53 protein-coding genes (2 of these 53 running past the window's edge) are annotated in these 57671 nt (G+C 64.7%); 19 read left to right on the top strand and 34 right to left on the bottom strand.

Annotated elements, in window-relative coordinates; translation table 11 throughout:
• A protein-coding gene (locus JF52_RS0111620; protein WP_052166997.1) for an aminotransferase class III-fold pyridoxal phosphate-dependent enzyme crosses the window boundary here: on the bottom strand, positions 1-1016 show its 5' portion. Its footprint begins 370 nt before the window's first position; 1016 of the gene's 1386 nt are visible here — the first part of the coding sequence; its start codon is at positions 1014-1016; the stop codon falls past the left edge of the window.
• A gap of 71 nt (positions 1017-1087) precedes the next feature.
• Here JF52_RS0111620 and JF52_RS0111615 point away from each other — a divergent pair, with 71 nt between their 5' ends.
• Positions 1088-2941, top strand: coding sequence for a helix-turn-helix domain-containing protein (locus JF52_RS0111615; protein WP_084595817.1), 1854 nt, complete (start codon positions 1088-1090; stop codon positions 2939-2941).
• Here the strand turns inward: JF52_RS0111615 and JF52_RS0111610 are convergent.
• The 10 genes from JF52_RS0111610 to JF52_RS0111565 all read right to left on the bottom strand — a co-directional run bounded on the left by JF52_RS0111610 (position 2935) and on the right by JF52_RS0111565 (position 14140).
• Positions 2935-4593: a diflavin oxidoreductase gene (locus JF52_RS0111610; protein WP_052166996.1), complete on the bottom strand. Its 1659-nt coding sequence runs from the start codon at positions 4591-4593 to the stop codon at positions 2935-2937. The two genes, JF52_RS0111615 and JF52_RS0111610, sit on opposite strands and share 7 nt — an antisense overlap.
• Positions 4590-5960: an aldehyde dehydrogenase family protein gene (locus JF52_RS0111605; protein ID WP_033106742.1), complete on the bottom strand. Its 1371-nt coding sequence runs from the start codon at positions 5958-5960 to the stop codon at positions 4590-4592. The genes JF52_RS0111610 and JF52_RS0111605 overlap by 4 nt, the downstream gene beginning before the upstream one ends.
• 148 nt (positions 5961-6108) lie before the next feature.
• A complete protein-coding gene (locus JF52_RS0111600; RefSeq protein WP_052166995.1) occupies positions 6109-7257 on the bottom strand; it encodes an NAD(P)/FAD-dependent oxidoreductase in 1149 nt (382 codons plus the stop codon).
• Positions 7254-7460 (bottom strand): ferredoxin, encoded by a 207-nt coding sequence (locus JF52_RS0111595; RefSeq protein ID WP_033106741.1) that lies wholly within the window; start codon positions 7458-7460, stop codon positions 7254-7256. The genes JF52_RS0111600 and JF52_RS0111595 overlap by 4 nt, the downstream gene beginning before the upstream one ends.
• Before the next feature lies 1 nt (position 7461).
• Positions 7462-8637: a cytochrome P450 gene (locus tag JF52_RS0111590; RefSeq protein ID WP_033106740.1), complete on the bottom strand. Its 1176-nt coding sequence runs from the start codon at positions 8635-8637 to the stop codon at positions 7462-7464.
• Positions 8630-9346 carry a gamma-glutamyl-gamma-aminobutyrate hydrolase family protein gene (locus tag JF52_RS0111585; protein ID WP_033106739.1) on the bottom strand — a complete coding sequence of 239 codons (717 nt, stop codon included), beginning with the start codon at positions 9344-9346 and terminating at the stop codon, positions 8630-8632. The genes JF52_RS0111590 and JF52_RS0111585 overlap by 8 nt, the downstream gene beginning before the upstream one ends.
• Complete coding sequence (locus JF52_RS0111580) at positions 9346-10110, bottom strand: SDR family NAD(P)-dependent oxidoreductase (protein ID WP_033106738.1); 765 nt, start codon at positions 10108-10110, stop codon at positions 9346-9348. The genes JF52_RS0111585 and JF52_RS0111580 overlap by 1 nt, the downstream gene beginning before the upstream one ends.
• A gap of 29 nt (positions 10111-10139) precedes the next feature.
• Entirely contained in the window at positions 10140-11528 is a 1389-nt protein-coding gene (locus JF52_RS0111575; protein ID WP_033106737.1) for a glutamine synthetase family protein, read from the bottom strand.
• A gap of 204 nt (positions 11529-11732) precedes the next feature.
• Positions 11733-13250, bottom strand: coding sequence for an APC family permease (locus JF52_RS0111570; protein WP_052166994.1), 1518 nt, complete (start codon positions 13248-13250; stop codon positions 11733-11735).
• Between the two features lie 212 nt (positions 13251-13462).
• Positions 13463-14140, bottom strand: a complete 678-nt coding sequence (locus JF52_RS0111565) for a type 1 glutamine amidotransferase (protein ID WP_160175056.1) — start codon at positions 14138-14140, stop codon at positions 13463-13465.
• A gap of 234 nt (positions 14141-14374) precedes the next feature.
• On the opposite strand from JF52_RS0111565, the gene JF52_RS0111560 reads away from it, so the two are divergent.
• The 4 genes from JF52_RS0111560 to JF52_RS0111545 are packed head-to-tail and all read left to right on the top strand — an operon-like array spanning position 14375 to position 18702.
• Positions 14375-15478 carry an alcohol dehydrogenase catalytic domain-containing protein gene (locus JF52_RS0111560; RefSeq protein ID WP_033106735.1) on the top strand — a complete coding sequence of 368 codons (1104 nt, stop codon included), beginning with the start codon at positions 14375-14377 and terminating at the stop codon, positions 15476-15478.
• An 11-nt stretch (positions 15479-15489) separates the two neighbouring features.
• Positions 15490-16959 carry an aldehyde dehydrogenase family protein gene (locus JF52_RS0111555; RefSeq protein ID WP_235272419.1) on the top strand — a complete coding sequence of 490 codons (1470 nt, stop codon included), beginning with the start codon at positions 15490-15492 and terminating at the stop codon, positions 16957-16959.
• Positions 16960-16999: 40 nt separating this feature from the next.
• On the top strand, positions 17000-18118 hold the full coding sequence (ald, locus tag JF52_RS0111550; protein ID WP_033106733.1) for an alanine dehydrogenase: 1119 nt from the start codon (positions 17000-17002) through the stop codon (positions 18116-18118).
• Between the two features lie 56 nt (positions 18119-18174).
• The gene (locus tag JF52_RS0111545) at positions 18175-18702 is read left to right on the top strand and encodes an HtaA domain-containing protein (protein ID WP_033106732.1); all 528 of its coding nucleotides are present in this window, start codon (positions 18175-18177) and stop codon (positions 18700-18702) included.
• A gap of 250 nt (positions 18703-18952) precedes the next feature.
• On the opposite strand, the gene JF52_RS0111540 is transcribed toward JF52_RS0111545, so the two are convergent.
• The 5 genes from JF52_RS0111540 to JF52_RS0111515 form a co-directional block, all read right to left on the bottom strand.
• A complete protein-coding gene (locus JF52_RS0111540) occupies positions 18953-19288 on the bottom strand; it encodes a DUF2188 domain-containing protein (protein ID WP_200881012.1) in 336 nt (111 codons plus the stop codon).
• A complete protein-coding gene (locus JF52_RS0111535; protein ID WP_152594884.1) occupies positions 19278-19691 on the bottom strand; it encodes a hypothetical protein in 414 nt (137 codons plus the stop codon). Before JF52_RS0111535 ends, JF52_RS0111540 begins: the two co-directional genes overlap by 11 nt.
• A gap of 1562 nt (positions 19692-21253) precedes the next feature.
• Entirely contained in the window at positions 21254-21631 is a 378-nt protein-coding gene (locus JF52_RS0111525; protein WP_152594883.1) for a hypothetical protein, read from the bottom strand.
• 81 nt (positions 21632-21712) lie between these two features.
• A complete protein-coding gene (locus JF52_RS0111520; protein ID WP_033106728.1) occupies positions 21713-21997 on the bottom strand; it encodes a hypothetical protein in 285 nt (94 codons plus the stop codon).
• A complete protein-coding gene (locus JF52_RS0111515) occupies positions 21994-22545 on the bottom strand; it encodes a DUF4365 domain-containing protein (RefSeq protein ID WP_084595815.1) in 552 nt (183 codons plus the stop codon). Before JF52_RS0111515 ends, JF52_RS0111520 begins: the two co-directional genes overlap by 4 nt.
• 178 nt (positions 22546-22723) lie before the next feature.
• Between JF52_RS0111515 and JF52_RS0111510 the strand changes: the two genes are divergently transcribed.
• The 4 genes from JF52_RS0111510 (at position 22724) to JF52_RS0111495 (ending at position 28159) form a co-directional block, all read left to right on the top strand.
• Complete coding sequence (locus tag JF52_RS0111510) at positions 22724-24130, top strand: hypothetical protein (RefSeq protein WP_152594882.1); 1407 nt, start codon at positions 22724-22726, stop codon at positions 24128-24130.
• Positions 24127-26505, top strand: a complete 2379-nt coding sequence (locus tag JF52_RS0111505; RefSeq protein WP_033106726.1) for a hypothetical protein — start codon at positions 24127-24129, stop codon at positions 26503-26505. Before JF52_RS0111510 ends, JF52_RS0111505 begins: the two co-directional genes overlap by 4 nt.
• A gap of 56 nt (positions 26506-26561) precedes the next feature.
• Positions 26562-27344 (top strand): DUF2971 domain-containing protein, encoded by a 783-nt coding sequence (locus tag JF52_RS0111500; RefSeq protein ID WP_033106725.1) that lies wholly within the window; start codon positions 26562-26564, stop codon positions 27342-27344.
• A gap of 251 nt (positions 27345-27595) precedes the next feature.
• The gene (locus JF52_RS0111495) at positions 27596-28159 is read left to right on the top strand and encodes a recombinase family protein (protein WP_033106724.1); all 564 of its coding nucleotides are present in this window, start codon (positions 27596-27598) and stop codon (positions 28157-28159) included.
• A gap of 513 nt (positions 28160-28672) precedes the next feature.
• Here JF52_RS0111495 and nrdF read toward each other — a convergent pair.
• From nrdF to nrdH, 5 genes are read right to left on the bottom strand one after another with little or no spacing between them, the layout of a single operon-like run.
• The gene (gene nrdF, locus JF52_RS0111490) at positions 28673-29653 is read right to left on the bottom strand and encodes a class 1b ribonucleoside-diphosphate reductase subunit beta (RefSeq protein WP_033106723.1); all 981 of its coding nucleotides are present in this window, start codon (positions 29651-29653) and stop codon (positions 28673-28675) included.
• Positions 29650-30468 (bottom strand): NUMOD3 domain-containing DNA-binding protein, encoded by an 819-nt coding sequence (locus tag JF52_RS0111485; protein WP_033106722.1) that lies wholly within the window; start codon positions 30466-30468, stop codon positions 29650-29652. Before JF52_RS0111485 ends, nrdF begins: the two co-directional genes overlap by 4 nt.
• 8 nt (positions 30469-30476) lie before the next feature.
• On the bottom strand, positions 30477-32654 hold the full coding sequence (gene nrdE, locus JF52_RS0111480) for a class 1b ribonucleoside-diphosphate reductase subunit alpha (protein WP_052166992.1): 2178 nt from the start codon (positions 32652-32654) through the stop codon (positions 30477-30479).
• Complete coding sequence (nrdI, locus tag JF52_RS0111475; protein WP_033106721.1) at positions 32618-33070, bottom strand: class Ib ribonucleoside-diphosphate reductase assembly flavoprotein NrdI; 453 nt, start codon at positions 33068-33070, stop codon at positions 32618-32620. The genes nrdE and nrdI overlap by 37 nt, the downstream gene beginning before the upstream one ends.
• 51 nt (positions 33071-33121) lie before the next feature.
• The gene (gene nrdH / locus JF52_RS0111470; RefSeq protein ID WP_033106720.1) at positions 33122-33355 is read right to left on the bottom strand and encodes a glutaredoxin-like protein NrdH; all 234 of its coding nucleotides are present in this window, start codon (positions 33353-33355) and stop codon (positions 33122-33124) included.
• 364 nt (positions 33356-33719) lie between these two features.
• Between nrdH and JF52_RS0111465 the strand changes: the two genes are divergently transcribed.
• Genes JF52_RS0111465 through JF52_RS0111450 form a run of 4 tightly spaced genes read left to right on the top strand, consistent with a single transcriptional unit; the run spans position 33720 to position 37816 of the window.
• The gene (locus JF52_RS0111465; RefSeq protein ID WP_033106719.1) at positions 33720-34931 is read left to right on the top strand and encodes an MFS transporter; all 1212 of its coding nucleotides are present in this window, start codon (positions 33720-33722) and stop codon (positions 34929-34931) included.
• Positions 34928-35854, top strand: coding sequence for a sugar kinase (locus tag JF52_RS0111460; RefSeq protein WP_052166991.1), 927 nt, complete (start codon positions 34928-34930; stop codon positions 35852-35854). Before JF52_RS0111465 ends, JF52_RS0111460 begins: the two co-directional genes overlap by 4 nt.
• Positions 35855-35873: 19 nt before the next feature.
• Positions 35874-36665: an alpha/beta fold hydrolase gene (locus JF52_RS0111455; RefSeq protein ID WP_052166990.1), complete on the top strand. Its 792-nt coding sequence runs from the start codon at positions 35874-35876 to the stop codon at positions 36663-36665.
• Complete coding sequence (locus JF52_RS0111450; protein WP_033106718.1) at positions 36662-37816, top strand: acyl-CoA dehydrogenase family protein; 1155 nt, start codon at positions 36662-36664, stop codon at positions 37814-37816. Before JF52_RS0111455 ends, JF52_RS0111450 begins: the two co-directional genes overlap by 4 nt.
• On the opposite strand, the gene JF52_RS0111445 is transcribed toward JF52_RS0111450, so the two are convergent.
• The 5 genes from JF52_RS0111445 to JF52_RS0111425 are packed head-to-tail and all read right to left on the bottom strand — an operon-like array spanning position 37813 to position 42827.
• Positions 37813-38541, bottom strand: coding sequence for a FadR/GntR family transcriptional regulator (locus JF52_RS0111445; protein ID WP_235272418.1), 729 nt, complete (start codon positions 38539-38541; stop codon positions 37813-37815). The two genes, JF52_RS0111450 and JF52_RS0111445, sit on opposite strands and share 4 nt — an antisense overlap.
• Before the next feature lie 27 nt (positions 38542-38568).
• Entirely contained in the window at positions 38569-39348 is a 780-nt protein-coding gene (locus tag JF52_RS0111440) for a 3-oxoacyl-ACP reductase (protein ID WP_033106717.1), read from the bottom strand.
• Positions 39349-39383: 35 nt separating this feature from the next.
• Positions 39384-40739, bottom strand: coding sequence for an aldehyde dehydrogenase family protein (locus tag JF52_RS0111435; protein WP_033106716.1), 1356 nt, complete (start codon positions 40737-40739; stop codon positions 39384-39386).
• Positions 40736-41491 (bottom strand): gamma-glutamyl-gamma-aminobutyrate hydrolase family protein, encoded by a 756-nt coding sequence (locus tag JF52_RS0111430; protein ID WP_033106715.1) that lies wholly within the window; start codon positions 41489-41491, stop codon positions 40736-40738. The genes JF52_RS0111435 and JF52_RS0111430 overlap by 4 nt, the downstream gene beginning before the upstream one ends.
• Complete coding sequence (locus tag JF52_RS0111425; RefSeq protein WP_033106714.1) at positions 41472-42827, bottom strand: glutamine synthetase family protein; 1356 nt, start codon at positions 42825-42827, stop codon at positions 41472-41474. Before JF52_RS0111425 ends, JF52_RS0111430 begins: the two co-directional genes overlap by 20 nt.
• 152 nt (positions 42828-42979) lie before the next feature.
• Here JF52_RS0111425 and JF52_RS0111420 point away from each other — a divergent pair, with 152 nt between their 5' ends.
• On the top strand, positions 42980-44518 hold the full coding sequence (locus JF52_RS0111420; RefSeq protein WP_033106713.1) for an amino acid permease: 1539 nt from the start codon (positions 42980-42982) through the stop codon (positions 44516-44518).
• A 24-nt stretch (positions 44519-44542) separates the two neighbouring features.
• On the opposite strand, the gene JF52_RS0111415 is transcribed toward JF52_RS0111420, so the two are convergent.
• Entirely contained in the window at positions 44543-44815 is a 273-nt protein-coding gene (locus tag JF52_RS0111415; RefSeq protein WP_033106712.1) for a metal-sensitive transcriptional regulator, read from the bottom strand.
• A gap of 77 nt (positions 44816-44892) precedes the next feature.
• Here JF52_RS0111415 and JF52_RS0111410 point away from each other — a divergent pair, with 77 nt between their 5' ends.
• Positions 44893-46188 (top strand): DUF445 domain-containing protein, encoded by a 1296-nt coding sequence (locus JF52_RS0111410; protein ID WP_033106711.1) that lies wholly within the window; start codon positions 44893-44895, stop codon positions 46186-46188.
• A gap of 14 nt (positions 46189-46202) precedes the next feature.
• Here the strand turns inward: JF52_RS0111410 and JF52_RS0111405 are convergent, their stop codons facing one another.
• Genes JF52_RS0111405 through hutH form a run of 4 tightly spaced genes read right to left on the bottom strand, consistent with a single transcriptional unit; the run spans position 46203 to position 51465 of the window.
• Positions 46203-47108 (bottom strand): arginase family protein, encoded by a 906-nt coding sequence (locus tag JF52_RS0111405; RefSeq protein ID WP_033106710.1) that lies wholly within the window; start codon positions 47106-47108, stop codon positions 46203-46205.
• Entirely contained in the window at positions 47089-48267 is a 1179-nt protein-coding gene (gene hutI / locus JF52_RS0111400) for an imidazolonepropionase (protein ID WP_033106709.1), read from the bottom strand. Before hutI ends, JF52_RS0111405 begins: the two co-directional genes overlap by 20 nt.
• Entirely contained in the window at positions 48264-49904 is a 1641-nt protein-coding gene (gene hutU / locus JF52_RS0111395; RefSeq protein WP_033106708.1) for a urocanate hydratase, read from the bottom strand. Before hutU ends, hutI begins: the two co-directional genes overlap by 4 nt.
• Entirely contained in the window at positions 49897-51465 is a 1569-nt protein-coding gene (gene hutH, locus JF52_RS0111390; RefSeq protein ID WP_033106707.1) for a histidine ammonia-lyase, read from the bottom strand. Before hutH ends, hutU begins: the two co-directional genes overlap by 8 nt.
• A 52-nt stretch (positions 51466-51517) precedes the next feature.
• Here hutH and JF52_RS0111385 point away from each other — a divergent pair, with 52 nt between their 5' ends.
• On the top strand, positions 51518-52288 hold the full coding sequence (locus JF52_RS0111385) for an IclR family transcriptional regulator (protein ID WP_084595814.1): 771 nt from the start codon (positions 51518-51520) through the stop codon (positions 52286-52288).
• 94 nt (positions 52289-52382) lie between these two features.
• Here the strand turns inward: JF52_RS0111385 and JF52_RS17940 are convergent, their stop codons facing one another.
• Positions 52383-52517, bottom strand: a complete 135-nt coding sequence (locus JF52_RS17940) for a hypothetical protein (protein ID WP_268746247.1) — start codon at positions 52515-52517, stop codon at positions 52383-52385.
• Positions 52518-52657: 140 nt separating this feature from the next.
• Between JF52_RS17940 and JF52_RS0111380 the strand changes: the two genes are divergently transcribed.
• From JF52_RS0111380 to JF52_RS17300, 3 genes are all read left to right on the top strand, one after another.
• Entirely contained in the window at positions 52658-53581 is a 924-nt protein-coding gene (locus tag JF52_RS0111380) for an AEC family transporter (protein WP_234000808.1), read from the top strand.
• A gap of 53 nt (positions 53582-53634) precedes the next feature.
• The gene (locus JF52_RS0111375; RefSeq protein WP_033106706.1) at positions 53635-54537 is read left to right on the top strand and encodes a metallophosphoesterase; all 903 of its coding nucleotides are present in this window, start codon (positions 53635-53637) and stop codon (positions 54535-54537) included.
• A 237-nt stretch (positions 54538-54774) separates the two neighbouring features.
• Positions 54775-55020, top strand: a complete 246-nt coding sequence (locus tag JF52_RS17300; RefSeq protein ID WP_152594880.1) for a hypothetical protein — start codon at positions 54775-54777, stop codon at positions 55018-55020.
• A gap of 64 nt (positions 55021-55084) precedes the next feature.
• On the opposite strand, the gene JF52_RS0111370 is transcribed toward JF52_RS17300, so the two are convergent.
• A complete protein-coding gene (locus JF52_RS0111370; RefSeq protein ID WP_052166986.1) occupies positions 55085-56299 on the bottom strand; it encodes a hypothetical protein in 1215 nt (404 codons plus the stop codon).
• A gap of 75 nt (positions 56300-56374) precedes the next feature.
• Positions 56375-57671: the 3' portion of an AAA family ATPase gene (locus tag JF52_RS0111365; RefSeq protein WP_033106705.1), read on the bottom strand. Its footprint extends 1283 nt past the window's final position; only the last 1297 of its 2580 coding nucleotides appear in the window; its start codon lies off the right edge, out of view — the gene reads right to left on this strand; its stop codon occupies positions 56375-56377.

Genomic DNA, 57671 nt, shown 5'->3' with positions numbered 1-57671 from the left:
AGGTCTATCCGCTCCATGATTTCGAGGTTCTTGAGGGCGACGGCCGCCATCACTGGATGACCGCCGAAGGTGTTCCCGTGGAGGAAAGACGAGCCCGGACGCAGGAAGGGAGCGAACACCCGATCTGAGGCGATCACCGCCCCCATGACAGCGTGCGCTGAGGAAAGCCCCTTTGCTGTCACGATGATGTCCGGGGCGAGACCGAATCTCGCGCTGGCGAACCATTCACCGCAGCGACCGAAAGCGGTGATCGTCTCATCCGCCACGAGCAGCAGACCGTAGGCATCGCACAGCCTCCGCAGACCGGCGAAGTAGCTCGGTGGGGCCGTGAGCATGCCGCCGTGGTTCTGCACTGGCTCAACGATCAACGCCGCAATCGTGGACGGATCGTTCGCGATGATCTGCTGTTCGAGCTCGTCGAGCAACTCGCGCACGCCGTCATCGACAGAGTCCACGCCGGTATCGAACAGCCGCCTGGTGTTCGACGTTCGAATGCTCGGAATCAGCATCGGTGCGAACTGTTCCCGCAGATGGTCGAGTCCGTTCAACGCGAGCGCACCCAACGTCGTACCGTGATACGCGGACTGCCGGGAGATGACCTTCCACCGGTCCTCGCCGTTCGCCAGCGCGAACGCGCGGCAAAGTTTCCACGCGGCTTCCACCGATTCTCCGCCGCTGGGCGTGAGAAACACATGGTCCAGACCCGCTGGCGCTAACGTCGACAGCCGCTCAGCAAGTTCCAGCGCTTTCGGGTGAGTGGAGCCCCACGACGAGTGGTAGCCCAACTGGCAATACTGCGAGAACGCCGCTCGCCCCATCTCCGCACCATACGAGTATCCAAGGTTGACGCAGTACAGGTTCGAGAGGGCATCCAGGTACCTGTTGCCGGAATCATCGATGAGGTAGCTTCCTTCGCCTTCAACGAACACCTGCGGTGCAGGACCCGCCATGTCTGCGAAATGTCGCCAGAGGTGAGGAGCGTCTTGGACTTCGGTCGCGCGCAGGTCGGCTGGCATCTTTTCACCTTCCTTGGTGTGCCCTCGTCGGCACCAACAGCAGAACTCTGACATCCCCGCGACCGTCTACTATGTGCATCAGGCACACTGACGCGGACGGCGGCGTGTGTCGGGCACAAGCGATGATGCCCCTCGCGTCCTACAGTCACGAGACAGGGCAAAGGAGTCTGCACCGATCAGGAAAGGTGTCGCAGTTGTCATCGGATCGTAAAGATGTTCTCGCCGAACGCCGTGCGGCGGTTCTGTCGCAGCTGGTGCTGCTGTTCGCTCAAGGACGCGATCCGGTCGAGCTTGCCGAGGACGCGGTGCAGCTGGTCGCGCGCGCGACAGACACGAAAGCCGTGTTCGTGTACCTGTGGGATGAGGAGGACGAACGGCTCGTTCTTCGGGTGGCGACCAAGGTGCCGCAACAGACCGGTATCGACGAGATCCGTCTACGCCTCGGGGAAGGGATTGCAGGCTGGGCAGCGATGCGCCAGGAGTCCCTGATCATCAACCGAGCGCCTGCAGAAGACCCCCGCTTCATCCCCTTCGCAAGCATCGAGGAGGACGAGTTCCACTCGGTACTCGCCGCGCCCATCGCTGATGAGTCAAGCAATCTTCGCGGGGTGTTCGCCCTGTATTCCACCGAGGAGGACGCGTTCGGCCAGGACGAATTGGCCATCGCGGTCGAGGTGGGCCGTCTGCTCGCGACGGGACTTGCTCGCGCGGAAACAGTGAACGACCTCAACCATCAGTCCGCAATCGCTCACTTCCTATTGGACTTCCCCACCGCCGCACGAACGTCTCTGGTCCCGGCGCTTGAATTCGCCGCGCAGCGCGTCCTCGAACTCATCGACGGGCAGGTGTGCGTGCTTGAGTACATGAGCCGGCGCGAGAACGCTGCGACCCCGATCATGTTCGCGTCACGCACGGATGCCGGCGAGCGTGTGTGGTCAACACATTCCCGTCCCGCAGCTCAAAGCAGCATTGAACAGCACTGCGGGGGCCTCGAACACATGTCAGTCGCTCTCGGTGTGGGCGCCTCCCGCGGAATTCTCACCTGCTATCGCACGGCGCGCTTCCGCTCCCGAGATGTGGAGCGGCTGAGCGCGCTGGCCATGCAACTCGGCGTGCTTCTCGAAGCGGTGGACCTGAACTCCGTAGGGTCCTCCTTGGCGACGAGGCTCCGGTTCACACAGGATGATAACGAAGCGGCGAGCATCCTGGGAGAGTTGGGACTGGACGGCCCCGTCTGTCCGATCCTCGTTCGTGTTCACAGTGTGAAGAGTGACTGGGAAACAGCCAGCCGAGCGTTGAAGGATGCGCTCAGCGTGGCCGCCGGGAATCGCGCGGTCGTACTCCTGCATTCCACGTGGGGCGTGGTGCTCGCTGATGCGCCCGGAGGTCGCCTGGCGCCGGAGTTGAGCTCGCAGCTGTTCCAAGCCACCCAGCGGCTTGCGGAAGGAGCGGGCCTTCGAGCCTCCATCGGGGTGGGGTCCGTTACGACCGCGCCAGACGGCATTCGCCAGGCAATCGACAACGCCCGAAGCGCCCTTGAGTGGGCAGGTGTGTACGGTCGGACCTCGCCGGTGTCGCTGGCAACCTACCAGGAGGTTCGCGGCATGCTGCCGCTGAGTGATGTCATCCGCGACCTGGCACCGACCGTGGTGTCGCTTGTGGGGATGCTCGAACCGCTGGTGCAGTACGACCTCAAGCAGGGAACTCAGCTCGTGAAGACTCTCGCTGTTCTAGCCGCATGGGGCGGTTCGGTGCAAGAGACCGCGACAGAACTGCTGATCCACCGCAACACATTGCGTCAGCGGATGCAGCGTATCGAGCACGAGCTAGGTGTCGCGTTAGGGTCGGGGACCGAATGGTCGGCCCTGGCGCTCGCGGCTCGGGTCGCGAGCGTCAGGGCCGGTGGTTCGCCTGCGTCTCAGTAGACGTCCTTGACGTAGCGACCCGCCGCCTTCAGGGCGGCCACACGCTGCTCTCCCGCGTACGAGTCACCTTCGCCGAGGATGTCCACCAGCGCCAGGTCGACGTCTGCGGCCATGCGCGTCTTGTCCCCACACACGAAGATGTACGCTCCACAGTCCACCCACTCCCTCAACTGATCTGCGTGATCGAGCATGACGTGCTGCACGTAGAGCTTCTCCGCCTGGTCACGGGAGAAGGCCACGTCGAGCCGGTCGAGCACGCCTCGTGTTCGCAAGTCCTCGAACTCGTCCTCGTACAGCCAGTCGAAGGCGCGGTGCTGATCCCCGAAGAACAGCCAGTTGCTGCCGGAGGCACCGGTGGCATCGCGATGCCGCAGGAATGCTCGGAACGGCGCGACTCCCACACCCGGCCCGATCATGATCACCGGCTGGTCGTCGGCAGGGAGAGTGAACTCGTGCGCGGGCACGCGGCGGACCGTGAACGCCGCTCCGTCCTCAGCACGTTCGCGCAGGAACTCGGTTGCGGTTCCTTGATGTTCGCCACGACCCTGCTCATACTTCACCCCCGCGACGGTGATGTGCAGACTGCCGTCATCGAGGAGCGGGCTGGAGGAGATCGAATAGTCACGATGCTGGAGAGGCCGAAGCTCCGCCAGGATGTCCGCCACAGGGACGCTCTCGCAGCCGAGGTCCGTGACGACGTCCAGAACATCGCGACCCCACAGCCATGCGTCCAGGCGCTCCCGAGAGCCTGATTGGATGAGGTTGATGATCTCTTTCACGGAACTGTTGTCCGGCTGCAGCCGCGACAGACCGACGATGAGCCCCGGGTGTGCCAGACGCAGCTCGACGTCGTGCGTGAGGATATCCCGGAGTGCCCTCCCGTCAACTACCTGGTCCCCGTAGACGTCAATCCACTGAGACACCAGACGGCCGGAGTTCTTCGGAAAAACCGAGAGGGAATCACCGGGCGCGTAGGTAAACGGCTCATCAAACGCGAGTTCGTAGTGAGCGACGTACTTCGCGGAGCCAGGCTTGGACAGCTGCTGGGTTGCCACCACCCTGGCGGTCCGGTCCCGGTCCGAGGGCGCCTGCTTTTCTGCAACGGATTGACCCGGGTCCTCAGGGTCGACAGAGACCGCACCCTCCCAGGGCTGCGCGTCGAGCAGTTGCTGAACTGCCGGCTTCGCCCATCGCTCGGCACTGAACTCGAAGTCGATGTCGCAGTCGATGCTCTCGACGATTCGAACGGCTCCGAGTTCTTCGAGCCGCTGGTCGATGTCGTGGCCGGCTTTACAGAAGTCCTCGTACATGGAATCGCCGATGGAGAGGACCGCGTAGGGCAGTCCTTCGAAGACTCCGGCGGGGAGCTGTTGCAGCCAGCCCCAGAACTCTGCCGCGTTGTCCGGCATATGGCCGTTGTCGTGCGTAGAGGTCACGACCAGAAGCCGCTGGAGCTGCCGATCTCCTGAGTGCAGCCAGTCCTCAAGGGACGCCAAATGCGCGTTAGTGCCCGCCTTCTCCGCCTTCCCGTGAATCTGGAACGCCAGGTACTCCGCGTTGCCGGTCTGGCTCCCGAAAAGGATGGTGAGTTCCGCAGCGTCTGACGCGGCCATCGTCGTCTCCCCCTCAGCGACGCTCAACTGCATGGTCATGACTCGGTGTTGATGAAGACCGACTTCGGCTCCGTGAAGCCGCGCACGCCCTCCATCCCCAACTCACGTCCGATACCGGACTGCTTGAAACCACCGAACGGAACCTGCACACGGATCGAGGAGTTCGAGTTCACGGACAAGGTCCCGCTCTCCACACCCCTCGCGACGCGAAGCGCGCGACCGACGTTGCTGGTCCAAATCGAGCCGCTAAGACCGTAGATCGTCTCGTTGGCGAGCCGCACAGCCTCCTCCTCCGTGTCGAAGGGAATGACCACGGCGACCGGGCCGAAGATCTCGTCCCGGGCTGCGCGGGTAGATCCGTCCTGATCGACGGCTATGTGAGGGGCCATCCAGTAGCCGGGCCCGTCCGGGGTGGATCCCTTGAAGACCACGTCGAGCTTGTCGTCGAGGAAGGACTCGACGGTCGTGCGGTGCTCTTGTGACACCAGGGGACCGAGGTCGGTGTCCAGCCGCGACGGGTCTCCGATCCGCAGAGCACTCGTGGCGGCGACGAACTTCTCAAGGAACTCGTCAAGAGCTGGTCGCTGCACGAGGATGCGGCTTCGTGCGCAGCAGTCCTGACCGGTGTTGTCGAACACCGCCCATGGCGCGGATGCTGCCGCCTTGGCGATGTCGGCGTCAGCGAAGACGACGTTCGCGGACTTACCGCCGAGTTCGAGGGTGACGCGCTTCATGGTGTCAGCGCTGGAACGGAGGATGGATCGCCCCACCTCGGTCGATCCGGTGAAGCTGATTTTTCCGACCCTCGAGTCCTCGATGAGAGTGGAGCCCACTTCTGCACCGCCGCCCGTGACGACCTGCAGGAGGTGCGGAATCGGGGAGACCTCCGCGGCGAGCTCGCCGAACCGGACGGTGGACAGCGGGGTCATGCTCGCCGGCTTGACGATGACGGCGTTGCCAGCCGCGAGGGCAGGCGCGATGCTCCAGCTGGCGATGGGCAGGGGGAAGTTCCAGGGTGTGATCACCCCGACGACCCCGATGGGCTCACGGAAGGTCATTGCCACGCCTCCGTCTACGGGAATGGTCTCACCGGTGAGCTTGTCGATGGTGCCGGCGTAGTAGCGGAACACCCCAGCGACGCTGTCAGCCTCAGCGAGCGCCGCCGTCATCGGCTTTCCCACATCGCGCGACTCGAGGCTGGCCAGCTCCTCCCGATGGCGAGACACCGCATCAGCGAGGTCAAACAGGAACCGCTGGCGCTGCGCGATAGGAAGGCGTGCCCAGCTTCTCTGCGCAGCGACCGCTCGCTCTACAGCGACGTCAACGTCAGCGCGGGTGAACGCCCGCACCTCGTCGATCTGCTCTTCAGTCGCCGGGTTCCATACGGGAATTGTCAGGTTCGTCATCGGTCCTCTTCCGCCGTATACGGGTCGCTCGCCCGCTTCAGTTGTCCCACCTTGGCTCATACGACGACGGATCGAGCGTGCACGGAGTACGAAAACGGAAGGGGGCATGTGCGCGATGCACATGCCCCCTTCGCTTCACGAGACGCCGTCACGCCGCGGTGAGTAGCCTCGCAATACGCGGCTGCGCGTTGACGCCGATCCACGCGCTTGTGCCGTCCGGCGCGTCGTAGCGGTGAAGCGTCGCTCCGCGCTCCGGGTTCTCGAACTCCAGCACCGGCACGGCATCCGGATGCAGCGCCCCGACCACTTGGACTTTGCGTCCTGCGACTTCCGTCCAGAAGTAGGACGGCGGCGCCGGCTGCCTGTTCACGCCGGTGAGCAGCTCCGCGAGGTGTGCACCCTGCTGTCGAGCTTCGGCCCAGCTCTCCGTGCGCTGGCCCGGACCGCCGTCGCGCATGCGCGTGACCGCGTCACCGATACCGAACAGGTGCGGGACGACGGTCCCTGCCTGAAGGACGCGACCATCGGCGTCTACAAGCAAAGCGCCCTGCGAGAGGAGACCGCTATCCTCCAACCACCCGACAGCAGGACGGGCACCCACGGCGCTGACGAGGACGTCACCTATGAGTACGGGCCCGTCTCGGAGCTCCACCTCCCAGCCGCGGTCAGTGGTGCTAATGCGAGCGATATCGGCCTCCCAATGACATGCCACGCCCGCACCAGCGAGCCAAGCAGACGTTTCTTGGCCCAGGTGGCCGGCCAACAGTCGCTCCAGGGGCCCTGCGGCTCGGTCCAGGAGCGCGACCTTCGATCCGCGGGCGGCGAGCGAGGAGGCGAGCTCCACACCGATGGCTCCCGCGCCGATGACAACCGCAGACTCGCCGTTCGCAGTGCGCTCACGCAGTTGCCGGGCGTCAGCGGCGCTTCGCAGCACCGTGGTGTCCTCCGGTTCGATAGGTAGCCGTGCGGCGCTCGCGCCCGTGGCGATCACGAGTTGGCCGAACGGGACAGCACCCACGCGCCCATCGGGGTACTCGACCCTTACTACCGACGCCGACGTGTCCACGCTCGTGGCTCGTGCACGGACAAGCTCGGCATTCAGGTCGCTCCAGTCAACGGCGATCTCATCCGCCTCACCCTCGACAAGGTAGTGCTTCGACAGCGGGGGCCTGTCGTACGGGGCGTCGGGGTCACAGTCGATGACCGTGACCTGCGCACTGTTGCCGAGTTCCCGCAGCCGCTCGATGAACGCCGTGGTCGCGACGGAAGCGCCGACCACGACTAGCGACTCGCTCACGCGTCCTCCGTCTCGACGAGCTTGATGGCGCGCTCAGGGCAGTTCCGGATGGCTTTTCGTGTGTTCTCCTCCTCGTAGGCGCCCTCACGTCCTTCCACGACATGCCCGTATCCTTCATCGTCGATGTAGAAGGTCTCTGGGGCGATCATGAAGCACCGTGCGTGCCCCTGGCACCGGGCCGGGTCCACCCAGATCTTCGTCATGTCACTCGCCTCCTGTCAGACGCAGCCGCAGCGACCCGACACCATGCCAGGGCTCCTCCTCGGCCAGCTCGAACTCCGGGATGGTGGCCAGGAAGTGCTCGAGGGAGATCACGAGCTCTTTGCGTCCGAGGTTTGAGCCCAGGCACCGGTGGATACCGCCGCCGAACGCGAGGTGCCGGTTGTTCTCGCGAGTGATGTCGATGTCGTTGGGGTTGTCGTAGATCTCCGGGTCGCGGTTGCCCGCGCCGAACACCAGCACCACACGCTCGCCCGCCTTGATCTCCTGCCCGCGGACCGTGGTGTCCTGCTTCGCGGTGCGCGCCATCGCCTGGACAGGCGACAGCGTACGCAGGAACTCCTCAGCCGCATCCACGATCCGTTCGGGCTCGCGGCGCAGAAGCGCCTGCGCTTCCTTGTTGCGGGCGAGGTACCACAGCGAGGAGCGGATCGCCCACGCTGTGGTGTCCAGGCCCGCGAGGAACAGCAGATATCCGTAGGAGACCAACTCGTCATCAGTCAGTGGACGTCCGTCGATTGTTGCATTGAGCAGCTCGCCGGTGATGCCCTCGAGCGCCTTCCCTGCGCGCCCGTCGTCGATGAGGCGCTGCACGTAGGCGATGAGGTCGTCGCCGGCGGCTTTCGCCTTCTCGGGAGACTTGGTCCGCTCGTAGATGATGTCGTCGATCCACTGGTCGAACAGAGGCCAGTCCTGCTCCGGGTACCCCGCGAGTCGGCTGAAGATGATCGTCGGGTAGGGACGCGCGAAGAGAGCCGACACGTCGACAACATCGCTGTCCTCGAACGCACTCTTCACCTGATCCGACAGTTCGATGGCCGTGGAGTGCATGCCCGGTTCGAGCTTGTTGATCGCCATAGGAGTGAACATCGGAAGCAGCAGCTTGCGGAAGCCCGCATGCGTGGGCGGGTCGATGTCGATGGGAATCAGCGGCATCTCCGTGCCGAACGACGGCAGCAGCATCGACGGGCCCACCGACCACGTCTGCGGGTCCTGCTCCGCGTCGAAGATGTCCTCGCTCTTGCAGATGTACCAGAACCCGCCGTACTTCGAGCTGCGACCGACAGGCTTCGACTCGTGCATCTGCGCGTAGTCGTCGAAGATCGTGTCGAGTGCTTTGCCGTGGAAGTCGAACTCGGCGAGGGTTTCGTTGTCAGACATGAGCCGGTTTCCTTTCGGTATACGCGCTCGCCCGGCGAACAAGGTCGTCGAACAGAGCATGGTTGTCTGCTGAGGTGAGGAACAGGTGCTCCGGGTGCCATTGCACTGCGATGAGGTTGGCGGACGCGTCCTCGAAGGCTTCGACCACGTCGCCTGCGCGTGCGGTGACCGTCAACCCCTCGCCCAGACGCGCTACGGCCTGGTGGTGGTAGCTGTTCACAGCCATCCGCTCTCCGACGATGCCCGCAAGGAGCGATGTCGGTTCGACGGCGATCTCGTGGTCCGCTTCGTTCGACGGGCGAGTCTGCCAGTGGCCGTCGAGGTGCTGGATGAGCGTGCCCCCGCGCAGGACGTTGATGAGCTGCAGCCCCCGGCAGATCGCCAGGATCGGCAGTCCTCGCTCCCGGGCGTCACGCACAAGGGCCGTCTCGAAACGGTCACGGAAGGGGCTGACACCGTAAACGGTCTCGTCCGGCGCCTGCCCATACATCTCCGGGGACAAGTCGCCGCCACCGGTGAGCAGCAGAGCGTCGAAACCGTCGAGCAGGTCCTCCGGGATCACCTCCGTCGCCGGGAGGATCGCCGGTCGGCCGCCCGCAGAGACAACGGCTTCGGCGTAGCTGAGCACCTGAAGTGTGGAGTCACGCGGACCGAAAGCGGACTGCTGCACGCTCCGGTCCGCGGTGACTGCGATGAGTGGACGAGGCATCAGTAGATCGTCCAACCGCCGTCGACGAACAGCGTCGTCCCGGTCACCCAGCTCGACTCGTCCGAGGCGAGGAATGCCACGCCGTTGGCGACGTCCTCGGGCTTGCCAATGCGTCCCATCGGGGTACGCTCGAGCAGCCAGTTGCGGACCTCTTCCTTCCCGAGTGCCTCCGCCGTGAACGGCGTTTCGATGAATCCGGGCGCGACCGCGTTGACTCGAATACCGGAGGAAGCGGCCTCGACAGCCAGAGCGCGGGTGAGCTGCAGCAGGGCCCCCTTGGAAGCGTTGTAGTGGATCTGGGGGTGGCCGCTGGAGGAGATCACGATGTGCGCTTCGACCGAGGTGATGTTCACGATGGAGCGCGTGTGATCACCGTCGCCAGCTCGCAGGAGACTGTATGCCTCGCGGGACACAATGAACGGACCGGTGGAGTTCACGGCGAACACCTGATCCCATTCCGCGACGGAAAGGTCCTCGAAAGTGCCGAACTTCACGATGCCGGCGTTGTTGACCAGCACATCGAGGCGTCCGAATTCGTCGGCGACCTTCGCGAAACCGGCACGGACGCTGTCCTCATCGGCGACGTTCGCCTGGATGTTGATGACGTTTTCGCGACCGCCGAACACCGATTCGAGGGCATCCGGGTTCAGGTCGATAGCAGCGAGCGATGCTCCCTCATCGAGCAGCTTCTCAGCGATAGCGCGACCGTTTCCGGACGCGGCTCCGGTGACCGCGGCGAAACGTCCTTCAAGTCGATTTCCCATATTCGTTCTCTTTCTTGGCTTGTTGGGGATTAGATGTGCTCGAGGTAGCGGGACGTCTCCCAGTCGGTGACAGCCTTGTGGAACTGCTGCACCTCCCACTGGCGGGTCTCCGTGTAGTGGCGGACGAACTCCTCACCGAAGTACTCCTTCGCCAGGTCACTGTCAGCGAAGACAGCGGTGGCCGCTTCCAGCGTGTGCGGCAGACGAAGAGCGGCACTGCTGTCCTGCTCGTACGCGTTGCCGGTCACGGCCTCAGGCGGGGTAAGAGATTTCTCCAAGCCGCTAAGGCCCGACGCGATGTTGGCGGCGAGGACCAGGTAGGGGTTGGCGTCGGCTCCCGCGATGCGGTTCTCCACACGTGCAGCAGCCCCCGCCGAGGGGATGCTGCGGATGGCCACAGTGCGATTGTCGACGCCCCATGTGGCGCTGGATCCTGCCCATTGTCCGCCTTCGACCCGCTTGTAGGAATTGACGGTCGGAAGGTACAGAGCGGTGAAGTCTCGGGACCCGGCGACGAGCCCGGCGAGGTAGGCGCTTCCGATGCTGCTGAGTTCGCCCGGGGCGGTGGGGTTCGCGAACAGGGCGTCCTCGTCCTCGGCACTGATCAGGCTCTGGTGCACGTGTCCGGACGAGCCCGCCTGCCCGGGGTTGATCTTGGCCATGAACGACGCAGTGAGCCCGTGGGCTGCGGCGATCTCCTTCACGGTGTGCTTGAGGAGCAGGGCGCTGTCCGCCGCCTGGATGGCCTCTCCGTAGTGGATGTTAACTTCGAACTGTCCAGCGCCGTGTTCGCTGTTGCTGGCCTCAATGAATACGCCCTGCTCTGCGAGCTGATCGCGGATGAGTCCGATCACGTGCTCGGTGCCCGAGTCGCGGTAGACGCTGTAGGTGTGGTTGCCGTTGGTGATCGGCTCCAGGTCGCGCCAGGTGCGTCGCGCGAGTTCCCGAGGCGTTCCTTCGAACAGGTAGAACTCGAACTCGTATGCGCAGATCGGCGTGTACCCAAGGGATGCAGCACGGTCGACGATACGACGCAAGACGCCGCGAGGCGACTGCTCCAGCGGTGTGCCGTCGGGGTTGTAAAGGTCGCAGATGACGGAGGCCACCCCCGGCTCACCCGGCACAAGTCGAAGCGTTGTGAGGTCGGGACGCAGGTTCACATCCGGGTACCCTGTGTGCCAGCCCGTGAACGTGAGGTTCGGGATGCTGGCGTCTTCGATGTCCCAACCGAAGAGGATGTTGCAGATGTTCGTTCCGGCTTTGTACGCGGACTCGACGAAGTACTTCGCCGAAAGACGCTTGCCACGCCAGAGGCCGTCGATGTCGGGTGCACCGATCTTGATGACCTTGATCCCGTGCTCCGCGACGAACTCCTCGACGTAGCGCTTCGGATCTTCGATCAGAACCTCATTGTTCATGTGCCCTGCCTTCCAGCTTGCATTGATGGTGAGTATGAAGAGCGTGCAGCGAGGCTATCGGCGCCGCGAACGCTGCAATATGTGCGCCGCGCACATCGTTCCCAGTTTCGCGGTGCACGACGTACGGGTTGGCCCAGGAGCCACTTAACGACAAACACCCGGGCAAGACTGAAGCCTCGCCCGGGCGTTCGTCAGGTGCGGTGATTAAGGCCGAGCGGGAGACTCTCCCCCGACCGTCGCATCGAGCGCGTCGGGGAACTCCTCCTCGTCGTAGATCTTCCCGATCCGGGCATACTGCTCGGGTCGGCGCTTACGGAGGTACAAGGCGTAGACGACGCCGGCGAGGGCGATGAGCAGAACGTAGAGCGGGATCAGGTTGACGACCACCACATCCGCGCCGGCGAGGAACGGGATGTAGACGACAAGCAGGACCAGCACTATGGCCTGTGCGACAACCCCGATGGCCGGAGCGACCAGCGTCTTCCATGTCGCGCCGGGACCGGAGCGGCCCACGCGGTTGAAGTAGAAGATCACCGCGAGGGAGACCAGCAGCTGCACGAAGACAACGCCTGCGGTGCAGAAGATCGGCAACCAGCCACCCAGCTGCAGAAGCGGGTCCGCGCCACCAAGAGCGAACAGGAGGATCACGATGATCGCGATGGCTGCCTGGACCCCGTTCGCGACGTATGGAGACTTGTGCTTGTCGTGCGTACGTCCGAGCGCTGCAGGCAGGATGCGGTCGCGCCCCATGGAGAAGAAGTACCGGGAGGCGTTGTTGTGGAAAGCGAACGCACACGCGAAGAATCCGGTGATCACGAGGAAGTCCATGAGCACGCGCATGAAATGCCAGGTGTACATGTCAGCGAGGACGAAGTAGTAGTCGCCGACGAGGGTGCCGGCCTGCTCCATGGTCTGGTCGCCGAATCCGACGATGCCGGCGTAGGCCGCGAAGCTGTAGAACACACCGAGTGTGATCACGGCAATGTAGGTGGCTCGGGGGACTGACTGCTTGGGGTCGGTTGTTTCCTCGCCGTAGATCGCCGTCGTCTCGAAACCGATCCACGACCAGAACGCGAAGAAGAACCCGATACCGATAGCTGGCGCTGCCAGCCATCCGGCAGGATTGAATGCCTCCGGCATCTGCCCCTGGGCTCCGCCCTGAACGACTACCGCTGTCGCAACGATGAAGACGACGAGCACCTCGAGGCCGAGCGCAACGCCCAGGATCTTTCCGGTGAGGGTGACCTTGAAGTACGAGATCACGAACATGAGGATGACGCCCGCGACGCTGCATACCCACCATGGGACGGCCCACCCGAAGTAATTTGCCAGCATCGCTGACATGAAGTATCCGAACCCACCGCTGATGGCTGGAACGATCATGCTGTAAGCAAGCATGACGGTCCATCCGGCGCCCAAGCCAATCGGTCGTCCGAGACCCTGCGTCGTGTAGTTGTAGAAAGCGCCGGCAGCAGTGATCCGTTTGGCCATCTGAGCGAAACCGACCGCGAACACGAGCAGGATCAGGGTGGCAGCGACGTAGGTCAACGCCGTCGACATGCCCGCGCCGTTGGCGAACGAGATCGGGATGTAGGTGGATACGACGACCAGCGGGGCCGCGGCCGCGGTGACCATGAGGACGATGGTGAAGAATCGGATCGAGCCTTTGAGCAGGTCGGTTGAGACTTGCGCGGTCGCCCGCCGTGTGGTGTTTGTCGCCATTCGGGTATGCCTCTCAGTGCATGTTGCCTGACAAGTGGGTACTCCCGTTCAAGAGACCTGAACGCTGTGAACGCCTTCGTTCACTCAATCGGGATGTGCGGCAAACTACTGACGCTTGACGCGGCGCGGTGTGTCCCCTGCGACCATGTCAACGGAACGATATGTGCGCCGCGCCTATGGTTCAGACGCCGGAGCCTGCGGACAAAGCGTCGCTACCCTTGCGCTCGGGCGCGAACGATGTTCGCGAAGCGCTCGGCGAGGGCCTTCGACCCTTCCTTCACAGCGGCGTCGGACGACTTGAACTCCTCGGCCTGGACGTCATAAGCGGAGCGGTGCTCGTCCGGGATCAACGAACGCCAGCTTTCGAATCGCGCCGGAGAGATCTCTGGGTGAAACTGCACTCCCCACGCGGAGGACAAACGGAACACCTGGTGACGGTACTTCTCTCCCGTCCCCAGCAGCACCGCATCCTCGGGCAAGCTCACGATGCCGTCGAAGTGCATCGCGCCCGCCAGCAGCGGGCGGGGGAGACCGGCGACAAGAGGATCGTTCTCGGCCTCCTGCTGCCAATCCACGGCGACGACCCCGCTCTCCAGGCCAGCGTCACCGCGGCGAACATGTCCACCTGTCGCGTCGGCGAGCAGTTGCGCACCAAGACAGATGCCCAGCGTCGGCAGCTCCGTGGCCACAGCTTCACGCAGGCGCTCTTTGATGCCTTCAAGCCATGGGAAATCGTCCACGTCCATCGCTCCCATGCCGCCGCCGAGCACAACGAGCCCATCCACCTCACCGAGATCGGGAATCTCATCCCCGTCAAATGGTCGCACCACGGTGACATCGACCCCTTCCTCGGCGATCCACTCACCGAGCCGCTCCAGATCGGCTTTCACGTCAGGCTGGATGACAAGCAATGTGGGGCGGCGGGATGCAGAGGTGTCTGTCATGGGTGCTCCTTTAAGCGCAGGGATAGGGCCAGCACACACTTCACCACAAGGCAACCGGACGGGCATGTGCTCGGCGCACACCACCGACCCGAACAGCGTGCCAGGCGCACCGCCTCGAACTGGATCTGAGGATGACTATTCCTTGGAAGCCCATCGAAGAGCTCCAAGGAGGACGTCGCAATGGCACGACTGCCGATCCGCGCCGCGGTGCTGCACAGCCCGGGGGCACCACTGGACCATCGCACGCTGCTCCTCGATGAGCCGCTTCACGGTGAGGTGCTGGTGCGCTCTGGCGCCATCGGGCTGTGCCACAGCGACCTCCACTACGCCGATGGCACTCTCCCCATGGATGTGCCGGCTGTCCTCGGTCACGAGGTCGCTGGCGTCGTCGAACGTGTCGGGCCAGGCGTAGATCGGGTGAAGGTTGGCGACCGGGTCGTTGCCACCGTCACCCCCAATTGCGGCGCGTGCCCGAAGTGCGTGTCAGGCAATGCGACGCTCTGTGAGCGCACATCGCAGCGGCGCCACCGGGAGCGTCCGAAGTTGGAGACCGAAGACGGTACGCCCGTGTCAATGCTGGGCGGGATGGGCACGTTCGCGGAAGCGTTCGTACTCGATGAAGCCTCGCTCGCGGTGCTGCCTGACACTGTTGGTCTGGACGTCGCCTGCCTCCTCGGCTGTTGCATCAGCACCGGCGTCGGCGCGGTCACGCACGGCGCACGGGTGGGCCCCGATGACACCGTCGCCGTCATCGGATGTGGCGGTGTCGGCATGGCCGCGATTCAAGCCGCTCGCATGTCCGGGGCACGGAGAGTCATCGCCATCGACCTGCACCCGGAGAAGTTGCTCCTTGCCACCGAGATGGGGGCGACTGATGTCGTCGTATCCGGAACGATGTCGGAGGTCATCGACGCCGTGAGAGAGGTCATCCCGAACGGCGTGACGCGTTCGTTCGAAGCGGTTGGGCGACCAGAAACCGCCGAACTCGCATTCGATCTGCTCGCACCGCGCGGCGTTGCCACAATTCTGGGGCTCATGCCGGCAGGTAAGCGCATCAGCATCGATGCCGGTGCTCTCATCGAAGGCGACCGCCGCATCCAGGGCGCCTACATGGGAGCCAATCAGTTCCTCGCCGACGTTCCGATGCTTGTCGATCAGTACGAGCGCGGCGTCCTCGACCTGCGCGCGATGGTGACGTCCATCATCCCGTTCTCCGACATCAACGCAGGGCTGCAAGCGATGTGCTCCCCCGAGACCATCCGCACGGTGGTGTCGTTCGAATGAGAGGAAACGATGTGACGGTCTCAGTACCGGTTGTCGAGACGCGATCCTGGATCGATGGCCGTTGGGCCGTCCCGGACCACGAGATTGGTTCGCTTCACGACCCGAACACGGGGGCACGGCGTGGCCCTCAGCGTGAGAACTCCACCGAATCGGTAGCGGATGCCATCGCCGCGGCGGACCGCTTGTTCACGGCGCAGATCCTCGACGATCTGGGCCCCGCGTCCCGCGCTGCCGCCCTCGGAGAATGGGCGTCCCTTCTCGATGACGCAGCTGACGACATCGCACTGCAGGATTCGCTATCCACAGGCAACCCCCTCTCCACCACTCGCATGCTGGCGGGCTCCCTCGGTGCGCGGGTGCGGTCCCTGGCCGCAGAAGTACTGAACCTCGGGGACGGTAAGGAACTGCCTGCATCGGGCCGCACCGTCCGCCTGCTGAACCGTTCCCTGGGTCCGACTCTGATTCTCGCGCCGTGGAACGCGCCGACCTTCGTCGCTGTCTCCAAGCTCGCCGCGGCCTTCGGCGCGGGCTCGCCTTCAATTCTGAAGCCGTCCGAATGGACTCCGGCAGGAGCGCAGATTGCGTTCGCGTTGTTCGTTCAGGTGTTGGATGCCCGCGCCCTCCCAGCCGCATCGGTGCAGCTCGTTCACGGTGGCGCGAGTGTCGGCAGTGCGCTGACCTCGGATCCTCGGGTTCGTGTCATCACCTTCACGGGAGGTCTCGCCGCTGGCCGAGCGGTCGCCCGCGCAGCCGCTGAGTCCCTTGCCAACGTGCAGCTCGAGCTCGGGTCGAACAATCCCGCCCTCGTCCTCGATGGCGCAGATGTGGGGAGGACTGCGTCTGAGCTCATCGCGGGTATGACACGCCTGAACGGGCAGTGGTGCGAAGCGCCCGGGAAGGTTCTCGTCCCGAGGTCCATGCACGATACGCTCACCGATGCGCTCGTGGCCGAGGCGGAGCGCATTCGGATCATGCACTCGCTCGAACCCGACTGTGACCTCGGGCCTCTCGCCTACGAAGCACATCGCGACCGCCTCGAGGCCGCCGTTGCTGAACATGAAGCTCGAGGGGCACGGGTGCTCCGCATCGGAACGACGCCGGCGGCGGATGGTTGGTTCTTCGCCCCGGCTGTGATCACGGGGCTTCCTGCTGCTGCGGCATCGGAAGAACTGTTCGGCCCGGCAGTGACTGTGCACCCCTACGACGACGTCGCTGATGCCATCTCCGATGCAAACGCCGTTGGTGGCGGGCTGGACGCGTTCGTGTTCGGCGCAGACGAAGACAAAGCAATCCAGGCCGGGGGCCGTCTTCTCGCCGGAGAGGTCAGGGTGAACGGCACCAAAATGGCCGACCTGGCAGGCGAATCACAGCAGACCTTCTGGGGCACGTCCGGGGTAGGTGGTCACGGCCCTGCTCAAGGCGTCGCCTTCTACCAGGGGCGTCGGGTCGTTGGGATCGACGACCCCTCCCTGCCCATCTAGATCGTCCATTCACATCATCCGCAAGAGAAAGCAGAATCACATGATCATCGGTGTTCCCACGGAAGTGAAGAACAATGAGAACCGTGTCGCAGCGACACCTGCCGGCGTCGCCGAACTCGCAGCGCACGGGCATCGCGTGCTCGTCCAGGCCGGGGCTGGTGTCGGCAGCGCCTTCTCGGACGACGAGTATGCGGACGCCGGCGCCGAGCTCCTTCCAGATGCGGAATCGGTGTGGGCAGCAGCCGACATGATCTTGAAGGTCAAGGAGCCTGTCAGCAGCGAGTACTCCCGCATGCGCAAGGACCAGATCCTCTTCACCTACCTGCACCTCGCAGCGGACGCCCCGCTGACGCGGGCCCTGCTCGACACCGGCACGACCGCCATCGCCTATGAGACTGTGCAGCTTCCGGATCGTAGCCTTCCGTTGCTCTCGCCGATGTCGGAGGTCGCGGGCAGGCTTTCCACCCAGGTGGGCGCGAACCAGCTGATGCGGTCGCAGGGCGGGCGCGGGCTTCTCCTCGGCGGCGTCCCGGGCGCGCCGAAAGGCAAGGTCGTCATCATCGGCGGTGGCGTCGCAGGCGAGCACGCGGCCACAATGGCGCTGGGGCTCGGAGCGGAGGTCACTCTGCTCGATGTGAACCTCCCTCGTCTGCGCGCGCTCGAAGCACGCTTTGACGGCCGGGTGACTACCCTGCGCTCGAGCCCGTACACCATCGCTGCTGCGGTGGAGGACGCGGATCTCGTCATCGGCTCCGTTCTCATCCCCGGGGCGAGCGCTCCCAAGCTCGTCACCGACGAGATGGTGGCTCGCATGCGTCCCGGCTCCGTCCTCGTGGACATTGCTATCGACCAGGGCGGATGCTTCGAAGGCTCCCGTCCTACGACCCACGATGATCCCACCTTCCCTGTTCACGACGCTATCTACTATTGCGTGGCCAACATGCCGGGTGCCGTCCCCCGCACCTCGACGATTTCTCTGACCAATGCGACCCTGCCCTACGCACTGGCCATTGCCGACAAGGGATGGCGGGCGGCACTGGCCGCAGATGCGTCCCTGGCTCGAGGCCTCAGCACCCATGAGGGCGTGCTCACGAACGCGGCAGTTGGCGAGGCTCTCGGCATCGAAAGCGCCGCGGTCGAACGGGTCCTCGCCGCCTGATCGCACATAGTTGCGGGGGCATCACGCCCCTGCAACTATGACCGAGGAGACATCATATGAACACACCGCGCTTCGATGACCGAGCCGATCTGGGTTTCGCCTGGAGTGTCAAGGACTCCTTCCTCCGTTACATCCGTAGCATGCCGGACGGCGTCATTCGCTGGGGCGGGGGCGCCTCGGTCACCAACGACGGGCAGTTCTACTTCCCGTTGATATCGGTGGCCCGTACCCCAGAAGGAGTGGACCTTCAATTCGGCGGCGAGGTTCGGTTCGTCGCTCATCGCGGACTGCTCGCTGTGACCCTCAGTTCTCCGTTGATCCGGGTAGTTCGGACCACCGCGACTCTCATCAACGGCGTAGACGGCGCCCATGACGAGCTATGCGAGATCGACCTTCCCGCGCAGACTCACGACGATGACGTCCTCATGTGGCTGGAAGCCCCATCAGCCCTGACCCCCGCTGGCTCCGAGCTATTCGCCGGTTCCTACGCGGTGAACGAGGTCATGGCACCAGTGACCATACGAATCCCGCTCGGGCCGGGCGCGAGCTTTCCCACCACTACGGTCACCCACGCCAAAGTCTGATCTTCTCGAGCCAATGATCCTTGATCTGCTCGAGACCTAGAGGTGCAACCTGCACCGCTGAGTGAAAGGGAGGGGGAGGCTGCAGCTCCCCCTCCTGACTCAGTGCCCTCTTTGAGCGGACTCATCCCTATGGGATCACATTCGCACGCGACCAGAAGCGCGAAGCCACCGGCGCGTGCGCTTGAACATCGTGACTGGATGATCGCTCAAACGCGCCTGCCGGCGTGTATACCGGGCGCTCGCGCCTCCGTCAGTGCTTCGTGTCTTTGCGTGGGCTTTCATTCTTGGAGCCAGAGTCACTGTCTCGAACGCGCCCGTCTTTGCGGTGGACGATGACCTCGCCGTCGCCTCGCCCCGACTTCTCCACGATCTCTTTTGCTCGGCGCTCGGCAGCCTTCTGCGTCGGCTCATGTGCCGAGGCGCGCTTGTGTCCTTCCTTCACGACGTCCCAGCCGCCTCGCTCGTTATTGGGGACCACATGACGGTTTCCGTCGTTGCCGCTTCCCATGTCCGCTCCGTTCTCTTGTCGGATCTTCTGAACCTTCTTTTTCCAGTCCTCGTTGGACTCGCCCTCGTCAGTTCCCATAGAAAACCCCGACGAGAACGTCCACCATGGCGGGATCGGTTTCTGGCCCTGGCAGAAGGACCGCTATGGTCGCGACAGCGATGCTCAGACTGAGCGAGATGAATCCGACACGCGCGAACCACCCCCGACGACTGAGCCACTTCTCGTCGGCTTCGAGTATCTCGAGCTTGGTATCGATGAGTTTCGCTGCGCCGTCTTCAGGCGCCATCGAGACGAGGCCGTCTCGCAGCGCACGAACGTCAAGGGCATCACCAGTACGCGGAAAAATCACCACCACGCCCGAGACCGCTGCGATGAAGGACAGCACGAGGCTGGCGACCGTCGCCCAGTCGAAGGACGTTCCCACCTGAAGAGCACCCACGACGCTGGCCGCTCCAACAAGGATCGTCGCGCGCTGCTGCATGCTGGCATCGCGTGAAACAAAAGAGGCGATCTCCGAGTCGAGCTCGGACGCTAACAAAGCGAACCGGCGACGATCCGCGCGGGCGCCGATGCACCCCAACATCATTTACTCTTCGGCCGCGGTGGTTGCGTGGGCGGTTTTGGGGGCTTGGGAGCGTTCCGGTGAGACTCACTCCGGCGGTCATTGCTCGGGTTCTTCTGAACAGGGCGCTTCCAGTCGTCGTTGTTGCCCTCACCCTTAGCGGTCATCCGATGTCCGTTCTTGCTCAGCCGGCGTCCTCGCGCGACGAATGTGACGATCAGCCTCAGCATACAGACGGAGGAATCCAAGCTCGTAATGATATGGACTCGAGTTCCTCTTTCTGCAACTCGGCTCGTCACGAGCAACTAGTTGTGATGTCCAGGGAGCCGCCGCTGGTCGAAGACCCTCTCCTCCAAAGTGATCGCACTCCAATCGTCGAGTGTTCAGCGGCGCTACTGTCCAGTCTTCGAGCGCCGCCGACAATAGTCGCTCCTCGACTTCCAGCGCTATGCAAGCGGCCGTACGAACATCTAGCTGAGACGCCGCGCATAGACCGACCATAACCAAGCTCCCGCCCCTTCCCCTCTTCCGCACCCAGATGAGTGAGATCTACATCGGTGACGTGCTCTGGACGACGTCCTGACCTTCGCTGACCCCGCATCATGCCCGTGACGGTCCCCGCTCCAGGCTTCGACATCCGGCGAAAGCCACGGGGCTTCAAGCTGACGGAGCGCGAAAACGCCGATGTCGTGAACACACGAACGGTTCGCTCATCTGGGATAAACCGAGCTGCATCTGCTGTCGTGGTCGCCTTCGCTGAGCAGCGCGGCATCCGCGCGCCTGGAATCCCGTTTGCAGCGCCCAGCAGTTCTTCCTGCAGCTGACCGTTCTCGACTCGAGTGGCACCGCGGCGAGCAGGGCCGGCACTCTCCTGAGGCACGATGGCGTGGACCAGCGCTCGTTTCACTGGCTGTCCAACTTCCCTCTGAACGGCGTTTCGTCACCATGCCTCCCGAAGCGCAGGATGCCGAACGTCGTGTTCCATTCTTGGCTGCGCAGAGCGCTTGGCGCTTGCTCAGATCGCTAGGTGTTAGTCCCTCGGCGGCAAGAACGCGCCGATTGACTCCTCATCCCACATCGTTTGCTGGATCCCGACAGGTCCCTCGTCCGGAGGTGTGGGAGCGACGTCACCTGCGTGGTACAGCCACCAGTCGCGCCCATCCTTCTCGAGCGATCCTGACATCGTAAGCCATTGCTTCCCCGCATGCGCAGACACTGCAAGTTCGTACTGCTCGGGCGTCAGTCGAACGCGGACACGCCGCACCTTCGCCCCCTTCATCACGTCGACCCGCACCAAGTGAACCGGCGCGGCGGTGGAATTGTCCAGGAGACTGACCTCGCCGGTTATCTTGACCTTCTGTGGCTCGCGCGCTTGTTCAAAGGAGGCAACTACGCGATCCAGAACAGGAGCCTCGATAGAGTCGAAAGCGATCTCCCGTCGCTGCGTCGTGGCCTCCCCCCGTTGAATGCTGACAGCGGCATCACCGTCGCGTCAGAGTCGCCAGCGCACGCACCAGTTCGAAGGACACCCCCTGTGGCACGAGCTCTGAGAACATCTCGACGCGCGGTGCACGCTTGAATTCAGTGAGCGTCTCACGTACGGCGCCGATGGCGTTCTCGAACACGTCCACGATTGCTCGGCCTGACACCAGGTCGGCTTTGCGCGGGTCTTTCAGCGCGACGTTCTCGGACTTTTGGCTGGTGTGGAAACGTGTAGATGCTGGCACATGAGCCGTAACGATGAAGCTCCCCACCTCGGTCTGCCCCATGAACACTTGCTCCATGAACCGTTTCGCGAGGAAGCCACTCGACTTACCTTGGACGGGCCTTTTCGAACGGACCGCGCGGGCCGCTGCCACGAGGGAGTCGCGGGCTGCGGTAAAGATCGCTTCTCCTTGTGCCCAGGGGATGAGGCCCGCGTCGACCGTCGTCTCTTTCTTCTATTGGGTCGAGTCCAGGTCAGCGGCGGCGCTGATGAGGATGAGCGCTTCGATGCGCTCGGCCTCAGAGCCGTATCGGTGGAGCAGGTAGCGCCGGGCACGTTCGAGAAGCTGCCGGTAATCCCCGCTTTCGGGATTGAGTGGAATGACGACTTCATCGATGTCGGAATCGCTCGGTGACCATACTTCGTATCGACCCGGTGCTTTCGATGCTGGCGCCCACTGCAAACGTCGCAGCAGCGTGGTGATGTGCAGCGTTGAGCCTTCGATGCCCTCGAGCGTCATGGCTTGCCCCCGCTGCCGATGCGAAGCATCATGTCGCATAGCGCCCGGTCATCGAACCGCTGGGTCAGAGGGGCGGTCACTGTCGGCTCCTTCGCGGTGCTGGCTGGCGCGCCGTCGAGGTTCACCCAGTATGCAGAATGACGCACCCGCGCTCGCTTGTCGGTTAGATGTATCCAGTCATCTTGGCTCTGGGGCACCGACATTACGATGAGGATCTTGCTGACCGAAGGATTAGCGCTGCGGAGCATGTCGTATCGCTCTTGGGCGATCTGCACGCTGAACCCTTTGGCTCCGGGTGCTGTCACCGTCGCCTTCAGTTGGACTTCAAGCCGCGCGACCTCATCCACAACGTGCACGCTGCTCCGGTGGGTCAGGATGAGGTCGATGCCTTCGTCGATCTCCGGCTTCGCCACCACCACGCCGCTCGCGGCGGCGATAGCTCGGACGAGACCTTCCTGATACATCTCTTTGAGATTCGAAAGCCGTTTCGGCGATCCGCGAACGATGGGCGGCGGGGGCAGCTCGGCCGCCGGACTCAACGTGGACATGACCACATGCTAGCTAGTACATGACACAAGCCTGCGGCACTGGCTGCTGGCACCGGTGGTCCCGTTCTTCGACGGGCCGGATGTAATGGCAGGATGATGCCAAGCGTCGGAGAGCAGCCACGTCCCCGAGATTCCTGAAACCTCGGCTGCTGGCGCGTGCTCATCTTGGAGGATGTTCATGACCGCAGCAGGGCTCCTGCTTCCCGTTACCGGGGTGCGTTCGGCGTGGCTTGATCTTCACCACGCCATCGAAGCGCACGACCCCACCAAACCCCTGGTGCTGAATCTCCCGGCGACACTTCCCGACGGAGGGCTCTCCGATTACGGCCTGCGTATGCAAGCCATCCTTACCTGGGGCCAACGCGCCACCCGTCCCGTTCTACGCCTCGCTGACTATGAGCATGGCGACGACGGGACCATCTTCCACGACGCCTCCGACTTCCATCTCGTCGCCGCTTCCCTGGCCCACGGCATTTTCGACCGGGACGGGAACGAAGTCACCTCGGACCTCATCCCTCTATTGCGAATGGCTCTCGCCATGAGGAGAGAGCTCCCCGAACTCTCCCCCGCGCATCTGGAGCTGGGACGGCACTCGATCATCCTCGCCTCCCACTTGCCGAGACAGAGCCGCAGTCTGGACCTGCACACGAAGAGAGACGGGACGTGGGGTATTGAGGAAGAATCTCGAACGCTCTACCACGACATCTGGCCCGAGTACGGCGTCGATGATTCTCTTCGCGATCCGTGGATGGAGCAGGACGAGCAGCTGCTCCCCGAACGGGCCCCGACACACATCGCGCGCACCGAATGGCCGGTCGGGCACCCGCTGGTTGAGATCGGCACGCCGTTCACCCCGCTCGCGCTGCGCACGTTGTCCCCGGCCGGCCGGGCATTGGAGCTAGCTACGCAGACGAGGGTTCAGCAACGTCGTATCTCCGATGAGGTGGGCGAAGTCCTCTTTGAGCTGATTCAGAACACCGAATGGCACGGACTTCCTCCGCAATCCGGCAACGGGCGGGGATGCCGCATTGTGAGCTTCGACGTAGTGAGAATGCAGCGCTCGGCCGTATCGGCACTGCCTGAGACGGACTCGTACTTCGCGCGCTACGTCGAAGCCCTCCTCGACGACCTCACAGAAGATCGCTCCGCGAATACATCTGTCCTCCTCGGGGTTGCAACCGTCGTGGACAGCGGGCTCGGCCTCGCCCGATCCGCAGCGGCCGCGCTCAAAGAGGAGCATTTGTTCTCCGAGACGAATGAAGTGAACTACCTCATCAAGGCACTGGACAAGAGCGTGCGAGTGAGCCGGCGCGCCATGGGGAACATCGGGCTCCCCCGGGTTCAGCAGCTGCTGTCGAACCTGCGCGGATTTATGTCCATTCGGACCGGACGGACGGAGATTCACCGCGACTTCGTGCGCAATCGCTTCGAGGATCTGAGCCTCCCTGAGGGGCGGGCCCGCACCTCACAGTTCATCGACTGGGTGCCGGACACATACGAAGATTTCGTCGTTGGTCCTCGCGTAGGGACCGATGTCACGATCATGTTTCCGGTCGCCTACGAGCGAGACGGAGCGCGCCTGTGACCGTCACGCAAGTGGACGAGAACTGTCTGCTGCTCGTCTGCGACGTGGAGAGTTCGGGAAGTAGAACCCCGGTCCTGCTGCACTGGACGGGGAACGAGTTCACCGCCAGTTCCGCTCATGTTCTCGCTCTCGCGAAGTACGAAGCACTCCACCCCGAAGTCGCGGAGGTGTGGTTTGTCTACCCAGAGGACTTGCAGGTCACAATGACCTCGCTGCGGTCTCTCAAGGACTACAAGGCTCGAACAAGCGCGAACAACCCGCTCGCGCACCGCTTCTTCCTCGTCGATGTCAGCGGAGCCTGGGTCGAGCAGTCGGCAAGTGCCCCGGACCACGTCCAGGTTACCCCAGAGGTCATGCAGTCCGTACGCGAGGACGGCATGCGGCAGATCTTCCGCGACTCCGATGCCATCGCCAGCGCCAGCGCCGGCTACCATTTCGAGCACCCCGGCGGCAAACACTCGGAGTACTTCCTCCGTACCGCTCAGGCAGTCGCCAGAACCCAGCATGCGTACTTCATCGCCATGTGTCTCCTCCCCCTCGTCACCGTCGTCGACCGAGCGCGGTTCTGGGCAGACACCGCAGGGATTCTCCCGGCGTTGAGCGCGCTGCGGGATCTGCTAATTCGTCTCTCGTCAACGGCACCGGAGATTTCCGTCGACTCGTTCGGTGGCCACAAAGGCCGAGAGGCGCTGCGACCGGCCCAGCAGGACTTCGTATTCATCTCCAGCAGCACATCAGGCAACCTAGGAGCTGCGCTGGTCGCCGAGAAGAAAGCTCGCGCGGAGCGGCTCGTCACGCTGTATCTCCTGTCGGGCACTCGGCCCGAGGACATCAAAGGGCTCGTGGCGTGCGATCTCACTGACCGAGACCCCAACCCCATCCGGTCTCGGAGGACGTCCCGATTCCCTCCACACATGACAGCAACCATCGAAGACTGCGAACACTGTGCCGCAGGCCACGGCGTCACAGTCCTCGACGGTGACGGATTCTTCCCAAACGCAAGCGACCTGCGCCTCCGCATGCCGAGCATCGCGGACCGGCCGCGAACCGTAGGTGACGAGGTGAAGAAAGGGCGACTCGAGGAGTTCGACGGCGACACTTTCTTCGACGATTTCTACGGTCTGGATGCCATTCGCCCGCGCACGCTCACAAGCAGCGACGACCTAACCACCACGGTTGCGCACCTCTTTCCCGACCACCCCTCCGCTCAACACATCCGAAATCATCTCGCCAGCGTCCTAGACAGCATGATCGACCCAAACAAGCCGATTCTGGCCATCCGAGCCCTCGCGGACGAGGACTCGCGTGCGCTCGCCCAGTTCGCGGCGGATCACGTCCTCGAAGGCGCAGTGAAGGACGAGAAGCGGGACGTGTGGGTGCACCCCGAGCAATCCACGAATCTACAAGACCTTCCGGCGAACTCAACCGTGCTCGTGTGCGCCGGCGTCATCGCCTCGGGCCGATCTCTGCTTTCCATGAATAGAGAGCTGAGATCACTGCCGGACAATGTCGACACCGCCTATCTCCTTGGCATCGCACACTCTGACGTAACAGGATGGGACATCCTCCAGAAGACGCTAGGAGTCCGCAGCACCGATGAGAAGAACCGGGTGGGCTACGGTTGGCTTCTGCCTCGAGAGCTCCGGCAGCCGGGGTTGCCGAACGCGTGGGGCCGTGAGCGTCGTGTGCTCGATGTCTTGGACGAGTGGCTCAGTGACCAGCCGGATAGCGAGGCTCTGCGGAAGGCTGTTCAGGACCGGTACACGATACTGTCGAACCTCACGGCGGACAACCTCTTTCCTGGCGCCGCCAATGACGCAATCTGGGCGCTCAACCGGCGGTTCGCGCTGTGGAAGAAGGACTGGAAGACCCATCCGCGAACGGTTGCCCTGAACGTGCATCCCACGCATGCCGAGGTGATGGTCACCGTGGCCCACCTAATGTTCGAGTCCCGGCGCTCGAACACTAGCCTCGACCATGTCCGCGGGACGACGAAGCGGCACGGCTATGCGCTGAATCCTGCGATGTTCGACCGCTTCAACGACCCAATGTTGCAAGCCGCCATCCTCCGGTGCGCAGAACCCGGCGAGCTCGACTACTCAACGTCGGTTGAACCGAGTCGCGTCTTCGCCGACATTGTCCTCTACGCGCTCCAACACATTACGGAACAGGGAGGCGACTCCAGCTACGAGTTTCTGCTGGCTCTAGCTACGCCGTTCGCCACCCCGGGAAGTCCGGGAGCGATCCTCGAAGCCAGCAGCCTAGCCTCACTGCTCGATGGCGCTGCGGAAGCCGGTGGAGGCGATTTCGGAGGCTTCCCGCCCAGAGTTCGAGCGCTACTACTTTTTCTTCGCGCGAAGCGAGCATCCGCGTAAGCCCCGGGGGCGCGTGGGTGGCGTCAGCCCACTACCCGCCGCGATACGCTCCGACGATGGACATCGATCTCACACTGGCAAGTCCTTCGGTCCCAGTTGGCGACGATGTAACGCTATGGCGCTACCTCGACTTTCCGAAGTTTCTTGACCTGCTGGCGTCCAAAGCGCTCAAGATGCCTCGCGCCTCCAGCATGGAAGATCCCTTCGAAGGGGTGATGGGCGATGGCGCCATGTCCGCCACCCTCGAGGTGCAGAGCGCGAACCGCGCGCCCAGCTATTGGCGGCACGCCTTCATTAACAAGTTGCAGAGAGAGTCGTTGTGGTGGAGGGACCGCACGTACGTCTCCTGTTGGAACGCCTTCCCCTCCGAGAATGCAGGTCTGTGGCGAATCTACGGAGACGAAAAGGGAGTGGCCATCCGGACCACCTGGGGTTCGCTTCGCCGGTCCTTTGCTGGTACGGCCGACTGTGTGACCGACGTGTTCTATGGCCCGGTGTCGTATCGGTCAGCGGAGACCGACTTCGAGATCCCTCCGACCTACACGGATCAGTACTTCGTCAAGCGACAAGAGTTCTCGCACGAGAAGGAGTTCCGGTTGATGGCCCATGACGAGTCCAGAGAACACGACTATCGCGACACCTCACTCGAGGGCCTCCCAGCATTCGCAACATTACCTTGCGACCTAAACGTGCTCATCGAAGAGATCGTCATCAGCCCGCGGCTCGGAGGATGGGTACAAAAAACCGTCGAAGACGTCTCTCGGCGGTACGGCGGCACCTGGCCCGTCACGAGATCGAATCTCTACCGACCACCGCCCCGAGAGATCCACCGCTTCTAGTCTGCGAGGAGCCAGCCCCATCGCAAGGGCCCCTGAAGTGCTCAACGCTGGACAACGCTGAATCAACATCGGACGTCCTCGACGCCCCAATACCCGGACAGAATCGGCTCGTCTCACAAACGACCGTTTATGACACACTCGCGTGTTTCCGACGATTCGACTCGAATCTGCGCTGGGCCCGTGTCACAACCCGTCTCGAATTCAATGGTTCGAAAGCTGACGCGGGCCACGAGTTTCGCTACAGTTCCGTCATGGGCCAAATCTTTGGCTACGCGAGAGTCTCGACGAGCGAGCAAAACTCGCAGATGCAGTTCGACGCGCTCCTCGAAGCGGGCTGCGACCGGATCCTCACGGAGAAGGCGTCCGCGAGTGGAGAGCGCCCAGAGCTCGCCCATCTCTTCGACCTGCTCCGATCCGGCGACACCGTCGTCGTCTGGAGGCTCGACCGCTTAGGTCGCTCGGTCCACGACCTCATCGAGCTCGTTGAAGAGCTGCAATCCAGAGGAGTCGGTCTCAGATCACTCCGAGAGACTATCGACACGAGCTCCGCCGGCGGCCGCCTCGTTGTCCACGTCTTCGCAGCTCTCGCGGAGTTCGAGCGCGATCTCATCCGCGAACGGACGGTCGCCGGTCTCGCATCTGCCCGCGCACGAGGACGGGTGGGCGGGCGCCCTCGCGCCCTCTCCCCCGACCAAGCCCGCCTTGCTCGCTCCGCGTTCAACGCAGGAGAGACGTCCGTCAATGACATCGCCGCAGCACTCGGCGTCACGCGGTCCACCATCTATCGAGAACTCAGACGTCCGCCGAGCAGTTAGCGTCGGACGGCCTAGGCGGAAGTTGCGCTACTCGGGTCACATCGTTCCGCAGCATCAGAACCCGAATGGTTTCGGCTTCGGTAATCGGTGCCGCTTTGACACACGAGTTGGAGCCTTTCGGGGCCACAAAGGAAAGTCAAGTCCATCTTCTAGGTGTGCAACGGTGTGCATGTCAGGCCATACACGGCCCTCTAGGATCCCTCGAACGGTTTCGTGATTGACGCCACACAATGCCGCTACGGATCGGATCGAGTCGTCCCCGATTAATCGACGAAGTTCAAGAGCGAAGGCCTGTGCCGCACGCCCGGCGACGTCGGTCGTTACACCGTTGGGCCACGGGACAACGATCTCGTTCGGCCTCTTGCGCGCTTTGCCAACCACGCGTCATCTCCAGCTCTCAGGAACCGTCGCGCTCGAAGAAATTGCAAGAAGGGTCGCGGAATTGAAGAGTTCCGCGACCCTTGCAAGATCAAACATGGCTTTTGAAAGATGTCCGACGAACCTACAAGCGACTCAGAAGTCCCAGTCGTCGTCCTCGGTGGCCTCGGCCTTGCCGATGACGTACGACGAACCCGAGCCCGAGAAGAAGTCGTGGTTCTCGTCGGCGTTCGGCGAGAGCGCGGACAGGATCGCCGGGTTCACGTTCGTCACGGTGGACGGGAACATCGGCTCGTAGCCGAGGTTCATCAGCGCCTTGTTGGCGTTGTAGTGCAGGAACTTCTTGACGTCTTCGGTCAGACCGACGCCGTCGTAGAGGTCCTGCGTGTACTGCACCTCGTTGTCATAGAGCTCGAAGAGCAGGTTGAAGGTGTAGTCCTTCAGCTCGTCACGGCGCTCCTGGGTCTCCTTCTCGAGCCCCTTCTGGAACTTGTAGCCGATGTAGTACCCGTGCACCGCCTCATCGCGAATGATGAGGCGGATGAGGTCGGCCGTGTTCGTCAGCTTGGCCTTGGACGACCAGTAGATCGGGAGGTAGAAGCCCGAGTAGAACAGGAACGACTCGAGCAGCGTCGAGGCGATCTTGCGCTTGAGCGGGTCATCGCCGGTGTAGTAATCCATGATGATCTGCGCCTTCTTCTGAAGGTTCGCATTCTCCGTGGACCACCGGAACGCCTCATCGATCTCCTTCGTCGACGCGAGCGTCGAGAAGATCGAGGAGTAGCTCTTGGCGTGCACCGACTCCATGAAGGCGATGTTGGTGTACACCGCCTCCTCGTGCGGGGTGATCGCGTCGGGGATCAGCGATACGGCGCCGACAGTGCCCTGGATGGTGTCCAGCAGCGTGAGACCCGTGAACACCCGCATCGTGAGCAGCTGCTCTTCCGGCGACAGGGTGTTCCACGACTGCACGTCGTTCGACAGCGGCACTTTCTCGGGCAGCCAGAAGTTATTCACCAGACGGTTCCAGACCTCAAGGTCCTTGTCATCCTCGATGCGGTTCCAGTTGATCGCCTGCACGTGCTCGACCAGCTTGAGCTTCTCTGGGGGGGTCATCCGTCTTTCCTTGTCTCCGTGGACTCTTGCCTGTCAGCGATGCAATGCCGACAGGTCTCCTTGAATACACCCTTGTTGGTGTGGTGCCGTGTGTGCGCACTTCGGACGCTTGACGGCATGGGTCTTCCTTTGCGAACCGCCGACATCTTCGCGCGAGTCTCTGCGCTGGCGGACTTGCCGAAGTTGGGATTGTTCGGCCCTTGCCTCATCTCGGAGAGAAGTGCCTTCGATTCGTCAGACATCGTGTGCCCGTACGACGGATGATCCGATCCGAACTTTCCGAAGTTCGGATTCGCCTCACCCGTATTCATTCCCTTGCGCTGAGCGGACCAACGTGCCCTCTGCTCGTCCGTGCGACGCTGACCCCAGCTGGGATGATCAGGGCCGGTGGGCACGTGCTTCTTCTTCCGTCCTCGTGCGCGATCGCCTGCGGCCTTCCGCTGCTCGACGGTCCACACATGCCCACGCGGGCCCAGCCCGCCTTCCGACAGATTCAGGAGCCGATGTCCGTTTCCTCGTAGTTCGGCAATCCAACGTTGTTCCGCTGCGCCGAGATCTTCAAGCTCGCCAGCAGTCACGAGCTCCATCGGCTGGAAGTAGACGTCTTCATCGGTCTGCATGGTTCGCAACCAGTCATAGAACGGATTCTTCGTGCCTGCTCGTGCGGCTTTCAGATGCTGCCGGCGACGCACCTCTGTCGTCTTGGTCGTGATTCCGACGTATCGGAACTCTGGAGATTCGAAGCGCCGGGCCGCGTAGACGACGCCGATAATCGGCGAACGTTCTACCCAGCCCGGCACATTCGTCATCTTCATACCTCAGATCAAAGCATGCAAGAAACGCACTCATCCATGGACGTGCCCTCGAGCGCCATCTGGCGGAGGCGGATGTAGTAGATCGTCTTGATGCCCTTGCGCCATGCGTAGATCTGCGCCTTGTTGATGTCGCGCGTGGAAGCGGTGTCCTTGAAGAACAGCGTCAACGAAAGACCCTGATCGACGTGCTGCGTTGCCGCGGCGTACGTGTCGATGACCTTCTCATAGCCGATCTCGTATGCGTCCTGGTAGTACTCGAGGTTGTCGTTCGTCATGAACGGCGCCGGGTAGTAGACGCGACCGAGCTTGCCTTCCTTGCGGATCTCGATCTTCGACGCGATCGGGTGGATCGAGCTCGTCGAGTTGTTGATGTACGAGATCGAGCCGGTCGGCGGCACAGCCTGCAGGTTCTGGTTGTATATGCCGTGCTTCTGGATGGAAGCCTTCAGCTCAGCCCAGTCGTCCTGCGTGGGGATGTGCTTGCCCGCGAAGAGCTCCTTGACCTTCTCGGTCTCGGGCAGCCACGCGCGGTCGATGTACTTGTCGAAGAACTCCCCCGACGCGTACGTCGAGTCCTCGAAGCCGTCGAAGGCGACGCCACGCTCGATCGACAGCGCGTTCGAGGCGCGCAGCGCGTGGAACAGCACCGTGTAGAAGTAGATGTTCGTGAAGTCGATGCCCTCTTCCGAGCCGTAGTGCACGTGCTCGCGAGCGAGATAGCCGTGCAGGTTCATCTGGCCGAGGCCGATGGCGTGCGAGCGGTCGTTGCCGTCTTCGATCGAGCGCACCGAGGCGATGTGGCTCTGGTTGCTGACGGCGGTCAGTCCGCGGATCGCCGTCTCGACCGTGATGCCCAGATCATCGGCATCCATCGCCAGTGCGATGTTCATCGAGCCGAGGTTGCACGAGATGTCCTTGCCGATCTGGTCGTACGACAGGTCGTCGTTGTACGTGGTCGGCGTGTTCACCTGCAGGATCTCGCTGCAGAGGTTCGACATGTTGATGCGGCCCTTGATCGGGTTCGCCTTGTTCACCGTGTCCTCGAACATGATGTATGGGTAGCCCGACTCGAACTGGATCTCGGCGATGGTCTGGAAGAACTCGCGCGCGTTGATCTTGGTCTTCTTGATGCGCGGGTTGTCGACCATCTCGCGGTACTTCTCGGTGACCGAGATGTCGCCGAACGGCACTCCGTAGACCTTCTCGACGTCGTACGGCGAGAACAGGTACATGTCTTCGCCGTTCTTGGCGAGCTCGAACGTGATGTCGGGCACGACGACACCCAGCGACAGGGTCTTGATGCGGATCTTCTCGTCGGCGTTCTCACGCTTCGTGTCGAGGAAGCGCATGATGTCGGGGTGGTGTGCGTTGAGGTAGACCGCGCCCGCACCCTGACGTGCACCGAGCTGGTTCGCGTAGCTGAAGCTGTCTTCGAGGAGCTTCATGACGGGGATGATGCCGCTGGACTGGTTCTCGATCTGCTTGATCGGCGCACCCGCCTCGCGGATGTTCGACAGCAGCAGCGCGACGCCGCCGCCGCGCTTGCTCAGCTGCAGCGACGAGTTGATGCCGCGCGAGATCGACTCCATGTTGTCTTCGATGCGCAGCAGGAAGCAGCTGACGAGCTCACCGCGCTGCGCCTTGCCCGCGTTGAGGAAGGTCGGAGTCGCCGGCTGGAAGCGACCGGAGATGATCTCCTCGACGAGCTTGACGGCCAGCTGCTCGTCGCCGTCGGCGAGTCCGAGAGCGGTCATCACGACGCGGTCCTCGAAGCGCTCGAGGTAGCGCTTGCCGTCGAAGGTCTTCAGCGTGTAGCTGGTGTAGTACTTGAACGCGCCGAGGAACGTCTCGAAGCGGAACTTCTTGTCATAGGCGAGGTCGTTGAGCTTCTGGACGAACTCGTGCGAGTACTTCTCCAGCAGGGCGCCGTCGTAGTACTCCTTCTCGACGAGGTAGTCGAGACGCTCCTTGAGGGAGTGGAAGAACACCGTGTTCTGGTTCACGTGCTGCAGGAAGTACTCCCGTGCGGCACGCTTGTCGGCGTCGAACTGAATCTTGCCGTCCGCGTCGTAGAGGTTCAACATCGCGTTGAGGGCGTGATAATCGAGGCCCTCGTACGCAGCGTTCGCCTTGAAAGCGGCCTGCTCTGTCACTGAGTCGTGCTCTTCGACTGCGATACCCACCATCGTTCCAATCCGTCGCTCACGCGATCAACGTCGTCCTGCGTGCCGAATACTTCGAAGCGGTACAAGTGCGGCACATGACACTTGCGGCTGATGATTTCGCCGGCAGCCCCGAAGGAGTCGCCGAAGTTGGTGTTGCCTGCGGATATCACTCCGCGGATGTTCTGCCGGTTTCGCTCGTCGTTGAGGAACCGGATGACCTGCTTGGGTACGGCACCCTTCTCTTCGCCCCGTCCCTGTCCTCCGCCATAGGTCGGAGTGACGAGGACGAAAGGCTCATCGACCGCGAGGTCGCCGTCACCGCGGTGCAGCGGGATACGCTGCGCCGGCAGGCCGAGCTTCTCGATGAATCTGGCCGTGTTGCCCGAGGTGCTGGAGAAATAGACCAGGAGCGGCGCGGTCGTCGCGACTGCTGTCATGACTCACCCCTTTCGCTCCGGACGCTTCGACAGGCTCAGCGATCGAAGGCCCTACGCCAGACGAGAGGCGAGGGCGTCGATCTTGTCGGGACGGAAGCCCGACCAGTGGTCCTCGTCGGTGACGACGACGGGCGCCTGCATGTAGCCGAGCGCCTTGACCTGCTCGAGCGCCGAAGCGTCTTCGGAGAGGTCGTGGATCTCGTATTCGATGCCCTTGGCATCCAGAGCGCGATACGTCGCGTTGCACTGCACGCACGAAGGCTTGGTGTAGACCGTGATCGACATTTTTTCCCCTCAGATCAGAATTTTCCGGCAGACCCCCCGCCGGGAGTTCAATACTACATATGGGTACGGACATTGCGGGTGACCACAAGGGCTAGTAGTTACATCCGTGTAGTTTTCCACCGCTCTCCACTGATACAACACAGGTTGTCCACCGTTTCATCCACAGATCGCGAACTCGTTTCGGAGGTCGCGAAGCGCATGATCTCGCGGTTCTCAGGTCGTCTTCGGAGATCCATCCACAGGCCGCACGCTACGCGGGGGTTCGGACATCCGATTTCCTGTGGAGAACACTCTCCGGCGTGTCGCGGCGTGTCGTGAGCACGCCCCTGCACAGCACCTCCCGCGACCCGGGTAGCGTTGTGCCGTGGCGGGATATCGGGACCTTCTTCGCACCCCTGGGGTGGGGCGCATGATCGCCGCTCAACTGACGGCGCGCTTCCCCAGCGGCATGGCATCGTTGGCCATCCTCCTGCATGTCGAACAGCAGACCGGGTCATACGGCTCCGCCGGGCTCGTCCTCGCCGCGACGTCCGTCGGCCAAGCCGTCTCCGGCCCCGTCACGAGCCGCTGGATGGGCGCGTGGGGCATGCGCAGGGTCCTCACCCTGACCGCCGCGATCTGCACGCTCGCTGTGCTCGCGCTCGGCCTGCTGCCGCTGAACGTCGCCGGCTACATGGCGTTCGGACTCATAGCCGGCCTGTCCACTCCGCCGATCCAATCAGCCGTGCGCACCATCTACCCGAAGCTCGTCAATTCCTCCCAGCTGACGCCGCTGTTCTCGCTCGACGCCTCGCTGCAGGAGATCATCTGGATCCTCGCGCCGGTGGCCATCACCCTGGTGTCGACGCAGATCGGCACGACAGAGGGCCTCATCCTCGTGGCGATCGTCCTGGTGCTCGGATGCGGGTGGTTCATCCTCAGCCCTGAGGTGGGTCGCGTGCGCATCCCCCGCAGCCGCCGGGCCCTGGGCCGTGTGCTCCTCAAGCCACCGGTGGCGCTCGCCACCGCGATCGGGTTCCTCGTGATCGGTGCGTGTTCGGCCGTGGAGGTCGGCGTCGTCGCCACCTTCGAGCACGGCAGCCTTCAGGCCGGAGTCGTGCTCGGTATCTTCGCCTGCGGCAGCCTGGTCGGAGGACTTTCCTTCGGCCACATCCCGATCGGCCCCTGGGCGATGGCGCGACGCCTCATCATCGTCACCGTTGGCCTCGCACTCACCATGGTCATGCTCAATGCTTACTGGCTGGGCGGCGCGCTGTTCCTCGCCGGGCTCGGCGTCGCCCCTGCCCTCGCCGTGCTCTTCGCCATCACCACCGCGAGCGTGAAGTTCAGCGAGACGGCCGAGGCGTTCGGGTGGGCCGGCACCGGTCAGCTGATCGGCGCCGCCGCAGGCTCCGCCATCGCCGGATTCCTCGTCGACGGCACGGGCGGACCGCAGGGCGCGTATCTGGCCGCCGTGCTGTTCGCTATCGTCGGTGTGACGGTCTCCGTGATCTTCGTTCGGGCTCTGCCCGATCTGCGCGATCGCGATCCCAGTCCCTTCCCTGACACCGAACCAGTGGCGGTCACCCCTTCATGAGCATCCCCTCCCTTCCAGGCGCACGCCCGCCCGACCAGGCTCCAGAGGTGGTGTGCATCGGCGAGACGATGGCGCTGATCACCCCGACGGATGCTGCGCTCGCCGACGCGCACGAAGCCTCCCTCGGTCTCGCCGGCGCCGAGTCGAACGTGACCGCGGGGCTCGCCGCGGCAGGGCACCACGCCGTCTGGGCGTCCCGCCTCGGCGACGATCCGCTCGGCGTTCGCATCTCGTCGGAGCTGACCCGACGCGGTATCGAACTGTGGGTTGAACTCGACCAGGATGCCCCCACCGGCGTGATGTTCAAGGATCCGGCCGCTGAGGGCTCGTCCGTCTACTACTACCGCCGGGGGTCGGCTGCCTCGCGCATGGCGCCGGGGATGCTGTCCGCAGAGCGACTCGCCGGTGTGAGGATCGTGCACACCACCGGCATCACCCCCGCACTCTCGCCGTCCACCCGCGACATGGTCGATCGGCTGTTCGAAGATGCGCGCACCGCCGGTGCGCTGGTCTCGTTCGACGTGAACGACCGCCGCGCGCTGTGGTCGATGGAGGATGCCGCGGCCACTCTCGCCCGCCTGGCGAACGCCGCCGACATCACACTGGTCGGCCGCGACGAGGCCGAAAGGATCTGGGGCACGTCGACGGCGGAGGAGATCCGTGCCTTCCTGCCCGACTGCGACCTGCTCGTCGTGAAGGACGGCGACGTGGGCGCCACGGCCTTCCACGGCGATGCCCACCCGGTGTTCGTGCCTGCCCCAGTTGTCGATGTCGTCGAGCCCGTGGGCGCCGGCGACGCGTTCGCGAGCGGGTTCCTCGCGGCGACGCTCGAGGGCAAGCCGCTCGCCGAGCGTCTGTCCGCAGGGCACATCGCGGCCGAGCGCGTACTCACGATCGCCGCGGACATGCCGCCCATCGACTGATCACTCGTAGGCTGAAGACATGCCTGCTCCCGTCCAGCTCCCCCGAATCTCCTGGGGGAATCCCGACGCCAACAGCACCGCCCTGCTCGTGCACGGTCTCGGCTCCTCCGCCGCACTCATGTGGCGCCTGGGCGATGCGCTCGCGAACGCCGGATGGCACGCCGTCGCCGCAGACCTCCGCGGCCACGGCGACGCGCCCCGCGCCCTGGACTACACCGTGGGCGCCTATGCCGCCGACCTCGCCGCCCTCTCCCCCGCGCGGGGAGGTGCGTGGGATGCCGTCATCGGTCACTCGCTCGGCGGTGCCGCGAGCACCGTGGCCGCGGCATCCGATCCTCACTGGACGAGCAGGCTCGTCCTGATCGACCCCGCCATCCTCGTCGACGGGAAGAACGCGTCGATCGTGCGTCGCAGCCAGGAACGCGCATTCGCCGACAACCGGATCGAGGTCGTGCGGGAAGAGCATCCGCACTGGCATCCGCAGGAGTTGGAGCTCAAGGTCGACGCCGTGGTGCGGGCGAGCAGGTGGGCGGTCGAGCAGACGAGCGCACAGAACCAGCCTTGGGATGTGCGAGCGGATGCCGCGATGCTCACCGTCCCGACGCACATCATCGGCGCCGACCCCGAGGTGTACAGCCTGTTCACGGGGCAGGTGGCCGACGGGGTCCTCTCGACGAACGAGAACATCTCGATGTCGATCGTCGCCGGAGCAGGTCACTCCCCGCACCGCGACGAGCCCGACGAGACCATCCGCCAACTGCTGGAGGCACTGTCATGCGATGTACTGAGCGACCGGAGGGAGTCGAAGTGACTTTCGACCCGAAGGCTTATCTGCCCGACGACCTGCTCGACCGCATCCGGGAACGCGCGCCCATCCATGATCGGGAGAACACCTTCCCGGAACGGGATCTGGAAGAGCTTCGGGATGCCGGATACCTGAGGATCCTCGTCCCGGCCGAGCGCGGCGGCGCTGGTCTCGGGCTCGAGCAGGCCGCTGTGCTGCAGCAGCGTCTTGCGACCGCGGCACCCGCCACTGCCCTCGCGATCAACATGCACCTGGTGTGGACCGGCGTCGCGAAGGTGTTCAGCGACCGCGGCGTGCCCGGCATGGAGTTCGTGCAGGACGGCGCGACCCGCGGCGAGGTCTTCGCATTCGGGATCAGCGAGGGCGGCAACGACCTCGTCCTGTTCGGCAGTGACACGGCCGCCGTGCCGCAGGGCGACGGTTACGCGTTCACCGGCACGAAGATCTTCACCTCGCTCGCTCCGGTGTGGACCAGGCTCGGTCTGCACGGCCTCGACACCACGAGCCCCGATGCACCCAAGCTCGTGTTCGCGTTCATCGATCGCACGGATGCCGTCACCACGAGCGATGACTGGGACACCCTCGGCATGCGCGCGACGCAGAGCCGCACCACCCGGCTGGACGGCGCGGTCGCCGCGCCAGAGCACGTGGTGCGTCGCATCGATCCTGGTCCGAGCCCCGACCCGATCATCTTCGGCATCTTCAGCGTCTTCGAGCTGCTGCTCGCCTCGGTCTACACGGGCATCGCCCGTCGCGCGCTGGATCTCGCGGTGGAGACCGTGCAGAAGCGGACCTCGAAGAAGACCGGACTGACGTACAGCCAGGATCCCGACATCCGCTGGCGCATCGCGGACATGAGCCTGGCGTACGACGCGCTTCCCCCGCAGATCGCGGCGCTCGCGCGTGACGTCGACGAGCAGGCCGACAACGGCGCGCGCTGGTTCACGCTGCTGTCGGGCACCAAGCACCGGGCGGTCGTGATGGCGAAGCACGTCGTCGACGAGGCGATCCTCACCGCCGGTGGCGGCTCGTACTTCTCCTCCAACGAGCTCTCGCGGCTGTACCGCGACGTGCTCGCGGGCATGTTCCACCCCTCTGACCCGGAGTCGGCGCACTCGACCGCGGCGAGCGCACTGCTCGGCCCGCTGGAGAACTAAGCGAGAAAGCCGCGCAGCAGTGCCTCGGAGCCGGCCAGGTGATCGCGCATCGCATCCTCCGCGGCATCCGGCTGGCCCATCAGGATCGCAGTGATGATCTGTTCGTGCTGCATACCGGAATGCTCGATGTTGCGCGGGAGCAGGGGAAACGTGTCCAGCCAGGCGTTGATGCGCGCACGATTCTCCGCCACGAGTGCGACGAGCGACGAGATGCCGGCGGCTTCGGCGATCTCGAGGTGCAGGAGGGTGTCCAGTCGGCGATACTCCTCCGGCCCGGCGGGCAGGGCGGCTTCGTGCCGTGCCCACAGTCGCGATCTCACCTCCGCGTCCAGTGCGCGGCCGGCCGCGGCTCGCGCCGAGCCGCTCTCCAGCACCGATCTCAGCCCCAGCACATCGTCAAGATCGGCGGGATCCACATGCCCCGCGTCCGCCGGCACCGGCAGCGGATCGGCTACGAAGGTGCCGCCGTATCGTCCGCGGCGGGGTTCGAGGTATCCGGCATCCGCAAGTTCGCGGATCGCCTCACGCACCGTGTCGCGGCTGACGCCGTACGCTGCCGCGAGCTCGCGCTCCGGCGGGAGCGAGGCACCGGGTGCCACCACACCGAGTCTCACGGTCTGCACGAGCCGTGCGACGGTGTCTTCCAGCGTGTTGCCCCGGCGAAGCGGCCGGAACACGGCCTTGCGCACCTCGACGAGGTCGCGCTCCGAAGGATTCTCACTCACCATCTCAGTCTCTCAGAGCGCGTCCGGTCACAGCGGCGTGACGTAGGCGTTGCTGATGCCGCCGTCAACCACGAACGCACTTGCTGTGATGAACGAGGCATCGTCCGACGCGAGGAATGCGACCGCTGCCGCCAGCTCCTCCGGCTCGGCGAACCGGCCCATCGGCACGTGCACGAGCCGCCGCTGGGCGCGTTCGGGATCCTTGGCGAAGAGCTCCTGCAGCAGCGGGGTGTTGACGGGACCGGGGCACAAGGCGTTGACGCGGATGCCCTGTCGCGCGAACTGCACTCCGAGTTCGCGCGACATCGCCAATACGCCGCCCTTCGAGGCCGTGTAGCTGATCTGCGAGGTCGCAGATCCCAGCAGCGCGACGAAGGACGCCGTGTTGATGATCGACCCTCTGCCTGCTGGCACCATGTGCCGCAGCGCCGCCCGACTGCACAGATAGACGCTCTTCAGATTGACGTCCTGCACGAGGTTCCAGGCCGGCAACTCGGTGGTCTCGATCGAATCATCGGACGCCGGGGAGATGCCCGCGTTGTTGAACGCGATGTCGATGCGTCCGAACTCGGCCGCGACGCCGTCGAACAGCGCGTTCACCTTCGCCTCATCGGCCACGTCGACCGGGCGGAACGCACCCCCGATCTCGGCCGCAGCGGCCTCGCCGGTTTCCGGATCCATGTCGGCGATGACGACGAAGGCCCCTTCAGCGGCGAATCGGCGTGCCGTGGCGAAGCCGATGCCGCCGGCACCCCCGGTGATGATCGCGACGCGATCCTTGAGACGCTGAGTCAGATCGATGCTCATGTGCAGGTTCCTTCGATGCGAGTGGAGGGTCGGTATCAGTCGGTCGCGAAGAAGACGTTCTTCGTCTGTGTGAAGTGCTCCGCGGCATCCGGGCCGAGCTCTCGCCCGAGGCCGGAGGCCTTCATGCCTCCGAACGGAGTGGCGTAGCGCACGGAGGAATGCGAGTTCACCGACAGCACACCGGCATCCACTCCCCTCGTGACGCGCACGGCTCGGCCGAGGTTCTCCGTCCACACAGAACCTGCCAGACCGTAGACGGTGTCGTTGGCGAGGCGGATGCCATCGGCTTCGTCTTCGAACGGCAGCACGGAGACCACCGGCCCGAAGATCTCCTCCCTGGCGACTCTGTCTCCGGGCTGGGCGATCACCACAGCGGGGGCGAACCAGAAGCCGTCCCCGCTCGGCGCGCTTCCCCTGAACGCCACGTTCGCGCCGTCGAGGAAGGATGCGACAGTATCGCGATGCCCCGCCGAGATGAGCGGCCCCATGTCGGTTGCTTCGTCGCCCGGGTGCCCGACCCTCCACTTCTGAACGGCAGGCTCGAGCAGTTCGAGGAAGCGGTCGTAGACGCTGCGCTGCACGAGCAGCCTGCTGCGTGCACAGCAGTCCTGTCCGGCGTTGTCGAACACCGACCCAGGCACGGCCGCTGCCGCCTTCTCGAGATCAGCGTCTTCGAACACGATGTTCGCCGACTTGCCGCCGAGCTCGAGCGTGACGGGCTTGAGTGCCCGCGCGCAGCCGGCGGCGACGTCGACTCCGACCTCGGTGGATCCGGTGAAGACGATCTTGCGAACGTCCGGATGCGCGACGAGGCGCTGCCCGACGACGGAACCGGAGCCCGTGACGACCTGGAAGAGCCCGTCGGGAAGACCCGACTCCCGCGCGAGCTCACCCAACCGGATCGCCGTGAGCGGTGTGAGTTCAGCGGGCTTGAGGACCACGGCATTGCCTGCTGCAAGGGCGGGCGCGAAGGCCCAGGCCGCGATCGTCATCGGGAAGTTCCACGGCACGATCACACCGATCACGCCGTATGCCTCGTGGAAGGTGACATCGAGGCCGCCCGCCACCGGGATCTGCCGCCCTGAGAGGCGCTCCGGATCTGCGGAGTAGTAGTTGAGCACCTGTGCGACGTGGCCGGCTTCCCAGCGCGCGGCGCTGATCGGATGCCCGGAGTTGCGTACCTCGAGTTGCGCGAGTTCCTCCACCGCAGTCTCGATGCGCCTTGCGAACGACCGCAGCGCGTCGGCGCGGGCGACCGGAGCAAGAGCCGCCCAGGTGCGCTGCGCCACGACGGCACGTGCGACGGCGGCATCCACATCCTCCACGCCGGCTCGCGGCACGTCGCGAATGGGTGTCCCCGTGGACGGGTCGATCACTGTGAACGCGCTCATCGCGCCTCCTTCTCCGAGTGGGCGAACTCGCGCGCCTGCGCCACGAGGTCTTCGAACAGCCGTCGGTTCTCCGCGTTCTCTTCGGGATGCCATTGCACACCGACGAGGTAGCCGTTCGCGGAGTCCTCGACCGCCTGTACCAGGCCGTCGTCGGTGCGCGCGGAGACGACGAGGCCGTCTCCCAGGCGATCGACCCCCTGGTGGTGATAGCTGTGAACGCGCAACCCGCCGTCTCCCAGAATTCCTGCGAGTCTCGTGCCGGTGGCCACCGTCACCTCGTTCTCGGCGAACACTCCCCCGCCGAGCTTGTATCGATCGGTGCCGAGGGATTCCGGCAGATGCTGCTGCAGTGACCCGCCCCGCGCCACGTTGACGAGCTGCAGCCCGCGGCAGATGGCGAGCACCGGCATCTGCCGCCGCTCAGCGGCGTGGAACAGCGCAAGCTCCCAGGCGTCGCGATCAGTGCGCGCCGCGTCGGTCGACGGATGCCGTTCGTCACCGTACAACTCCGGCTGCACATCGGCGCCGCCGGTGAGGATGAGCCCGTGCAGCCCGGCGATCGCAGCATCCGCCGTGGTCTCGTCCTGCGGAGGCAACAGCATCGCGATGCCGCCGGACGACGTGACACTCGTCAGGTACTGTGCGGGAAGGAACGACGCCCTCACGTCCCACACCCCTTGCTGCGCGCGTTCCAGGTAGGTCGTGACGCCGATCAACGGCCGGACCGCGTCTTCAGAGCCGTTCGAAACCACGGATGCGCTCCCAGTCTGTGACGGCGGCATCGAAGGCCGCCACCTCGATGCGCGCCTGGTTCAGATAGTGCTCGACCACGTCGTCGCCGAACGCGGCGCGAGCGACCGTCGACTCGCTGAACAGCCGTGCGGCCTCACGCAGCGTCGTCGGCAGATGCTCCACCTCGGCCGTATAGGCGGACCCTTCCAGCCGTGGGGGAAGCTCCAACTCGTTCTCGATCCCGTGCAGGCCTCCGGCGATGATCGCTGAGATGCCGAGGTACGGATTCACGTCGCCTCCCGGAACCCTGTTCTCCACTCGGAGCGACGGGCCGTGACCGATCACGCGCAGAGCGCAGGTTCGATTGTCGATTCCCCAGGCCACGCCGGTCGGCGCGAAGCTCCCGTCGGCGAAGCGCTTGTAGGAGTTGATGGTTGGTGCGTAGAGAAGTGTGAACTCGCGCATCGTCGCGAGGATGCCTGCGATCCAGTGCTCCATCAGCGGACTGAAGCCGTGTGCACCGTCGCCAGCCATGACAGCCCCGCCGTCGGCACCCCGGACCGACAGGTGGATGTGGCAGCTGTTGCCCTCACGCTCGTTGAACTTCGCCATGAAGGTGAGCGACTTTCCGTGCTGCTCCGCGATCTCCTTCGCCCCGTTCTTGTAGATCGTGTGCTGGTCGGCCGTCTCGCGCACTTCGGCGAAGCGGAACGCGATCTCCTGCTGGCCGAGGTTGCACTCCCCCTTCACGCCTTCGTTGTACATGCCGGCAGCGTCCATGCTGTTGCGGATGTCACGCAGCAGCGGCTCCAGGCGTGTGGTGGCGAGCAGGTTGTAGTCGACGTTGTAGTCGGTCGAGGGCGTGAGCCCCTCGTACTTGCGCGCCCAGGCTTCGCGATAGGTGTCGTCGAACACGATGAACTCGAGCTCGGTGCCGCTGAACGCGGTCCAGCCCCGCTCGGCGAGGCGGTCGCGCTGCCGGTCGAGGATGGCGCGCGGCGAGGGCGCGACCGGACGCCCGTCGCCCCAGACGAGGTCTGCCATCACCAGCGCCGAACCTTCGATCCACGGGATCCGCCGGAGCGTCGCCGGATCCGGACGAAGCACCATGTCGCCGTACCCCTTGTCCCAACTCGACATCGCGTAACCGTCCATGGTGTTCACATCGACGTCGACCGAAAGCAGGTAGTCGCAGGATTCGGCGCCATGGTCGAGGACCTCCTCGCGGAACAGCCGCGCGGAGATGCGCTTTCCGGTGAGTCGGCCCTGCGCGTCGCCGAACGCGACGATCACGGTGTCGATCTCGCCGTTCGCGATCGCTTCGTCCAACTGCTCGACGCTGAGGTTTCCCGGCATTGATCCGCTCCCGTCCTGTGAGATCCGGCATGCACCGAACCCTTCGCACCCTAGAACACTTTCTCATTTAAAGGTAGACGGAACCGACCATTGAGTGCCACACTCTCGTGCAGGGCGCAGCCCGCGTCTGTCCAGGTGCGAACGGAGTTCGGATGTCTGAGCAACACAGTGGGTCCCGCAAGGTCGCTGGGGCGACCTATACGCCGGCCGGCAGCGACTACTTCAAGAAACGGACATTGAAGCGCAGCGCCGGAGTGTGGGGCCTTTGGGGACTGGCAGTGGCAGCAGTCATCTCCGGTGACTTCTCCGGTTGGAACTTCGGAATCGACTTCGCGGGCTTCGGCGGGATGCTGATCGCCTTCGCGATCCTCGTGATCATGTACTACGGCATGATCTTCTCGATCGGGGAGATGGCTGCCGCGATGCCGCACACCGGCGGCGCATACTCATTCGCACGTTCCGCCCTCGGCCCGTGGGGTGGCCTGGTCACCGGAGCCGCCGAGACGATCGAGTACGTGGCCACCACGGCGGTGATCGTCTACTTCTCGGCATCGTATGCGAACGGCATCACCGCCGAACTGCTGGGGTTCACGCTGCCGGGTTGGGCCTGGTATCTGATCCTCTACGTCGCCTTCATCGCGTTGAATTCCGCGGGCGCCGCGATCTCCTTCCGCTTCGCGATCATCGTCTCGATCATCTCGATCGCCATCATCGTGGTGTTCTCTCTCATGGCGGCCTTCTCCGGGGCGTTCAGTTGGGACAGCCTGTGGAACATCGCGCCTGACCCCGGCCAGACGGCGTTCCTGCCGCACGGCGTGCTGCCGATCCTGTTCGCTCTGCCTTTCGCGATGTGGTTCTTCCTCGGTATCGAGGAGCTCCCACTCGCCGCAGAGGAATCGCACAACCCGACTCGCGACATCCCGAAGGCCGGCTTCTGGGCACGCGGCACCCTGATCGTGACCGGTCTGCTCGTGCTGTTCCTCAACACCGGCGTGCTCGGAGCCGAGGCGACGGGCGTCGCCGGAGAGCCGTTGCTCGACGGGTTCCGCGCGATCGTCGGCGACCAGTTGGCGGCAGTGCTCGCCCTGTTCGCATTGATCGGGCTGCTCGCATCGTTGCAGGGCATCATGTTCGCGTACGGCCGCAACATGTATTCGCTCTCCCGTGCCGGCTATTACCCGCGCTTCCTGTCCCTGACCGGCAAGCGTCAGACGCCGTGGGTCGCCCTCACCGTCGGTGCCGGTATCGGTTTCGTCGCGCTGGTCGTGCTCGACATCCTCGGCACCTCCGGTATCGGAGCCGTGGCCGGGGCGATCGTGCTGAACATCGCCGTCTGGGGTGCTGTGCTCGCGTACGGCCTGCAGCTGGTGTCGTTCATGATCCTGCGTCGCAAGTACCCGAACGCCGATCGTCCGTATCGCAGTCCGTGGGGCGTACCGGGTGCGGCGGTCGCGCTGCTGATCGCCGTACTGATCTTCGTGGGCTTCCTGTTGAACCCCACATTCGGCCCGGCGATCATCGCGATCGCGATCGTCTACGTGATCATCCTGCTCGGGTTCGGACTGTTCTTCCGGCACCGACTGGTGCTCTCTCCCGAAGAGGAGTACGCGCTGTCCGGTGGAGAGCACCGCGATCCGCAGGTCGAGGGGTACGAGGCCATGGAGGACGAGGTCTTCGACTCGAAGCCGTGATGAACGGGCGGCGAGGAGCGCGCGTCACTTCCGGTCGAACTCGAATGCCTTCAGCAGCTCTCCGACCGCCTGCTCGCGCTGCTCGCCGCCCTCATCGAACATGTGCGTCACGTGGGTGCGTAGATGGTTCTCGAGCAGCAGGCGGTTGAGGGATTCCAGCGACTTCTGGATCGCGCGGGACTGCGTGATGATGTCCATGCAGTACTCCTCGCTCTCGATCATCCTGGCGACCCCGCGCAGTTGACCTTCGAGGATGCTGGTGCGGTGCAGCGCACGCTTCTTGATGTCTTCGATCACGGTTCGAGGGTACCCCGGGTCGACGCTCCCTGAGCTTGTCGAAGGGTCGGCACGCTGCGCGTGCGAGGATGGCACACATGCCGCGCACTCCGATGGCCCTGCTCTCTACCGCTGATCAGGAGCGCCTGCGGGCCCTTCGCCGCATGAAGGCGATCGCGATCGGCGCGCTCGTGTTCATGGCGGTCGTCTTCGTCTTCGCGTTCGCATTCCAGGAGCGACTGGGCTGGCTCGGCTATGTGCGCGCGGCCGCCGAGGGCGGCATGGTCGGCGCGCTCGCCGATTGGTTCGCCGTCACCGCGCTGTTCCGGCGCCCGCTCGGCCTGCCCATCCCGCACACCGCCATCATCCCCAATCGCAAGGACGAGATCGGTCGCACCCTCGGCGAGTTCGTGGAGACGAACTTCCTCGCCGCTGACGTCGTGCGCACCAAGCTCGCCTCGACGGCGATCGCCAGGCGCGCGGGCGAGTGGCTGCAGCACCCTTCGACAGGCTCAGGGACCTCGCACGCCGAGCGCGTTGCGGCCGAGGGCGCGACGATCGCCACCGCCGTGCTGAACGCGCTCAGCGACGACGACGTGCGCGATCTCATCGCCGATCTCGCCCGCGAACATCTCGTGCAGCCGGAGTGGGGCCCTCCCGCAGGTGTCTGGCTGGAGAAGATCGTCGACGCAGATGCCCACCACGGCGCCGTCGATCTCGCCGCGGACAGCATCGCGACCTGGCTGGACTCGAATGCCGGATCCTTCACGGGTCTGGTCTCGCGTCGTCTGCCCTCATGGGTGCCGCGTCTCGCGCACCGGTTCGTCGACGACACCGTCTATCACGAGGCGGTCAAGTTCGTGCACGCCGTGCAGGACGATCCGCAGCATCCGGCACGGCTCGCGATCGACGGCTATCTGGCCCGCCTGGCCGACAACCTCCAGAACGATCCGGCGACTCGCGCGAAGCTCGAGAACGCGAAGGCGTCGCTGTTCGACAGCCCCCGGGTCGGCGCGTTGGCCGCGGAGGCGTGGAACACCGCCAAGGCGGGACTGCTGACGGCGCTGGCCGATCCCGCGAGTGGGCTGCGCGTGCGCGCCGCGCGTGCCGTGCAGGAGGTCGGCGAGCGCCTGACGACGGATGCCGCGTTGCAGACCCGCGTCGACACGTGGGTGTCCGAGGCCGCCGTGTTCCTCGTCGACCGCTACCGGCACGACATCGCGTCGATCATCACCGAGACGGTCGAACGCTGGGATCCAGCCGAGACGACCGAGAAGATCGAGCTCATGGTCGGGCGCGATCTGCAGTACATCCGCCTGAACGGCACCGTGGTCGGCGCCCTGGCCGGCCTTGCGATCTTCTCCATCGCGCAGGCTGTGATTCCGGGAGTCTGAGGGCCGGATACGGCTCAGCGCGCGGCGAGACCCGCCAGCAACTCCAGCACGCACAGTGCCGCGAGGCGCACAGTGCGGCCATCCGCCGAATCGGCCGTGGCATCGACCTCGGCGATGTCGGCGCTGACGACGCGGGCGTCGCCCGCGAGGGCGCGCACCAGCGCTCGCAGCTCGTACGCCGCGAGACCTCCCGGCACACTCGCTGGGCACCCCGGCACGACCGATCGATCCGCCGCATCGACGTCGACGTCGAGATGGATGCGTGCCTCAGCATCCACCCCCGCGATCTCATGCGCTTCGCTCGCGACGTCGGCGATGCCGCGACGGCGCAGCTCGTCGAGCGTGATGACGCGGATGCCCCAGTCGGCCGCACGCCGCGCATACGCCGGGGAGTTCGCATAGTCGGCGATTCCGATCTGCACGATCCGCGCAGGGTCGATGCGCTCGCTCTCCGGTGCGTCCTCGACCAGGCGGCGCACCGGCGAGCCGTTCGAGATGCCGTCGCGCAGGTCGAGATGCGCATCGATCGTGATGAGCCCGTTCGTCCGGGCGCCGCGCGCGACAGGGTAGGTGAGGGAGTTGTCGCCGCCGAGTGCGATGACGAGGTCTGCGGTCGCCGACAGCTCCTGCACGCGGTCGACGGTGCTCGCGATTCCGGCGTCGCCGTCCGGCTCGGTGATGTCGCCGGCATCCACGATGCGCAGCGCGGTGTCGAGGTCGACGACCGGCGGTCCCATCAGGGTCGCGCTGTACCGCGACAGGGCCTCGCGGATCGCGGCGGGTGTCGAGTGCGCACCCGTCGGCGAGAGCGAGGTGCGCCATGTCGGAACACCCAGGATCGCAGCATCGGCCCGCTCTCCCACCGTGGCCGCCGGCCAGCCACCGGCCCGCGGCCAGAGATCATCGTGTGTGAGAGCCATGGGATGCTCCGTCCTTCCAGACTCGAGTGACCAGTGGCACGCCAGGGCGGTACGAGAGGTGCACGTGGCTCGGAGCATCGAGCAGCACGAGATCTGCGCGGGAGCCCGGGGAGATGCGGCCGACGTCATCTCGGCGCAGGGCTCGCGCTCCCCCGGCGGTCGCCGCCCACAGGGCCTCGACGGGTGTCATGCCCATGTCGCGCACGGCGATCGCGATGCAGAACGGCATCGATGAGGTGAAGCTCGAGCCGGGATTCGTGTCGCACGCGAGCGCGACCGTGACGCCGGCGTCGATCAGCCGCCGTGCGTCCGGATACGGCTGACGGGTGGAGAACTCCACACCGGGCAGCAGTGTCAGCACGGTGTCTGATCCCGCGAGCGCAGCGACATCGTCATCGGTCAGGTAGGTGCCGTGGTCTATGGATGCTGCGCCCAGCTCGACGGCGAGCCGCACACCTCCCCCGGGGCCGAGCTGACTGGCATGAACCCGGGGGATGAGCCCGCTCGCGATCCCCGCTTCCAGCACTCTGCGCGACTGCTCGACGGTGAAAGCACCCGTCTCGCAGAACACGTCGATCCATCGTGCGTGCGGAGCGCAGGCCTCAAGCATGGGACCGGTGACGAGGGCGACATACGCATCCGGATCGTCGACGTACTCCGCCGGAACGACATGCGCACCGAGGAATGTGACCTCCGGCGTCACCTCGGCGGCAAGACGCACGAGACGCTCCTCGTCGTCGACCGTCAGTCCGTAGCCGCTCTTAATCTCCACCGTCGTCGTGCCCTGCGCGAGCATCTCGTCCATGAATCCACGCAGGCGTGTGCGCAACTCGTCATCGGATGCCGACCGCGTCGCAGCCACGGTCGAACGAATGCCGCCCGCGGCATACTTCTGCCCCGCCATCCGTGCCTCGAACTCAGCAGCGCGGTCGCCGGCGAACACGAGATGGCTGTGGCTGTCCACGAACCCGGGGATCACCGCACGTCCGGCCGCATCGACGACCTCGACCCCTTCGACAGGCTCAGGGATCGTCCCGGTGTCTGCGACCGCTCCCGACCACGCGACCCGGCCGTCTTCGATCAGCACCGCGGCGTCGTGCAGCGTGCCGGCGTCGGTGTTCGTCGTCAGCTCACCGATGTTCGTGATGAGAGTGTTCACAGCATCGGCACCTTCAGGCCGCGCTCGCGGGCGATGTCACGTGCGTGTTCGTACCCGGCGTCGACGTGGCGCATGACGCCCGTGCCGGGGTCGTTCGTGAGCACTCTTTCGAGCTTCTCGGCGGCCAGCGCGGTGCCGTCTGCGACGCACACCTGGCCGGCGTGGATGCTGCGCCCGATGCCGACGCCTCCGCCGTGATGCAGCGACACCCAGGACGCACCGGATGCCGTGTTGAGCAGGGCGTTCAGCAGCGGCCAGTCGGCGATCGCATCGGAGCCGTCCTTCATCGCCTCGGTCTCGCGGTACGGCGAGGCGACCGACCCCGAGTCGAGGTGGTCGCGTCCGATCACGACAGGTGCCTTCAGTTCGCCGGACGCCACCATCTCGTTGAACTTCAGCCCCGCGAGATGCCGTTCCTTGTATCCCAGCCAGCAGATGCGTGCGGGCAGACCCTCGAAATGGACTTTCTCGCCCGCCTGTTCCAGCCAGCGGTGCAATGCAGCATCCTCCGGGAACAGTTCCGCGATGGCGCGGTCCGTCTTGTAGATGTCCTCCGGGTCACCGGACAGCGCCACCCAGCGGAAGGGCCCTCTGCCCTCCTCGAACTGCGGGCGGATGTACGCCGGCACGAAGCCGGGGAACTCGAAGGCCCGCTCGAATCCCCCGAGCTCCGCCTCGCGGCGGATGGAGTTGCCGTAGTCGAAGACCGCGGCGCCGGCATCCTGGAATCCGACCATCGCCGCGACGTGCTCAGTCATCGACGTGCGCGACCGGCGGGTGAAGTCCTCCGGGTCCCGATCCGCTTCGGCCTTCCACTGCTCGACCGGGACGCCGATCGGCAGGTAGGCGAGCGGGTCGTGCGCGCTGGTCTGGTCGGTCACGATGTCGATCGGGACTCCTCGGCGCAGCAATTCGGGGAAGACCTCGGCGGCGTTGCCGACGACTCCGACGGAAAGCGCCTCGCCGGCATCTTTGGCGGCGAGGACGCGTGCCACCGCAGCATCGAGATCGGCGGTGTACTCGTCAAGATATCCGTGCTCGACGCGGCGGGCAAGGCGCGTCTGATCCACGTCGACGATGAGCACGACGCCGTCGTTCATGGTGACGGCCAGCGGCTGCGCCCCGCCCATACCGCCCGCGCCGGCGGTCAGCGTGAGGGTGCCTGCGAGCGACTCGCGCCCGAGCGAGCGCGCCACAGCCGCGAAGGTCTCGTAGGTGCCCTGCAGGATTCCCTGCGTGCCGATGTAGATCCATGACCCGGCGGTCATCTGCCCGTACATCGTGAGCCCCAGCGCCTCGAGCCGGCGGAATTCGGGCCAGGTCGCCCAGTCGCCGACGAGGTTCGAATTGGCGATCAGCACGCGCGGCGCCCATTCATGGGTGCGGAACACGCCGACCGGCTTGCCGGACTGCACGAGCAGCGTCTCGTCCGGCTCGAGCTCGTCGAGCGTGCGCACGATCGCGTCGTACGCCTCCCACGAGCGCGCGGCCCTGCCGGTGCCGCCGTACACGACGAGGTCTTCCGGATGCTCGGCGACCTCCGGGTCGAGGTTGTTCATCAGCATCCGCTTGGCCGCCTCAGCGCCCCAGCTCTTCGCGGTGCGCTCAGCGCCTCTGGCTGCGTGGATCTCAGGCATGTGCGTTCTCCTTCGCTGTCCGGGCGACGGCGCCCGATCGGACGAGGTCGGTGACGGCTTCGATCTCGGGCGAGAGGAAGCGATCGGGACCTGGCCCCTCGGCCACGGTGCGCACCAGGTCGCGCACGGCCCCGGTGGCCGGCCCTGCTTCCAGGGGACCGCGCAGGTCGAGAGCACGAGCGCCGGTGAGCACTTCGATCGCGAGCACGCGGGTCAGCCCGTCGATCGCGCGACGGAGCTTGCGTGCGGCCGCCCACCCCATCGACACGTGATCCTCCTGCATCGCTGACGACGGGATGGAATCGACGGATGCCGGGACCGCGAGGCGCTTCAGCTCGGAGACGATCCCCGCCGCGGCGTACTGCGCGATCATGAGCCCGGAATCGACTCCCACCTCGTGCGCGAGGAACGGCGGGAGGCCGCGGCTGCGCGCCGGGTCGAGCGCGCGGTCGGTGCGGCGCTCGGAGACGCTCGCGACATCGGCGACGCTGATCGCGAGGAAGTCGAGCACGGCGGCGACCGGCGCGCCATGGAAGTTGCCGTTCGACTCGATCCGCCCGTCGACGGTGATGACCGGGTTGTCGATGACGCTGGCGAGCTCGCGCGAGGCGATGGCTGCCGCATGCTCCATCGTGTCGCGGGCGGCACCGTGCACCTGCGGCGAACAGCGCAGCGAGTAGGCGTCCTGCACGCGCCCGTCCTCGGGGCCCGCGTGGCTGGCGACCATCGGCGAACCGGCGAGGAACGACCGCAGGTTCGCTGCGGAGCGTGCCTGTCCGGTCTGCGGACGCAGCGCCATGAGGTCGGCGGCGAACACGGCGTCCGTGCCGAACTGGCTCTCGATCGACATGGCCGCCGCGAGGTCAGCGGTCGTGAGCAGCATCTCGAGGTCGTGCAGGGCGAGCAGCAGCATCCCCAGCATCCCGTCGGTGCCGTTGATGAGGGCGAGTCCCTCCTTCTCGACGAGCACGAGCGGCTCGATGCCCGCGGCGGCGAGAGCGTCGGATGCCGCCATCTCGGTCCCTGAGCCTGTCGAAGGGCCTGAGCCTGTCGAAGGGCCTGAGATGCGCACGGCCCCCTCACCGATCGCGGCGAGCGCGATGTGTGCGAGCGGGGCGAGGTCGCCTGAGCAGCCGAGGGAACCGTACTCGCGCACGACGGGGGTGATGCCGGCATTGAGCATCGCGGCGTACGTCTCCGCCACGACGGGCCTGACACCTGTGCGACCGGAGGCGAGCGTCTGCAGACGCAGCAGCTGCAGGGCGCGCACCACCTCGATCTCGACCTCGGCGCCGGTCCCTGCCGCATGGGAGCGGATGAGGCTCGCCTGCAGCTGATGGCGACGCTCGGGCGCGATGAACGTCGTGGCGAGCGCGCCGAAGCCGGTGGACACGCCGTAGTGAGGGTGCGGATCCGCGGCGAGCGCATCGATCACATCGCGCGTCTCGGCGATCCGGTCGATCGCCCCTTCATCGAGCGAGACAGGGGCACCGTGACGGGCGACGGCGACGACGTCTGCGGGTGACAGCGGCGCAGCACCGACGAGAACGGGTTCAGTCATGCCTTGATTCCACACCGCGCCGATGGCGTCGGACAGCGGTCCGTGACATCCTGTGTCTGTGATCCCAGACAGTGCTCGCACGGCGCAGGTGCCGGCGGCCGACCAGACCCTGCGCATCCTGCGTTACATGGCCGGGCGTCCGGCGCCCGTCGCGGCTTCTGCGATCGCCCGGGAGCTGCAGCTTCCACGATCGACGATCCACCACCTGCTGAACACGCTCAGCGCGCACGGATTCGTGCTGCACCTGCGTGAGGAGCGTCGCTGGGCCCTGGGGACGACGGCATCCGAACTCGCCGGGGGCTTCGCCCGTCAGCAGCCGCTCGCACGGCTCGGACGCCCTCTGGTCGCGGCCCTCGCCGATCGTCTGGGTGAGAGCACGCATCTGGCGGTGCTGAGCGGCGCCGATGTCGTGTACATCGTCGAGGAGCGCGCGCCGAGGCGACCCGCCCTCGTCACGGACGTCGGAGTCCGCCTGCCCGCGCATCTCACGGCGACGGGGCGGGCGATGCTCGCCGCGCTCCCCCGCGAGCAGGTGCGCGCCCTGTACCCGGACGCCGCGGCGTTCTCGACTCGCGCCGGCGAGCCGATGCGGCCGGCAGATCTGCGTGAAGTGCTGCGCAGCGTGCGTGCGGCGGGCTTCGCCGCAGAGCACGGCGAGGTGACCGCGGGGATCCGATCGGCGGGGGCGGCAGTGCTCGACGCATCCGGCTGGCCGCTCGCCGCGGTCGCCGTGACGTGGGCCGATGGAGCGGGCCCTGCAGAGTCGGATGCCGCCGCCGCAGTGCGCGAGACGGCGGCAGAGCTCCAGCGCCGCCTGCGCTGATCCGCTCGGCCCGAAAGCACGGCCCAAAAGGTGGAGGGGGCCGCCGGGCCACCCGCCCGACGACCCCCTCCACAGGAACCGGCTCAGTGTCCGATCAGCCGTTCGCGCCCTTGCGGGGCTTGAGGAATGTGGCCGGCTCCTGCTTCGCGCGCTTCGCCGCTCGCTTCTCCTTCAGCGATGACTGCGCAGTCTTCTTTCCTGCTTTTGGGTTGGGTGTCTTTCCAGACATCGGGACTCGCTTCCCCTCTCGTTCGGCTGGCGGTGTAACCCATGACCATAGCCGGTTCCACGGGGAAGTCAAATTACCCGGTGAGGAGGAAAAAACCGAAACCGGATCGCATGGGCGGATCGAGTGAGCACTACGCTCTAATGGTGCTCGATACTCTCACCGGATTCGTGGTTGTGGGACTCGCGATCGCCGTCGGGTACATCGTCGGCCGCATCGATTTGCTCGGCGAACACGCACGGCACGTGCTCGGTCGACTGACGTTCTTCGTGCTGTCACCGTTCCTGCTGTTCACCGTGCTCGCACAGGCCGACGCCAAGGTGCTGTTCTCCTCGCTGCTGCCGGTGTCGGCGATCGCGGCGGTGCTCGTGATCGCTGTATACGCGGTGATCGCCAGGCTGATCTGGAAGCGCGACGTCGGCGAGAGCGTGATCGGCGCGCTCTCTGCCGGCCAGGTCAACTCCAACAACATCGGCATCCCGCTCTCGCTCTACCTGCTGGGCAGCGCCGCCTATCCTGCACCGGTGATCCTGATGCAGCTGCTGGTCTTCACGCCGGTCTCCCTCACGATCCTCGATGCCGTCACCAGCGGGAGGACCTCGGCATGGCGCACGTTCGTGCGCACGGCGACGAATCCGATCATCCTGGGCTCCGCTCTGGGTACGCTCGTCTCGGTACTCGGCATCGATCTGCCGCCGATCGTGATGGAGCCCGCTGTCCTCCTGGCGAACGCCTGCGTGCCGGTGCTGCTGATCAGCTACGGCATCTCGCTGCACGGTCAGCGGGTTCTCGGCTCCTCGGGCCACCGCCGCGACGTGCTGCTCGCCAGCGTGCTCAAGCTGCTCGTCATGCCTCTGCTTGCCTGGGTCGTCGCCCAGTTCGTGTTCGGCCTGTCCGCCCACGAGGTGCTGATCGTCGTCGTGCTCGCGGCGCTTCCGACCGCGCAGAACGTCTTCAACTACTCTCAGCGCTACGACATCGGCGAGTCCATCTCACGCGACACGGTGTTCATCACGACGATCGGATGCGTGCCGGTGCTGCTGGCCGCGACGTTGCTGCTGGGATAGGCCTGCGGGTCAGAACTCTTGGGCTGAGGGCTCGGGCCTGCAAGAGTGTGAGCATGAGCGCACTCCGCATCCTGCATCTCAGTGACACGCACTTCTCGGGCGACGGCGGCCGCCACTACGGCGTGGTCGACACCGCCGAGCACCTGCGCCGCGCGCTCTCGCACGTGGCGCACCTCACGTTCGACCTCGTCGTCGTGTCGGGCGACGTGAGTCAGGACGGTTCCGAGGCGTCGTATCGGCAGATCCGGGATGCTGTCACGCCGTGGACTCTCGCCCGCGGCGCCCGCCCTGTGTTCGCGATGGGCAATCATGATCGGCGCGACGCCTTCCGCGCGGTGCTGGGCGAAGGACAGCCCGATGCCGACGAGGTGCCCCTGGGAGGAATCGACCTCGACCGCCCTGTGGCATCGCTCGTCGAGCAGGACGGCTGGCGGATCGTGGTGCTCGACAGCTCGGTGCCCGGTGCCGGCTACGGCGCTCTGGATCCCGAGCAGCTGTCATTCCTCCGCGAAGCGATCTCAGAGCCCGCCCCGCACGGAACCGTAGTGGTCGTGCACCACCCGCCGCTGCGCGCGCAGACCGACCTGCTGCAGGCACTCGCCCTCGACGAGCACGATGGGCACGAGCTGCTCGACATCGTGCGGGGCACCGACGTGCGCGTCATCCTCAGCGGCCACTATCACCTGCCGATCACCGAGATCGTCGGGGGCGTGCCGGTGACGGTGGCGCCCGGTGTGACGAACCTCTCGCGAGCGTTTGCCGATCCGGCGGAGGAATCCGCGATCGACGGCTTCGGCGGCGCGGTCGTGACCGTAGGCGAAGGCAGCGTACGCGTGGTGCCGTTCGTCGAGAGGCTGACTCCGGACGATGTCGTCTTCCACTACGACGCCGACGTGGTGGCGCAGATCATTCAGGATTCCGGACCGCCGACTGAGCGACCGGCGCCGCAGCCCTGAACGCAGAACAGGCCCCGCCGGAGCGGAGCCTGTTCTTCACTGTCTCAACACAGTGTGGGGGTCCTAGGTGCTTACTCGAAAACAAATGAGATAACTCGTCAAATTTGTTCTCTACTCGAGAAGGCACGGTCGGAACGTTTAGTACGAGAACCAACTATAGCCAAGATTCGAACGCCGAAGGAACTACCCGGTGAGGTCCAGCAATCCATCGTGGACGGATACCGGTCGGGAGCTTCGATGAAGGAACTGGCACGAGTCTTTGGGGTTCATCGGACCACCATTCGTGCAGCACTGGATCGACATGGTGAACCGGTTCGGGTTCGGACGATCTCATCAGTGCAGGTTGCTACGGCCAGCCGGCTCTACCTGTCCGGACTGTCGCTTACGGCGGTTGGCGAGAAGCTCGGCTTCGACGCACAGACCATCGCGAATCATCTTCACCGCATCGGCGTTCCCGTTCGGGAGCCACACGAGCGTGTCTGATGACTGCAACACCTCACTGATTATGAACAAACGGGCGAAAAAGTCAATCCTCTGCCCATCCAGCTCAAGTGCTGGACTTGGAACTGCTCTTCGCGCCTACGACTACGGAGAGCGCAATGGCGCCAACCGAGCCGATCCCGATCAGCGCCTTCTGGCCGATCTCCTTGCCCGCGGTCGTCCGCTGTTTCGGATCACGGAAGGCCTCACGCCGCGAGGGCGTGGTCAGAGCATCCCGCGTCGACTCGATCCCGAGCGGGCTGTGGAAGTCATCAATACTGGCGGCAGCCGAGTTGAGCGAACCGGCCACCGCGCGCGCGGCACCAGCGTGAAGAAGGATGTTTTCGTTCGCGATGCCACCGGCAGCATCCATCTGCGCCATCAGGTGGGTTGTATGCCCGACCACAGCAGACCGGCGCTGCTCACGGGCAGCAGCGACACCGAGGCGGTGACCTGCAAGGTTCTCTGGAGCCGTGGCAAGCACGTGGTCGATCTCGACGATGCGAAACTCGTCTTGGAGCTCGAAGCACCGTGCAAGAACGGCAAGTTGTACTGCCACCTCGCGTTCTATCTCTTGGGTGGCTCTCTTGAGCTCCCCGGCCTTGCGTTTTCCCTCAACCTTGTCAGCCAACGCCCCCAGGGCCAGCAACGCTTCCTCCTGCACATTCAAGATGGATTCGGATACGCCGCTCACTTTGTCCCATGTCGTCTTGGGGTCTCCACCGTGCGCTCGAAGCACCACTGCTTCGTCGATGGCTGCCGCCGCGCTCCTCATCTGGGCAAGCACAGCGTCCCGCTGCGCGCGCCGCACGTCGTCAAGCTTCTCGTCAATGCGGACCAACAGCTCTTTCAGCTCGCGCGCTTCCGCCTGCTGTGCGGCTTGACTCATGAGTCCGCCGACACCGGAGAGCACCGAAGGATTGGACAGCAACGAGCCGGAACCGTCCTCGACTTGGAGCCACTTGAGCGAGTTCTTACCTGTTTCCCCGAGCATCGCGTGGCTGATGCCCTTTGTCTTTGTCTTCATGAGGCCACCAGCATCTTTGAGCCGTTTCGCGGACTCGGGCGTGAGCTTGAGATACAGCGCAGATTGTTCCGCTACCCCAGCCGCAGTCTCCGCGATGTCCGCTCCGGCTTTCAACAGCGGCCGAAGCTTTCTCAGACTGAATTCGCTGGCGTAGGGCAGCAGACCTGCGCGCTCAAGGAAGCGCTCTACTGCCGAAGGTTCGCCCGTCACGACGACGCCGTCACCGTCGCCGATGAGCTCGACTTCACCTGCCATGGCATAGTCCCTTCGTAGCCTCCTGTAAATCTATCGGGAGTCATCGACGCTGACGGGGGCGCCACAATCACTGGCCTATGCATAGCTGAGGATGCGCTTATGCCACGCATCCACACGGGCCAGTTCTGCCTCTAGTTCGCCAGGGTCAGGAGCGACGAAGTTGACCTCTTCGCTCTTGTCGTGCCGCGGTGCCCACTTCGAGACCTGGCCATACCCGCTTTGGAAGTCGGTATTGTCCTCCGCCGTGATCTTTGCAAGGAGCTTCACCATCTTCGGTCGAACCTCGGTTGTCCCTCGATCAACGACCTTGCCGACAACGTCGTTGCGGACGATTCTCTCCCAAGTCTCGGAAAGCCGTCCCGCCCACATCTGTACGCGGTTGCTGTACTCATCCGGCGAAAGCATCGGCTGGTCCTTGCGGAGCCTCGCCAAATCTTCACGCAGATCACCGATCCGCTTCTTTGCGTCTTTTGCTTTCCACGGGTGCGTATCGAGTACGACCCCAGGGATGCCTCGAGTGTCCTTCACGATCGAGCGCTCTTGCATCGAAACGCCTTCTTCATCAGCCGAACGAATTAGGTCGCCAAGGAACGTCAGATCGTGGGTAAATACAATGATCTGACGCTTCTCCGCCAGTGCTGCGATGCGCTTGGCTACCTTTTCACGTCGGCCATGGTCGAGCGAAGTGATCGGGTCGTCCAACACGAGAGCCGAGTCGGAGTCATCGAAGTTCAGCTCAGTAAGCAATCCCGCTAGCCCGAGCGCCGTCTGCTCACCCTCACTCAAGACATCACGAACGGTCTTGGTGGTCAGTGTCGCCCCAAGCAGACCGGGCTTGTGCCGGAGCTTTCCCTTCCCGCCCCCCTTGTCGTCCAGTTTTACGTGATCGAGGCCGAGTCGGTCTGATTCGCGTGAAAAGCGATCGTTAACCAGTTCATTGACGTAGGTGCGCGTGAGCGCGATGGACTGCTTCGTGATCGGTTGAGTTGAGATCCCGTTTCGAATCATGGTGATGTCGCGCACAGCTCGCTGTCGCGCGGCGTCCTTCTTTAAGTTCTCGGAATGCTTCGCGAGTTCAAGCGCGTCTTTGATCTCATTCTTAGTATCGGTGGCGGCTCGCAATTGGGTTGCGAATTCGGCAGCGTCGATCCTCTCGGCATCCGCCTTGATCTGCCTTGCGTTGACTCTCAGTACGTCCGTATCGATAGGCACGAGCTCTACAAGCGGCTCTTCTATTTCGCCGCGCAGTCGTTGATCAATCCGAGACTTTGCGAGATCAGCCGCGTCGAGGACGCCACGAAGTTCGTCTGCCAGCCTTGAGTCTTCAGCTTCGATGGCCGCGAGTGCATTCGTTGTCGCAACGGTTGCAACC

It is taken from the genome of Microbacterium profundi (assembly GCF_000763375.1).
In the GTDB taxonomy this organism is placed as follows: domain Bacteria; phylum Actinomycetota; class Actinomycetes; order Actinomycetales; family Microbacteriaceae; genus Microbacterium; species Microbacterium profundi.
This window is presented reverse-complemented; position numbering and strand designations above follow the sequence as displayed.

Excerpts from the sequence above, each read along its gene's own strand:
- nrdI (WP_033106721.1), bottom strand. The coding sequence starts at position 33,070 with ATGACAGCAGTCGCGACGACCGCGCCGCTCCTGGTCTATTTCTCCAGC.
- JF52_RS0111590 (WP_033106740.1), bottom strand. The coding sequence starts at position 8,637 with ATGTCTGACAACGAAACCCTCGCCGAGTTCGACTTCCACGGCAAAGCA.
- JF52_RS0111535 (WP_152594884.1), bottom strand. The coding sequence starts at position 19,691 with ATGCAGCAGCGCGCGACGATCCTTGTTGGAGCGGCCAGCGTCGTGGGT.
- nrdE (WP_052166992.1), bottom strand. The coding sequence starts at position 32,654 with ATGGTGGGTATCGCAGTCGAAGAGCACGACTCAGTGACAGAGCAGGCC.
- JF52_RS0111440 (WP_033106717.1), bottom strand. The coding sequence starts at position 39,348 with ATGAGCATCGATCTGACTCAGCGTCTCAAGGATCGCGTCGCGATCATC.
- hutH (WP_033106707.1), bottom strand. The coding sequence starts at position 51,465 with ATGACTGAACCCGTTCTCGTCGGTGCTGCGCCGCTGTCACCCGCAGAC.
- JF52_RS0111370 (WP_052166986.1), bottom strand. The coding sequence starts at position 56,299 with ATGGCAGGTGAAGTCGAGCTCATCGGCGACGGTGACGGCGTCGTCGTG.
- JF52_RS0111495 (WP_033106724.1), top strand. The coding sequence starts at position 27,596 with ATGGGCCAAATCTTTGGCTACGCGAGAGTCTCGACGAGCGAGCAAAAC.
- JF52_RS0111510 (WP_152594882.1), top strand. The coding sequence starts at position 22,724 with ATGACCGCAGCAGGGCTCCTGCTTCCCGTTACCGGGGTGCGTTCGGCG.
- JF52_RS0111610 (WP_052166996.1), bottom strand. The coding sequence starts at position 4,593 with ATGACCATGCAGTTGAGCGTCGCTGAGGGGGAGACGACGATGGCCGCG.
- JF52_RS0111545 (WP_033106732.1), top strand. The coding sequence starts at position 18,175 with ATGAACACACCGCGCTTCGATGACCGAGCCGATCTGGGTTTCGCCTGG.
- nrdH (WP_033106720.1), bottom strand. The coding sequence starts at position 33,355 with ATGTCGATCACGGTCTACACCAAGCCTTCGTGCGTGCAGTGCAACGCG.
- JF52_RS0111585 (WP_033106739.1), bottom strand. The coding sequence starts at position 9,346 with ATGCCTCGTCCACTCATCGCAGTCACCGCGGACCGGAGCGTGCAGCAG.
- JF52_RS0111500 (WP_033106725.1), top strand. The coding sequence starts at position 26,562 with ATGGACATCGATCTCACACTGGCAAGTCCTTCGGTCCCAGTTGGCGAC.
- JF52_RS0111375 (WP_033106706.1), top strand. The coding sequence starts at position 53,635 with ATGAGCGCACTCCGCATCCTGCATCTCAGTGACACGCACTTCTCGGGC.
- JF52_RS0111595 (WP_033106741.1), bottom strand. The coding sequence starts at position 7,460 with ATGACGAAGATCTGGGTGGACCCGGCCCGGTGCCAGGGGCACGCACGG.
- JF52_RS0111605 (WP_033106742.1), bottom strand. The coding sequence starts at position 5,960 with ATGACGAACCTGACAATTCCCGTATGGAACCCGGCGACTGAAGAGCAG.
- JF52_RS0111420 (WP_033106713.1), top strand. The coding sequence starts at position 42,980 with ATGTCTGAGCAACACAGTGGGTCCCGCAAGGTCGCTGGGGCGACCTAT.
- JF52_RS0111425 (WP_033106714.1), bottom strand. The coding sequence starts at position 42,827 with ATGCCGGGAAACCTCAGCGTCGAGCAGTTGGACGAAGCGATCGCGAAC.
- JF52_RS0111560 (WP_033106735.1), top strand. The coding sequence starts at position 14,375 with ATGGCACGACTGCCGATCCGCGCCGCGGTGCTGCACAGCCCGGGGGCA.
- JF52_RS0111575 (WP_033106737.1), bottom strand. The coding sequence starts at position 11,528 with ATGAACAATGAGGTTCTGATCGAAGATCCGAAGCGCTACGTCGAGGAG.
- ald (WP_033106733.1), top strand. The coding sequence starts at position 17,000 with ATGATCATCGGTGTTCCCACGGAAGTGAAGAACAATGAGAACCGTGTC.
- JF52_RS0111485 (WP_033106722.1), bottom strand. The coding sequence starts at position 30,468 with ATGAAGATGACGAATGTGCCGGGCTGGGTAGAACGTTCGCCGATTATC.
- JF52_RS0111405 (WP_033106710.1), bottom strand. The coding sequence starts at position 47,108 with ATGGCTCTCACACACGATGATCTCTGGCCGCGGGCCGGTGGCTGGCCG.
- JF52_RS0111520 (WP_033106728.1), bottom strand. The coding sequence starts at position 21,997 with ATGACGCTCGAGGGCATCGAAGGCTCAACGCTGCACATCACCACGCTG.
- JF52_RS17940 (WP_268746247.1), bottom strand. The coding sequence starts at position 52,517 with ATGTCTGGAAAGACACCCAACCCAAAAGCAGGAAAGAAGACTGCGCAG.
- JF52_RS0111460 (WP_052166991.1), top strand. The coding sequence starts at position 34,928 with ATGAGCATCCCCTCCCTTCCAGGCGCACGCCCGCCCGACCAGGCTCCA.
- nrdF (WP_033106723.1), bottom strand. The coding sequence starts at position 29,653 with ATGACCCCCCCAGAGAAGCTCAAGCTGGTCGAGCACGTGCAGGCGATC.
- JF52_RS0111380 (WP_234000808.1), top strand. The coding sequence starts at position 52,658 with ATGGTGCTCGATACTCTCACCGGATTCGTGGTTGTGGGACTCGCGATC.
- hutU (WP_033106708.1), bottom strand. The coding sequence starts at position 49,904 with ATGCCTGAGATCCACGCAGCCAGAGGCGCTGAGCGCACCGCGAAGAGC.
- JF52_RS0111435 (WP_033106716.1), bottom strand. The coding sequence starts at position 40,739 with ATGAGCGCGTTCACAGTGATCGACCCGTCCACGGGGACACCCATTCGC.
- JF52_RS0111515 (WP_084595815.1), bottom strand. The coding sequence starts at position 22,545 with ATGTCCACGTTGAGTCCGGCGGCCGAGCTGCCCCCGCCGCCCATCGTT.
- JF52_RS0111580 (WP_033106738.1), bottom strand. The coding sequence starts at position 10,110 with ATGGGAAATCGACTTGAAGGACGTTTCGCCGCGGTCACCGGAGCCGCG.
- JF52_RS0111455 (WP_052166990.1), top strand. The coding sequence starts at position 35,874 with ATGCCTGCTCCCGTCCAGCTCCCCCGAATCTCCTGGGGGAATCCCGAC.
- JF52_RS0111540 (WP_200881012.1), bottom strand. The coding sequence starts at position 19,288 with ATGGGAACTGACGAGGGCGAGTCCAACGAGGACTGGAAAAAGAAGGTT.
- JF52_RS0111615 (WP_084595817.1), top strand. The coding sequence starts at position 1,088 with ATGTGCATCAGGCACACTGACGCGGACGGCGGCGTGTGTCGGGCACAA.
- JF52_RS0111570 (WP_052166994.1), bottom strand. The coding sequence starts at position 13,250 with ATGGCGACAAACACCACACGGCGGGCGACCGCGCAAGTCTCAACCGAC.
- JF52_RS0111410 (WP_033106711.1), top strand. The coding sequence starts at position 44,893 with ATGCCGCGCACTCCGATGGCCCTGCTCTCTACCGCTGATCAGGAGCGC.
- JF52_RS17300 (WP_152594880.1), top strand. The coding sequence starts at position 54,775 with ATGAAGGAACTGGCACGAGTCTTTGGGGTTCATCGGACCACCATTCGT.